Source organism: Alloalcanivorax sp. C16-1, assembly GCF_046507805.1.
Taxonomy (GTDB): domain Bacteria; phylum Pseudomonadota; class Gammaproteobacteria; order Pseudomonadales; family Alcanivoracaceae; genus Alloalcanivorax.
Window position 1 is genome coordinate 1 of the sequence record NZ_JBKFTK010000008.1, and the last position, 56,533, is coordinate 56,533.

Annotated in this window: 47 protein-coding genes and 3 CRISPR repeat arrays (1 of these 50 cut by a window edge); of the genes, 20 read left to right on the plus strand and 27 right to left on the minus strand. The window is 65.9% G+C overall.

Translation table 11 applies throughout. From position 1 onward, the window contains the following. Window positions 1–219 precede the first annotated feature (219 nt). Complete coding sequence (locus tag ACLD0W_RS17255) at window positions 220–1,476, plus strand: hypothetical protein (RefSeq protein ID WP_410308690.1); 1,257 nt, start codon at window positions 220–222, stop codon at window positions 1,474–1,476. 27 nt (window positions 1,477–1,503) lie between these two features. Here ACLD0W_RS17255 and ACLD0W_RS17260 read toward each other — a convergent pair whose 3' ends face one another. Then, window positions 1,504–3,633: a PQQ-dependent dehydrogenase, methanol/ethanol family gene (locus tag ACLD0W_RS17260; protein ID WP_410308691.1), complete on the minus strand. Its 2,130-nt coding sequence runs from the start codon at window positions 3,631–3,633 to the stop codon at window positions 1,504–1,506. A 240-nt stretch (window positions 3,634–3,873) separates the two neighbouring features. Here ACLD0W_RS17260 and ACLD0W_RS17265 point away from each other — a divergent pair, with 240 nt between their 5' ends. The 6 genes from ACLD0W_RS17265 to ACLD0W_RS17290 are packed head-to-tail and all read left to right on the plus strand — an operon-like array spanning window position 3,874 to window position 8,687. After that, window positions 3,874–5,019 carry an amine dehydrogenase large subunit gene (locus ACLD0W_RS17265; RefSeq protein ID WP_410308692.1) on the plus strand — a complete coding sequence of 382 codons (1,146 nt, stop codon included), beginning with the start codon at window positions 3,874–3,876 and terminating at the stop codon, window positions 5,017–5,019. A gap of 8 nt (window positions 5,020–5,027) precedes the next feature. After that, window positions 5,028–5,567, plus strand: a complete 540-nt coding sequence (locus ACLD0W_RS17270; RefSeq protein ID WP_410308693.1) for a MauE/DoxX family redox-associated membrane protein — start codon at window positions 5,028–5,030, stop codon at window positions 5,565–5,567. A 24-nt stretch (window positions 5,568–5,591) separates the two neighbouring features. Further along, the gene (mauD, locus tag ACLD0W_RS17275) at window positions 5,592–6,212 is read left to right on the plus strand and encodes a methylamine dehydrogenase accessory protein MauD (RefSeq protein ID WP_410308694.1); all 621 of its coding nucleotides are present in this window, start codon (window positions 5,592–5,594) and stop codon (window positions 6,210–6,212) included. Between the two features lie 2 nt (window positions 6,213–6,214). Beyond that, complete coding sequence (locus ACLD0W_RS17280) at window positions 6,215–6,742, plus strand: methylamine dehydrogenase light chain (RefSeq protein ID WP_228233999.1); 528 nt, start codon at window positions 6,215–6,217, stop codon at window positions 6,740–6,742. 5 nt (window positions 6,743–6,747) lie between these two features. Then, a complete protein-coding gene (locus ACLD0W_RS17285; RefSeq protein ID WP_410308695.1) occupies window positions 6,748–7,302 on the plus strand; it encodes a cytochrome C in 555 nt (184 codons plus the stop codon). A 56-nt stretch (window positions 7,303–7,358) separates the two neighbouring features. Further along, window positions 7,359–8,687: a hypothetical protein gene (locus ACLD0W_RS17290; RefSeq protein WP_410308696.1), complete on the plus strand. Its 1,329-nt coding sequence runs from the start codon at window positions 7,359–7,361 to the stop codon at window positions 8,685–8,687. 132 nt (window positions 8,688–8,819) lie between these two features. Here the strand turns inward: ACLD0W_RS17290 and ACLD0W_RS17295 are convergent, their stop codons facing one another. After that, on the minus strand, window positions 8,820–10,205 hold the full coding sequence (locus ACLD0W_RS17295) for an aldehyde dehydrogenase family protein (protein ID WP_410308697.1): 1,386 nt from the start codon (window positions 10,203–10,205) through the stop codon (window positions 8,820–8,822). A gap of 354 nt (window positions 10,206–10,559) precedes the next feature. Between ACLD0W_RS17295 and ACLD0W_RS17300 the strand changes: the two genes are divergently transcribed. Next, window positions 10,560–11,498, plus strand: coding sequence for a helix-turn-helix domain-containing protein (locus ACLD0W_RS17300; RefSeq protein WP_410308698.1), 939 nt, complete (start codon window positions 10,560–10,562; stop codon window positions 11,496–11,498). Here the strand turns inward: ACLD0W_RS17300 and ACLD0W_RS17305 are convergent. Further along, window positions 11,495–11,941 carry an acyl-CoA thioesterase gene (locus tag ACLD0W_RS17305; protein ID WP_410308699.1) on the minus strand — a complete coding sequence of 149 codons (447 nt, stop codon included), beginning with the start codon at window positions 11,939–11,941 and terminating at the stop codon, window positions 11,495–11,497. The genes ACLD0W_RS17300 and ACLD0W_RS17305 overlap by 4 nt on opposite strands. Before the next feature lie 127 nt (window positions 11,942–12,068). On the opposite strand from ACLD0W_RS17305, the gene ACLD0W_RS17310 reads away from it, so the two are divergent. Together ACLD0W_RS17310 and ACLD0W_RS17315 are read left to right on the plus strand one after the other, a co-directional pair. After that, window positions 12,069–13,139: a DUF748 domain-containing protein gene (locus tag ACLD0W_RS17310; RefSeq protein ID WP_410308700.1), complete on the plus strand. Its 1,071-nt coding sequence runs from the start codon at window positions 12,069–12,071 to the stop codon at window positions 13,137–13,139. Window positions 13,140–13,158: 19 nt separating this feature from the next. Next, the gene (locus tag ACLD0W_RS17315; protein WP_410308701.1) at window positions 13,159–13,665 is read left to right on the plus strand and encodes a hypothetical protein; all 507 of its coding nucleotides are present in this window, start codon (window positions 13,159–13,161) and stop codon (window positions 13,663–13,665) included. 33 nt (window positions 13,666–13,698) lie between these two features. On the opposite strand, the gene ACLD0W_RS17320 is transcribed toward ACLD0W_RS17315, so the two are convergent. Both ACLD0W_RS17320 and ACLD0W_RS17325 read right to left on the minus strand, forming a co-directional pair. Continuing rightward, complete coding sequence (locus ACLD0W_RS17320; protein WP_410308702.1) at window positions 13,699–15,258, minus strand: FAD-dependent oxidoreductase; 1,560 nt, start codon at window positions 15,256–15,258, stop codon at window positions 13,699–13,701. Further along, window positions 15,255–15,893, minus strand: a complete 639-nt coding sequence (locus ACLD0W_RS17325; protein WP_410308703.1) for a gluconate 2-dehydrogenase subunit 3 family protein — start codon at window positions 15,891–15,893, stop codon at window positions 15,255–15,257. The genes ACLD0W_RS17320 and ACLD0W_RS17325 overlap by 4 nt, the downstream gene beginning before the upstream one ends. Window positions 15,894–16,070: 177 nt before the next feature. Between ACLD0W_RS17325 and ACLD0W_RS17330 the strand changes: the two genes are divergently transcribed. The 4 genes from ACLD0W_RS17330 to ACLD0W_RS17345 all read left to right on the plus strand — a co-directional run bounded on the left by ACLD0W_RS17330 (window position 16,071) and on the right by ACLD0W_RS17345 (window position 22,689). After that, window positions 16,071–16,817: a hypothetical protein gene (locus ACLD0W_RS17330; protein WP_410308704.1), complete on the plus strand. Its 747-nt coding sequence runs from the start codon at window positions 16,071–16,073 to the stop codon at window positions 16,815–16,817. 25 nt (window positions 16,818–16,842) lie between these two features. Next, window positions 16,843–18,276 (plus strand): Y-family DNA polymerase, encoded by a 1,434-nt coding sequence (locus ACLD0W_RS17335; protein WP_410308705.1) that lies wholly within the window; start codon window positions 16,843–16,845, stop codon window positions 18,274–18,276. Next, window positions 18,276–21,407 carry an error-prone DNA polymerase gene (locus ACLD0W_RS17340; RefSeq protein ID WP_410308706.1) on the plus strand — a complete coding sequence of 1,044 codons (3,132 nt, stop codon included), beginning with the start codon at window positions 18,276–18,278 and terminating at the stop codon, window positions 21,405–21,407. Before ACLD0W_RS17335 ends, ACLD0W_RS17340 begins: the two co-directional genes overlap by 1 nt. Before the next feature lie 115 nt (window positions 21,408–21,522). Next, a complete protein-coding gene (locus ACLD0W_RS17345) occupies window positions 21,523–22,689 on the plus strand; it encodes a saccharopine dehydrogenase family protein (RefSeq protein ID WP_410308707.1) in 1,167 nt (388 codons plus the stop codon). 80 nt (window positions 22,690–22,769) lie between these two features. Here the strand turns inward: ACLD0W_RS17345 and ACLD0W_RS17350 are convergent, their stop codons facing one another. From ACLD0W_RS17350 to ACLD0W_RS17360, 3 genes are read right to left on the minus strand one after another with little or no spacing between them, the layout of a single operon-like run. Then, window positions 22,770–23,114, minus strand: a complete 345-nt coding sequence (locus ACLD0W_RS17350; RefSeq protein WP_410308708.1) for a hypothetical protein — start codon at window positions 23,112–23,114, stop codon at window positions 22,770–22,772. Beyond that, window positions 23,104–23,448: an antibiotic biosynthesis monooxygenase family protein gene (locus ACLD0W_RS17355; protein WP_228234013.1), complete on the minus strand. Its 345-nt coding sequence runs from the start codon at window positions 23,446–23,448 to the stop codon at window positions 23,104–23,106. Before ACLD0W_RS17355 ends, ACLD0W_RS17350 begins: the two co-directional genes overlap by 11 nt. Window positions 23,449–23,498: 50 nt before the next feature. Then, window positions 23,499–24,011, minus strand: a complete 513-nt coding sequence (locus tag ACLD0W_RS17360) for a DUF2244 domain-containing protein (protein ID WP_410308709.1) — start codon at window positions 24,009–24,011, stop codon at window positions 23,499–23,501. Between the two features lie 199 nt (window positions 24,012–24,210). On the opposite strand from ACLD0W_RS17360, the gene ACLD0W_RS17365 reads away from it, so the two are divergent. From ACLD0W_RS17365 to ACLD0W_RS17380, 4 genes are all read left to right on the plus strand, one after another. Beyond that, a complete protein-coding gene (locus ACLD0W_RS17365) occupies window positions 24,211–26,292 on the plus strand; it encodes an LTA synthase family protein (RefSeq protein ID WP_410308710.1) in 2,082 nt (693 codons plus the stop codon). Next, the gene (locus ACLD0W_RS17370; RefSeq protein ID WP_410308711.1) at window positions 26,292–27,392 is read left to right on the plus strand and encodes an NAD(P)/FAD-dependent oxidoreductase; all 1,101 of its coding nucleotides are present in this window, start codon (window positions 26,292–26,294) and stop codon (window positions 27,390–27,392) included. Before ACLD0W_RS17365 ends, ACLD0W_RS17370 begins: the two co-directional genes overlap by 1 nt. Before the next feature lie 372 nt (window positions 27,393–27,764). Next, window positions 27,765–28,160 (plus strand): helix-turn-helix domain-containing protein, encoded by a 396-nt coding sequence (locus ACLD0W_RS17375; protein ID WP_410308712.1) that lies wholly within the window; start codon window positions 27,765–27,767, stop codon window positions 28,158–28,160. Next, window positions 28,160–29,506 carry a type II toxin-antitoxin system HipA family toxin gene (locus tag ACLD0W_RS17380; RefSeq protein WP_410308713.1) on the plus strand — a complete coding sequence of 449 codons (1,347 nt, stop codon included), beginning with the start codon at window positions 28,160–28,162 and terminating at the stop codon, window positions 29,504–29,506. Before ACLD0W_RS17375 ends, ACLD0W_RS17380 begins: the two co-directional genes overlap by 1 nt. Window positions 29,507–29,811: 305 nt before the next feature. Continuing rightward, window positions 29,812–31,063: a CRISPR direct-repeat array (repeat unit 29 nt; unit sequence CGGTTCATCCCCGCGCCTGCGGGGAACAC). 96 nt (window positions 31,064–31,159) lie between these two features. Here ACLD0W_RS17380 and cas2e read toward each other — a convergent pair. The 17 genes from cas2e to ACLD0W_RS17465 all read right to left on the minus strand — a co-directional run bounded on the left by cas2e (window position 31,160) and on the right by ACLD0W_RS17465 (window position 51,601). Then, window positions 31,160–31,462: a type I-E CRISPR-associated endoribonuclease Cas2e gene (cas2e, locus tag ACLD0W_RS17385; RefSeq protein WP_228234019.1), complete on the minus strand. Its 303-nt coding sequence runs from the start codon at window positions 31,460–31,462 to the stop codon at window positions 31,160–31,162. Then, window positions 31,459–32,382, minus strand: a complete 924-nt coding sequence (gene cas1e / locus ACLD0W_RS17390) for a type I-E CRISPR-associated endonuclease Cas1e (RefSeq protein ID WP_410308714.1) — start codon at window positions 32,380–32,382, stop codon at window positions 31,459–31,461. Before cas1e ends, cas2e begins: the two co-directional genes overlap by 4 nt. Window positions 32,383–32,384: 2 nt before the next feature. Further along, a complete protein-coding gene (cas6e, locus tag ACLD0W_RS17395) occupies window positions 32,385–33,083 on the minus strand; it encodes a type I-E CRISPR-associated protein Cas6/Cse3/CasE (RefSeq protein ID WP_410308715.1) in 699 nt (232 codons plus the stop codon). Next, window positions 33,083–33,826: a type I-E CRISPR-associated protein Cas5/CasD gene (cas5e, locus tag ACLD0W_RS17400; protein ID WP_410308716.1), complete on the minus strand. Its 744-nt coding sequence runs from the start codon at window positions 33,824–33,826 to the stop codon at window positions 33,083–33,085. Before cas5e ends, cas6e begins: the two co-directional genes overlap by 1 nt. An 8-nt stretch (window positions 33,827–33,834) precedes the next feature. After that, the gene (gene cas7e, locus ACLD0W_RS17405) at window positions 33,835–34,902 is read right to left on the minus strand and encodes a type I-E CRISPR-associated protein Cas7/Cse4/CasC (protein WP_410308717.1); all 1,068 of its coding nucleotides are present in this window, start codon (window positions 34,900–34,902) and stop codon (window positions 33,835–33,837) included. 28 nt (window positions 34,903–34,930) lie between these two features. Then, window positions 34,931–35,572, minus strand: a complete 642-nt coding sequence (gene casB, locus ACLD0W_RS17410) for a type I-E CRISPR-associated protein Cse2/CasB (protein WP_410308718.1) — start codon at window positions 35,570–35,572, stop codon at window positions 34,931–34,933. Continuing rightward, window positions 35,569–37,254 (minus strand): type I-E CRISPR-associated protein Cse1/CasA, encoded by a 1,686-nt coding sequence (gene casA, locus ACLD0W_RS17415; protein WP_410308719.1) that lies wholly within the window; start codon window positions 37,252–37,254, stop codon window positions 35,569–35,571. Before casA ends, casB begins: the two co-directional genes overlap by 4 nt. Window positions 37,255–37,592: 338 nt before the next feature. Continuing rightward, window positions 37,593–40,283 carry a CRISPR-associated helicase Cas3' gene (gene cas3 / locus ACLD0W_RS17420; protein WP_410308720.1) on the minus strand — a complete coding sequence of 897 codons (2,691 nt, stop codon included), beginning with the start codon at window positions 40,281–40,283 and terminating at the stop codon, window positions 37,593–37,595. Window positions 40,284–40,661: 378 nt separating this feature from the next. Next, window positions 40,662–42,645: direct repeats of the CRISPR family, unit length 29 nt; unit sequence CGGTTTATCCCCACACCTGTGGGGAACAC. A 280-nt stretch (window positions 42,646–42,925) separates the two neighbouring features. Further along, window positions 42,926–43,318: a type II toxin-antitoxin system VapC family toxin gene (locus ACLD0W_RS17425; RefSeq protein WP_262731824.1), complete on the minus strand. Its 393-nt coding sequence runs from the start codon at window positions 43,316–43,318 to the stop codon at window positions 42,926–42,928. Window positions 43,319–43,322: 4 nt separating this feature from the next. After that, on the minus strand, window positions 43,323–43,586 hold the full coding sequence (locus ACLD0W_RS17430; RefSeq protein WP_410308721.1) for an antitoxin: 264 nt from the start codon (window positions 43,584–43,586) through the stop codon (window positions 43,323–43,325). Window positions 43,587–43,703: 117 nt separating this feature from the next. After that, window positions 43,704–43,958 carry an AbrB/MazE/SpoVT family DNA-binding domain-containing protein gene (locus tag ACLD0W_RS17435; protein ID WP_410308722.1) on the minus strand — a complete coding sequence of 85 codons (255 nt, stop codon included), beginning with the start codon at window positions 43,956–43,958 and terminating at the stop codon, window positions 43,704–43,706. 84 nt (window positions 43,959–44,042) lie between these two features. Continuing rightward, window positions 44,043–45,720: a CRISPR direct-repeat array (repeat unit 29 nt; unit sequence CGGTTCATCCCCACACCTGTGGGGAACAC). 134 nt (window positions 45,721–45,854) lie between these two features. Continuing rightward, window positions 45,855–46,574, minus strand: coding sequence for a peptidase (locus tag ACLD0W_RS17440; protein WP_410308723.1), 720 nt, complete (start codon window positions 46,572–46,574; stop codon window positions 45,855–45,857). A 25-nt stretch (window positions 46,575–46,599) separates the two neighbouring features. Next, complete coding sequence (locus ACLD0W_RS17445) at window positions 46,600–47,394, minus strand: transglutaminase N-terminal domain-containing protein (protein WP_410308724.1); 795 nt, start codon at window positions 47,392–47,394, stop codon at window positions 46,600–46,602. Then, complete coding sequence (locus tag ACLD0W_RS17450; RefSeq protein WP_410308725.1) at window positions 47,391–48,320, minus strand: alpha-E domain-containing protein; 930 nt, start codon at window positions 48,318–48,320, stop codon at window positions 47,391–47,393. Before ACLD0W_RS17450 ends, ACLD0W_RS17445 begins: the two co-directional genes overlap by 4 nt. Then, window positions 48,314–49,750 carry a circularly permuted type 2 ATP-grasp protein gene (locus tag ACLD0W_RS17455; RefSeq protein WP_410308726.1) on the minus strand — a complete coding sequence of 479 codons (1,437 nt, stop codon included), beginning with the start codon at window positions 49,748–49,750 and terminating at the stop codon, window positions 48,314–48,316. The genes ACLD0W_RS17450 and ACLD0W_RS17455 overlap by 7 nt, the downstream gene beginning before the upstream one ends. A 172-nt stretch (window positions 49,751–49,922) precedes the next feature. Continuing rightward, the gene (locus tag ACLD0W_RS17460) at window positions 49,923–50,852 is read right to left on the minus strand and encodes an electron transfer flavoprotein subunit alpha/FixB family protein (protein WP_410308727.1); all 930 of its coding nucleotides are present in this window, start codon (window positions 50,850–50,852) and stop codon (window positions 49,923–49,925) included. Continuing rightward, window positions 50,852–51,601, minus strand: coding sequence for an electron transfer flavoprotein subunit beta/FixA family protein (locus ACLD0W_RS17465; protein WP_410308728.1), 750 nt, complete (start codon window positions 51,599–51,601; stop codon window positions 50,852–50,854). Before ACLD0W_RS17465 ends, ACLD0W_RS17460 begins: the two co-directional genes overlap by 1 nt. A gap of 525 nt (window positions 51,602–52,126) precedes the next feature. Between ACLD0W_RS17465 and ACLD0W_RS17470 the strand changes: the two genes are divergently transcribed. Next, window positions 52,127–53,782 carry an electron transfer flavoprotein-ubiquinone oxidoreductase gene (locus ACLD0W_RS17470; RefSeq protein ID WP_410308729.1) on the plus strand — a complete coding sequence of 552 codons (1,656 nt, stop codon included), beginning with the start codon at window positions 52,127–52,129 and terminating at the stop codon, window positions 53,780–53,782. Window positions 53,783–53,829: 47 nt separating this feature from the next. Here ACLD0W_RS17470 and ACLD0W_RS17475 read toward each other — a convergent pair whose 3' ends face one another. Next, a complete protein-coding gene (locus tag ACLD0W_RS17475; RefSeq protein ID WP_410308730.1) occupies window positions 53,830–53,985 on the minus strand; it encodes a hypothetical protein in 156 nt (51 codons plus the stop codon). Between the two features lie 116 nt (window positions 53,986–54,101). Between ACLD0W_RS17475 and ACLD0W_RS17480 the strand changes: the two genes are divergently transcribed. Then, complete coding sequence (locus ACLD0W_RS17480) at window positions 54,102–54,989, plus strand: LysR family transcriptional regulator (protein ID WP_410308731.1); 888 nt, start codon at window positions 54,102–54,104, stop codon at window positions 54,987–54,989. Between the two features lie 22 nt (window positions 54,990–55,011). Here the strand turns inward: ACLD0W_RS17480 and ACLD0W_RS17485 are convergent, their stop codons facing one another. Then, window positions 55,012–56,533: the 3' portion of a GNAT family N-acetyltransferase gene (locus ACLD0W_RS17485; protein WP_410308732.1), read on the minus strand. It continues 23 nt past the right edge of the window; 1,522 of the gene's 1,545 nt are visible here — the last part of the coding sequence; the start codon falls outside the window, past its right edge — the gene reads right to left on this strand; it ends in the stop codon at window positions 55,012–55,014.

Genomic DNA, 56,533 nt, shown 5'->3' on the forward strand with positions numbered 1-56,533 from the left:
CTTCCGGGACCCTTGAGAACAGGACGTTCGAAAGGGAGCCCCCAGGGACGGGTTCACGGCGTTCCCGGAAGGGCGCCACCCAGGCCCGCGGCCCCGCTGGAGACCGATACCTCGCCAACGACTCTGCGGCCACCGGCCACCCGCTGGTCGGCCAGCGACTTTCCCCGACATTGCCCTCAGCCTGTCCGGTAACGGATCAACCGGTGCCAGGGAGGCCCTATGCTTACCCACTTTCGTGTGTTCACACTGCTTGCGTTGGCGCTGCTCGGCGCCCCGGCCACGGCGGCCATCGTCGAACTGAAGGGCCCGGCCATCGCCGGACTGGCCGGCCGCGACCCGGCCAGCGTGGATCTGGCCGTCTACCGGGACGGCGACTTCGTCAGCCTGACCCACCAGTGGCTGCCCTGGACCCAGGGCCGGGCGCCCTGGTTCGAGGAGGACGGCGACGCCGAGCGCTCCCAGCCCGCCGACCGCATCGCCGCCGAGGACCATCTGCTGGTGGACCTGCCGGACACCACCCGGTCCGCCCCGTCGCCACTGCCCGACGAAGTACTCGGGGTGCTCACCGTGGGCACCGGCGAACACGCCCGCAGCCTCTACGCCCTGGCCCGGCGGCCGCCGCCCCGCCCCGCCCCGGAGCGCCTGCGCCGGGAGCCGCTGGCCCTGCGCACCCCGGCCTTCCAGCTGGCGTTCGAGGACGACAACCTGTTCCGCTGGGGGGATTTCTTCTACACCGGCCGCACCGGCCCGGACGGCCAGCCGCTGAACCTGCTGGACAGCCTCAAGCTGCGCCTCAGCGCCGGGGTGTTCAGCGCCGGCGCCCGGCTCACCCTGACCAACGAAAACCTGGACCCGGAAATCCGCAAGGTGGTGGACGGCCCCCTGGCCACCCGCGCCTATGTGACCACCCGGGTGCGGGTGGCCGGCCTGCCGGTGCTCAAGCTGCACAACTATTTCCTGGTCCGCGACCGGGCGGTGGCGGTGCACAGCCGCCTGACCCTGCCCGGCTTCGCCGCCACCGTGCTGCGCGAACCCGGCGCCCGGGTTACCGTGGACGGCAACAACCTGACCGGCGCGCGCCTGCGCACCAGCTGGACCGGCGACCGGGAGGCCCGTGTGGACGGCCGTCTGGACGACACCGAACAGGCCATGGTCGACACCCCGGTGCCCACCGACAACTGGCTGTGGTTCGGCACCGGCGACGGTTTCGATCTGCTGGCGCGGCTGTATTTCGCCGAGGGCTTCGACACCGGCGCCCGCTTTATCTATCAGGACGACCCGGCCCTGGACGACGAACCGGAACGCTTCCCCGGGCAGCGGCCCAATGTGGGCTTCGCCCTGGACCGCATTCCGTTCGGCCAGGAGTTCTATTTCGTCGCCGAGCTGTACTTCTCCGACGGTGACGGCGCCGCCGACCCGGCGGCCTACGCGGCCCGCCGCCTGGCCCGCCCGGCGGCCCACTGGCAGCCGCGCTGACCGTGGGCCGCTCCCGGCGGGCCGCGCTCAGCGGGCGCTTTGCAGCTCGCGCCGCAGGTCGCCGGTGCGTTTGATCAGGTATTGGTGGATCGCCTCGATCTGCTCCAGGCTCAGGTCACCAGCGAAGGACGGCATGCCCTTGTCCGCGTACAGGCCGGCGACGATGGCGGGAAACGCCTGGTGACCCTGCTCATCCAGATAGCGCAGATCCGGAATCACCCCGCCGCCCAGAGCACTGAAGCCGTGGCAGATGCCGCAGTTGTCGTTGTACAGGTCGCGCCCCTGGTCCAGGGTGCCCGCATCGGCGGTCAGCGCCGGTAGCGTGTCCGGCAGGGACCGGGCCACGCGACGGGGCGCGGGCAGCGTCCCGGTGCCGTCCAGTTTGTAGGTGAGAATGCGCGCTTCCGGCGCCACCTTGGCGTTGGAGGCCAGCCCGCCGAACGCCAGCGGGAAGGCACCGCCCCAGCCGGCCATGAAGGTCACGTACTGCTCGCCGTCCACTTCGTAGGTCACCGGGCCGGCCACCACGCCGGTGTTGGCCGGCGCCTCCCACAGCGGTTCACCGTCGTCCGCCGCATAGGCCGCCACCTTGCCGTTCACGTTGCCCTGGAACACCAGGCCGCCGGCGGTGGCCAGGGCACCGCCGTTCCAGATGCTGGGGAACGGCTGACGCCACACTTCCTTTTGCGCCACCGGGTCCCAGGCCACCAGCCGGCCCTTGTAGGCGGCCACGGTCTTCGCCAGGGCGGCCGGGTCCTCCGGCAGTTCCACCGGCTGGCTGCCCACCTGGAAGCGACCCCGGCCCTTGAAGGTGGCCTCGTTATCGGGCACCAGCAGAGCCGGCGCTTCTTGCACCGGAATATAGGCCAGGCTGGTGTCCGGGCTGAACGCCATGGGCATCCAGTTGTGCGCGCCCAGGGGCCCGGGCACCAGTACCCGCGGCCCCTGGCTCCAGTCCGCCACCTCCTGATTGATGCGCGGCCGGCCGCTGTCCGGGTCGACGCCGTCCGCCCAGTTCACCGGGGCATAGGGTTCGGCGGAAAGCAATTCGCCGGTACGCCGGTCGAGCACGTAGAAGAAACCGTTCTTGGGCGCCTGCATCAGCACCTGGCGGGTTTCACCGTCGATCTCCAGGTCGGCCAGGGTGATGGTCTGGGTGGCGGTGAAGTCCCATTGATCACCGGGGGTGGTCTGGTAGTGCCAGACGTACTCCCCGGTGTCCGGACGCAGCGCCACGATGGAGCTCAGATACAGGTTGTCGCCCTTGCCCGCCGACCGGGCCTGGCGGTTCCACAGGCTGCCGTTGCCGGTGCCGATATAGAGCAGGTCCAGCTCCGGGTCGTAGGCCATGGAATCCCACACCGTGCCGCCGCCGCCCAGCTTCCAATACTGGTCGCCGAACCAGGTGTCGCGGGCCCGGGCCATGGCCTCGTTCTCCGGCGGCAGGGCCGGATTGCCGGGCACGGTGAAAAAGCGCCAGGCCTGCTCACCGTCGTCCGCGTCGTAGGCGGTGATGTAGCCGCGCACGCCGAACTCGGCGCCGCCATTGCCGATCAGCACCTTGCCCTTCACCACCCGGGGGGCGCCGGTGATGGTGTAGCTGCGGTTGGCGTCGATCAGCGTGTCCACGCTCCATACCGGCTTGCCGCTGGCCGCGTCCAGGGCGATCAGCCGGCCGTCGTAGGCACCGACGAACACCTTGCCTTTCCACACCGCCACGCCCCGATTCACCGGGCCGCAACAGCCGTCCCGGGCGCGGGTTTTGGCCACCCCGGGGTCGTACTTCCAGAGCAGTTCGCCGTTGCGCGCGTCCAGGGCGTAGACAATGCTGAAGGGGCCGGTGGTGTACATCACGCCATCCACCACGATGGGGGTGGCCTCCACCGCCCGGTCGATGTCCAGTTTGTAGGTCCAGGCCAGACCGAGCCGGTCCACGTTGCCCTGGTTGATCCGGTCGAGGCGGCTGAAACGCTGCTCCGCGTAGGTGCCGCCATGGGTCATCCAGTTACCGGGCTCGCCGGCGGCGGCATTGAGCCGGCTGGCGTCCAGGGCCGCGCCGGCGGGCGCCGTGGACGGGGCCTGTTCGGAGAAGGTGCAGGCGTGCAGCAGGCAGGCAACGGCCAGCGCCCGGGCGCCGGCGTGAAGGGTCGTGGTCATGTCGGTCCTCGCTATTGTTGTTGTGCTATCCGGCCCGTTGAGGGAGGGCTCAGGGCATTCTCGGCGATGCCGCCCGTTCCCGGCCCGGCAGCCAGTGCAAAGTTGTTGACCGTCAGTGCCAGCCGGTCCCGGCGGTCCATCCCTGGCAAGAAATAACAAGCGGTTGGCACTCAGAACCATGCAACCCGGGGCGGCGAGGCACACACTCGGCCCATAACCACACTTACAACCGGAGCAGCTATGCGACTTTCACGACCCCTGTGCACGGGCTTGCTGTTGGCGGCGGCGGCCGTGAGCGCCACCGCCCAAGCGCAACTGCCGGTGGAAAAGCTCGGGCAGAACACCACCCTGCCGTTCCCGCCGGACCCGCACCGCAGCTACATCGTCGACTTTGAATTCAACAACATGGTGGCCACCCGGGTGGTGGTGGTGGACCCGGACCAGCGCAAGGTGCTGGGCATGCTCAGCACCGGCGGCGCGGCGCCGGCGGTGCTCTCCCACGATCAGAAGACCGTGTACACCGCGGACATCTTCTTCGAACGCTACGTGCGCGGCGAACGCACCGATGTGATCACCGCCTGGGACACCTCCAGCCTGTCGCCGAGGTGGGAGGTGAAGATCCCCTCCAAGCGCGCCTCCACGCTGACCGAGCGCTACGGCCTCAGCACCAGCGCCGATGACCGCTTCGTGTACATCTACAACTTCACGCCGGCCACCTCGGTGACCGTGGTGGACACGAACAAACAGAAGGTGGTCAACGAGCTGGCCATTCCCGGCTGCATCCTCAACTACCCGGTGGGCAAGCGCCGCTTCGCGTCGCTGTGCGGCGACGGCAAGCTGCAGATGATCACCCTGGACGACAACGGCCAGGAAGTGGACCGCAACGCCACGCCCTTCTTCGACCCGGAAAAGGAAAAGCTGGTGGAGCGGGCCGCCGGTGACGGCGACACCTACTACTTCGTGACCACCGAAGGCCAGGTACGCGGCGTCGACCTGTCCGGCAAGAAGCCGAAAAAGCTGCCCGCGTGGTGGCTCACCACCGAGCAGGAACGCCAGGACGGCTGGGCGCCGGGCGGCTGGCAGCTGATGGCGGTGTCGCCGGCGCTGAACCGGCTGTACGTGCTGATGCATCCGGACCACGCCCCGCACAAATGGGAAGACCCGAGCCAGACCATCTGGGTGTTCGACCTCAAGACCCACAAGAAGGTGGGCACCATGGAGACCCCGAGCCTGGTGTGGAGCCTCAACGCCACCTCCGACGACAAGCCCCTGCTGCTGGGCACCAACGTGGAAGGTGGCCTGGACATCTTTGACCTGACCAAGGGCGAGTACGTGGACACCATGGACGGCGTCAGCAAGACCCCGACCCTGGTTATCAACCACTAGGAGGCGTTATGAGCCTGGACCCGATTCTGACCGCCGCCGGCGCCGTCTCCCTGGCGGTGATCCTGGCCAGCGCCGCCAGCCACAAGCTGCGCGCGCCGGCCTGGTTCCGCCGCCAGGTGGCGGAGTACCGGCTGCTGCCCAGCGCCCTGCACGGCCCGGCGGCGCGCGCCCTGCCGCTGCTGGAAGGCGCCCTGGCGCTGGCGCTGCTGTGGCCCGCCACGCGCGGCCCGGCGGCCCTGGCGGCGCTGGCCCTGGTGGGCCTGTACGCCGCCGCCATCGGCATCAACCTGAGCCGGGGCCGCCGTGATCTGGACTGCGGCTGCGCCGGCCCCGGCGCCCCCCAGCCGCTGCATCCACGGCTGCTGCTGCGCAACCTGCTGCTGGCCGGCCTGGCCCTGGCCGCCGCCGCCCCCGCCGCGCCACGCGCGCTGGGCGTGTTCGACGGCTTCGTGGTACTGGCCGCCACGGCGGTGACCGTTTTGCTGTACGCGGCGATCGAGGTGTGGCTGGCCAACCAGCCGCGTCTGCTCGGTCTGTCCGGACGATGAACAAATAGAACTGAGGTGAATCCCATGCAAGCCTTGATCGTTTCCAATGTACTTCTCTGGTGCCTGCTGATCGCCATGGCCCTGGTGGTGGTGGGCCTGATCCGCCAGATCGGCGTGCTGCACGCGCGCATCGCCCCGGCCGGGGCACTGATGGTGGACAAGGGCGTGGCGGTGAATCAGCCGGCGCCGAAACTGACCGCCGAGGACCGCCAGGGCCGCCCGGTGAACGTGGGCTACTCCGGCGAGCGGGCGCAGATGCTGTTCTTCCTGTCGCCCACCTGCCCGATCTGTAAATCCCTGCTGCCGGCGGTGCGCGCCATCGAGCGTTCCCGGGACGACCTGGAGGTGATCTACGTCAGCGACGGCGACATGGCCGAGCAGGACAAGATCATCGCCGACTTCAAACTGGACCGTTCCCACTATGTGCTGGACCCGCAGGTGGGCATGACCTACCAGATCGGCAAGCTGCCCTACGCGGTGCTGATCGACCGTGAGGGCACCCTCAAGGCCAAGGGCCTGGTGAACTCCCGGGAACATCTGGACAGCCTGTTCGAAACCGAATTCCTGGGCGCCGCCACCCTGCAGGACTATCTCCGTGGCCAGGCCCCGCACATTCACACGCCCACCGAAAAAGGGAGCGCCTGACCATGAAATTCCTCGATCAATTCTTCGAGCGCTCCACGCGCCACGTGGCCAGCACCACCTCCCGGCGGCGCTTTCTGGGCCGGCTCGGTTCCTTCCTGGTGGCCGGCGCCGCCATGCCGGTACTGTTGCCGGTGGACCGCACCGCCAAGGCATTGGCCGCCGAATCGCCGCAAGCCGGCGACCCCGGTGACCCGACCAGCTGCGACTACTGGCGCTACTGCTCGGTGGACGGCTTTCTTTGCAGCTGCTGCGGCGGCACCGTGAACAGCTGCCCGCCGGGCACCCAGGGCTCCGAGGTCACCTGGGTGGGCACCTGCCGTAATCCGGCGGACGGCATCGACTACATCATTTCCTACAACGATTGCTGCGGTAAGCACAGCTGCGCCCAGTGCGCCTGTACCCGCAACGACAGCGAGGAACCCATGTACCGGCCGTTCAACAACAACGACATCAACTGGTGTCTGGGCGCCGACGCCAACGTCTACAACTGCACCGTCGCCGTGATCCGCGGCGTGGCCAAGGCCGGTTGAGAAGCATGCGACGCGGCCTGCTGTTCACCGTTCTGCTGGCGGCCACCGTCACGGCCCCGGGCGTCCACGCCCGGGCCATGCCGGACCCGTCGCAAACACCGGCCCCGGGCAACGAGCAACCGCAGATTCCGTTGTCCCGGGCCGGTTACAGCCCGGCGGTGAACTACCAGCTGCAATGCGCCGGCTGCCACCTGCCCGAGGGCCAGGGGGCGCCGCGCAACGACGTGCCTCGTATGACCGGCTTCGTCGGCAATTTCCTGCGCGTGGAGGATGGCCGGGAATTTCTGGTGCGGGTGCCCGGCGTGGCCCAGGCGGCGCTCAACAACGATCAGCTCGCCGAGCTGCTCAACTGGATCCTGGCCCGTGACGGCATGGCCGGCGCCAGCACGCCGGAGGACGCGGCGCCCTACACCGGCGACGAAGTGGCGCGCATCCGCGCCACCCGGCTGCACAACCTGCCCGACACCCGCGCCCGGCTGATCCAGCGCATGCGCGACCAGGGCATCGCCATCCACGACGGCATGCCCCACGACAACCACAACAACGGAGACAGCCGATGAGCTGATCCCGCCGCCCGCGCCGCCGGCGCGGGCTTCACCCGAATGGAGACACAACCATGATCACTGCTTACTCAAAAGCCGTGAAACGGGCCCTGCTTGCCTGTTCACTGACCGCCCTGGGGGCCCACAGCCAGGCGCTGGAACTGGTGGCCAACGACCAGACCCGCCTGGACCTGACCATCGAAGGCGTCGGCGGCGTCTTCCACAGCCAGGAAAACTACGCCACCGCCGGCAGCAAAAGCGAGGGCTCCTCGAGCTGGCAGGAAGGCTACTTGAAGTACGGTTTCGCCCTGGAGCAGCAGCTCGGCGCCGGCCAGCTGTTCGGCGCCGTCAACGCGCTCAGCAGCGGCACCTGGGACGACGGCGACGCCGCCGGCTTCAGCGACGGCAGCGAGCGCGAAACCGACATCGAGGACGCTTATCTGGGCTGGCGCTCCGGCGACCTGTTCCCGGCCCTGGGCGAAAACGGCCTGGCGTTCTCCGCCGGCCGTCAGGCCATCAAGATCGGCGACGGCTTCCTGATCTCCGGCGACGCCCTCAACTTCGGCAACGGCATCGCCGGCGGCGACCTGAACCGGGGCGGCGCCTACTATCTGGCCGCCCGCCAGGCGTTCGACAAAACCGCCGTGCTGAGCCTGGGCGGCGACAGCGGCTGGCGCGGCGACGCCATGTGGATCGAGTCGGACAACCCGGCCCAGGCGGAAGCCGCCATGAAGGTGGGCAACCTGGAACACGTGGGCGACACCGGCACCTTCGGCCTCACCTACATCAAGGTGGACGACGTGGAACGGGACCTGGCCTTCCTTTATCCGCAACGGGACGGCGAGGAAACCTGGAGCCTGCGCTACCAGGGCGACGCCGGCGTGGACAACCTGTTCCTGTCCGGCGAATACGCCTGGCAGGACCAGGACCAGGGCGACGAGGACGCCTGGTACCTGGAAGCCGGCTGGACCTTCGCCGACGCCCCCTGGCAGCCCAGCGTCAATTATCGCTACAGCCGCTTCTCGGAGGGCTTTGATCCGCTGTTCTACGGCAACGGCCGCAGCCTGGGCACCTGGTTCCAGGGCGAAGTGGCGGCCAACTATTCCGGGCCGTTCAACACCAACACCAAGGTGCACAACATCGCCCTGCGCGCCACGCCCCGGGAGAACCTGTCCATCGGCCTGCTCGCCTACGACTTCGCCACCCTGGACCAGGACGCCGGCGGCAACCTGGATGCCCGCGAGTTCGACCTGTACGCGGAATGGGGCGTTACCGCCAACCTGGCGATCATCCCGCTGGTCGGCCTGTACCAGCCGGACGCCTCCGCCGCCGAAGGCGGCACCCAGCTCGGCGGCGACGACGACAATCTCTACACGCAGCTGATCGTTGCCTTCGGTTTTTAACGCTGCTCGCACCTTGTAGCGTTGTGCCACCCCGGCTCCGGCCGGGGTTTTTTATGGGGGCCAGCCCCGCCCCCGCCTATCGGCATAAAAAAACCCGGCCTGAGCCGGGCTTTTTAGCGGAGGAACGTCGGATCAACCGGTAACGACCGTGATCACCTTCTCCTCGGTGTAGGCGAGGACGCCGCTGAGGCCGCCCTCACGGCCGATGCCGCTGGACTTCATGCCGCCCCAGGGCAGGTGGGCGTCGATGGGCGCCCAGCCGTTGATGCCGATGGCGCCGGCGCGCACCGCCCGGGCCACCCGGTGGGCGCGGCCCACGTCGCCGGTCCACAGGGTGGCGGCCAGGCCGTAGCGGGTATCGTTGGCGATGCGGATGGCGTCCGCCTCGTCGTCGAAGCCGATCACCGTGGCCACCGGGCCGAAGATCTCGTCCCGGGCGATGCTCAGGTGGTTGCCGCCGACGAACACCGTGGGCCGCACGTAGCAGCCTTTGTCGGTGGGCATCTCACCGCCGCTGAGCAGTTTGGCGCCTTCCTGGACGCCGCGACGGATGTAGTCCTCCACCTTGGCCTTCTGATCGGCGCTGGCCAGCGCGCCCATCTGCACCTCGCCGGCGGAGGGGTCGCCCACCTGGATGCCCTCGGCCACCGCCGCCAGACGCTCGGCGAAATCCGCCAGGCGGCTGTTGTGCACCAGAATGCGGCTGCCGGCGGCGCACACCTGGCCGCTGTTGAAGAAGATGCCCATGGCGCAGCCCTGCACGGCGGCGTCCAGGTCGGCGTCCTCGAACACGATCTGCGGGCTCTTGCCGCCCAGCTCCAGGGCCACGCGCTTGAAGCGCGCGCCGGCGGTGGTCTGGATGCGCGCGCCCACTTCCGGGCTGCCGGTGAAGGAAATCTTGTCCACGTCCGGGTGCACGCACAGCGCCTCGCCCACCACCGCGCCTTCGCCGGTGACCACGTTCACCACGCCGTCCGGGAAGCCGGCCTCCTGGCACAGTTTGACCAGATGCAGGGCGGACAGGGGCGTTTCCTCGGAGGGCTTGATCACCACCGTGCAACCCGCCGCCAGCAGTGGGCCGAGCTTCCAGCTGGTGATCATCAGCGGTGTGTTCCAGGGAGTGATGGCGCCCACCACACCCACCGGCTCGCGCACCGTGTAGGACAGGGTCGGGGTACCCATGTAACCCGGCGTGGGGATGGTGCGGCCCTCGATCTTGTCGGCCCAACCGGCGCAGGTGCGCAGGGTGGCGATGGTGTTGGGCAGATCCAGCAGGCGCGGCTCCATGCCCGGGCGACCGATGCAGGAGGCGTCCAGGTCGGCCAGGATATCGGCGTCGCGCTCCACCAGGTCGGCCAGCCGGTTGATCAGCTGGCCGCGCTGGTCCCCGGAGAGGGCGCTCCAGTCGCCCCCGTCCAGTTGGGCGCGGGCGGCGGCCACCGCCGCGTCCACGTCGCCGGTGGTGCCGCGCGCCACCTCGGCCAGCAACGTTTCGTTGGCCGGGCTGACCACTTTCATGATGCCGCCGTCGGAAGCCGGAACGTCGCGTCCGGCAATAAAGTGTCCTCGCTGAGCTGTCACGGAATGCCTCCAGGATGTCGGTTTTTCTGATCCTGGCATTGTCCGCCGCCGCCCACCGCGCCCGCATGGCAGCGGGTGCAAAGTTGTTGACGCTGCGTGCCGGGTCGCCCGGCGCCTTTGTTGTCCGATGCCATCAATCTGTTATATTCGGGATCAGTCGAATAATAACGGGCCGGCCCGGGCCGCTTCGTGACAGGCACGTATCGTGCAAGCCACTCGAATGACCGACCCTGTGGTGACCATTCCGGTGCACCCCGAAGGGTGTGTCCATGGCCCTAAGTGGAGAGCGCCGTGCAGGCAATACGCAGTCTCAACCCGGTTCCATCGGCCAGCCATCAGGTGATCGAAGGCTTCCGACCCTGGCAGAACTTCGTCAACTGCAATTTCCCCTGGCTGGAAATGAGCGCCAGCAAGCAGCAGGACTTTCGCGCCGACGTGCAGCTGTGCAACTTCGACCACCGGGCGGTGGCGGTGATCCGCTCCGACTCCTGTCGGGTGCGCCGCACCGGCCTGGGCGCGCGCCGCGCCGAGGAAGGTCTGCTCAAGGTGATGTGGCAGCAGAACGGCCGCACCGCCGTGGAACAGGATGGCCGGGAAACCCTGCTCAATACCGGCGACGTCACCATCTGCGACACCGCCCGCCCCTATCAGCTGGCCATGCAGGACCACGCCCAACTGGCCGTGCTGATGCTGCCCTACGAGGCGATTCCCGGCTGGGAGCGACTCAGCCAGCGGGTCTGCGCGCACACGCTCAACGACCGCACCACCGCCCGCGCCGCCCTGGCCGCGGTGATGGCCCTGATGGACCAGCCGGACGGCCACGGCAGCGCCAGCCCGGTGTTCCAGGCGGTGCAGATGATGTTGTCCGCGCTGCTGCACGGCGCTTCCGCCCCGGAGCGCGCCGGCGGTGCCATCAGCCTGGATGTGGCGCACCGCCATGTGCTGGCGCACATCGACGATCCGGAGCTCAGCCCGGATGAACTGGCCGGCGCCCTGCACGTGTCCCGACGCGCCCTGTACCGGCTGTTCGAGGAGCACCAGCTCACCCCGGGCCGCTTTATCCGCCGGGTGCGGCTGGACGCCATCCGCGAGGCCCTGGCGGCGCCGGACAACGCCCAGCGCAGCATTCTGGACATCGCCCTGGACTACGGCTTCACCGACAGCGCCACCTTCAGCCGCGCCTTCAAGGCGGCCTTCGGCGTCAGCCCCAGCGAGTGGCGGCAGCGCTAGCCGTCGCTTTCCCGGGTCAGCGCCGCCAGCGCCTCTCGCAGGGGTTCCGGAATCGGCACCGGCCGGCCACTGGCGCGGTCCACGAACACATGCACCACGAACCCCAGCGCCTTGGCGGCGCCCTCCTCGCCGAATAACGCCAGCCCGTAGCGCACCGAGCTGTTGCCCAGCTTGTCCACCCGCATCCCCACGGCGAGCGCGTCCGGATAGGCGGCGGCCTCGAAATAATCGCAGCCGGAGCTGACCACGTAGGCGATCACCTCACCGTCGTGGATATCCAGGCCGCCGTGATCGATCAGATAACGGTTGATGGTGGAGTCGAAATAGCTGTAATACACCACATTGTTGATGTGGCCGTAGACGTCGTTGTCCGCCCAGCGGCTGTCCACCGGGCACAGATATCCGAATTCGTCGCGCAACGGGCGCGCTCGGGCTTCGCTCATGACGGATCCTTATGCGGGTCATCGGGCGGGCCCGCGATGATAACCCGAGAGCGCGGCGCGGTTCACGGACCGCCGGTACCGGTATCGGCACTCTGAAGACTCCATTGCGCAAGGACAGGCATTGCCCATGACACGACGTCGCCGTATCGCCCTCACCGTTCTGCTTACCCTGGTTACGCTGCTGCTGGTGCTGCACCTGGCGCTGCCCTGGCTGGTGCGCGATTACCTCAATAAGCAGATGGCCGAAATGGGCGATTACCGGGGCCATATCGAGGACGTGGACCTGGCCTGGTGGCGCGGCGCCTACCGGCTGGAGGGCTTTACCATCGCGCGGGTGGACGGCGCCGTGCCGCAACCGCTGCTGGACGCCCCGGCCATCGATCTGGCGGTGAGCTGGCGGGCCCTGTGGGAAGACCACGCCCTGGTGGCGCGGGTGCTGTTCGAGCGGCCCACCGTGACCTTCGTGGACGGCGGTGACAACGGTGCCGATCAGACCGGCGCCGGCACCGACTGGCGCGCGCGGCTGCAGCAACTGGTGCCGATCACCCTCAACGAAGTCCGGGTGCAAAACGGCCGCCTGGTGTTCCGCAACGACCATTCGGCCCCCCCGGTGAACCTCGAGGCCACCGACCTGAACGCCCGGGTCACCAATCTGACCAACACCCGCGACAGCCAGGGCACCCGGGTGGCCACCCTGGAAGGACGGGCCAGGGTACTGGGTGAGGCGCCCCTGGAAACCTCCGCCGCCTTCGACCCGTTCAGTGACCTGCGCGACTTCGACTTTCAATTGCGCGTCACCGATGTGGACCTGACCCGCCTGAACGACTTCAGCCGCGCCTACGCCAATCTGGATGTGCAGTCCGGCCACGGCGACCTGGTGATGGAACTGAGCGCCCGGGACGGGCAGCTGGACGGCTATGTGAAGCCGCTGCTCAAGAACCTGGACGTGTTCGACTGGCAACAGGACGTGGCCGGCCCCGACGGCTCGGTGCTGGGCGGCCTGTGGGAAGCCCTGGCCGGCGCCGTGCAGACCCTGTTCAAGAACCAGCGCCAGGACCAGTTCGCCACCCGGGTGCCGATCCGCGGCCAGGTGGAGCAAAGCGAAACCGGTACCTGGGCGGCGCTTTTCGGTATCCTGCGCAATGCCTTCGTGGAAGCCTTCTCGGCGCGCTTCGAGAACGGCGACAACGACGATTGACAGCCCACAGGAGATGCCCATGGGATCCCGCGCCCTGCTCGCCGGTGTTCTGCCCGCCGCCCTCGCCCTGGGCGGCTGCGTGACCGCCCCGGCCGGCGATTATCAGCCCAGCCCCAACCCGGCGCCCCGGGACCTGCGTGTCTATCAACTGCGCATCGATCCGCCGCTGCCACCGGAGCAGGTGCGGGTGGAGGTGGTCTACCGGGCCGGCAAACCGGAATGCCCGGTGACCCAGGCCGGCACCCGGGTGACGCCGGAGCGCCAGGGCCAGAGCCTGGTGTTCCAGGTGGCCCTGGACCTGTTCAACGACCCCCGCTGCGGCTGGCAGGCCAACCAGCTGTTCATCGCCCTGCGCGGCGGCGACAACTATCTGACCCGCTTCAGCGTGCCGCCCAGCGTGGACCAGCAGGTGCGCTGGTGCCGCCTCAACCCCCAACACGGCACCTGCCTGGCCCGGGAAAGCGATATTCTGCGCTACCGGGTGCCCGGGGAGGTGTATCGGGTCGTCATCACCCGGGGGCAGTAGAGCCAGGCCGATGAATCGCGACTTCAGTCGCGATCAACCGTTACCGACCATCCTTTCCGCGATCCGCGTGGCCAGCGCATACACCGTCACCTGCGGGTTGACGATGATCGAGGTCGGCAGCAAGCCGGCGTCGGCGATGTAGAGCCCCTCCACGTCGTGGCATTGGCCGTCGCCGTTGACCACGCTGGTGGCCGGGTCGGCGCCCATGCGGGTGCTGCCCTGGGGGTGGTAGCTGACCATGCGCAGGTGCTGTGGGGCGTTTTCCAGGCCGTCCACGGCGCGGTCGATGTCCGCTTCCGAGCGGATCACCCGGCGGTCGCTGGAGGGCACATAGACTTCCTCGGCGCCGGACGCCAGATGCAGCCGGGCGGCGGCCTTGAGGGCCCGTTTCATGGACGGGAAGTCGGCGTTGTCGAGCTGGTAGTCGATCACCTTGCGGCCGTCTTCCCAGCGGATGGTGCCCACGTTGTGGTCGTGGATCAGGGTCACCAGCCCGGCCAGGTACTTGCTGTCGCGCATGAACGTCATGAACGGTTCGCCGCTGCCCGGCTCGGCGGTCATGCTCAGTTCCACCGGGCCGGCGCCGCCGTCCTCCAGCACGAAGCCGCCCTTGTCCGGGTGCAGGAATTCGTCCACGTAGACCCCCAGCATGGCGCCCCGCCAGGGATGCACCGGTTCCGGGTAGCGGGCGGACACGTACAGGGACGGGTGGCAGGCGAAGTTGCGGCCCACCTGCCCGGAGCTGTTGGCCAGGCCGCTTTTCAGCAGCAGCAGCGGCGTCTGCACCGCGCCGGCGGCCAGGATCACGCGCTCCGCGTTGACCGTCAGATCCGCCACCTTGACGCCGTCGTGGCCGGTCACCTCGGCACGCACGCCGCGGGCCCGGCCGTTCTCCGCCAGCACCTCGGTGACCCGGGTGTCGGCGAAGATGCGCGCCCCGTGGGCGCTGGCCCAGGGCAGATAGCTGACCAGCATGGACTGCTTGCGCTCGGTCTTGCAGCCGGACAGGCAGTGGCCGGTGAGCGCGCAGTCGCGGATATTGCGTTTGAACGGCTTCACCGACCAGCCCAGCTTGTGCGCGCCGGCGCGGATCAGCCGACCATGGCGGGCGATTTCGTGTTCGCCGTTTTCATGGATCGCCAGGTTGCGCTCCACCCGTTCGAAGTACGGTGTCATTTCCTCGGTGGTGAGATCCGACAGCCCGAAGTCCCGCCGCCAGTCTTCAAGAATAAAATCCGGCGTGCGGAAGCACACACAGCCGTTGACCACCGTGGAGCCGCCCACGCAGGCGCCCTGCAGCACCAGCAGATCACCGCTTTTGTTGGTCTGGCCACCGTGGTCCTGGTAGAGGGTTTCCAGGCTGTGGGTGAAGCGTTCGGTAAAGTCCTTGGAAGGGATGTACGGGCCCGCTTCCAGGATCACCACCTTCTTGCCGCGCCGGGCCAGCTCGTAGCCGGTCACCGCGCCGCCGGCGCCGGAGCCGACGATCACCACGTCCGCGTCCAGGGTCAGCCGGGATTCGCGCACGTCCTCGGCCCGGGTCACCGCCAGACCGGAGGCCTGAACCGGCTGGCCGTTCTGCGTTGCCGTCATGCGTTTTCCTCCGTGCGCTCTTTGCCGGGCGCGTCATCAGGAAGGGGCGCGTTACCCAGATAGGCCAGCCCCCACTGCTCGGACACCGGCCCGTCGAACTCGATGGGCGGCCAGGTGGCCGGGTCGCTCCAATAGGCGCTGTACACCAGCTGCTTGATCACCGTGGCCAGGGTGCGCTGGATCGCGTTGCCCCGGCTCCAGGCATCGAAATAGTCCCGGGCGGTGGCCGGGTCCAGGTCCACGAAGCGGCGACCGTGGAACACCACCGCCGCGTTGTCGAACAGCCCCAGCCCGGTGGCCAGCTGGTCGCGCAACGGCGGCGCCATGTAGCCCAGCATGTTTTGCACATTGGCCACCACCGGCACCTGCCCGGTGTCCGGCAGATTCGTGCCCTCGGTGGGCAGCAGCGCCACCCGCGCCCGGTCGAACAGATGGTATTCCTGACGGCTCAGCCCCCCGGCCCAGGCGGGTTTGGCCTGCTCGTCCAGCGGCGAGCGGCGCAGCAAAGCGAAACCACCGGCGGCCACCGCCGCCACCCCGGCGGTGCCGGCCAGGGCCCAGGTGAGAAAGCGACGCCGGCTCAGGCCACGCTGCCAGACGGCGGTGACACGGCGGGCGCTGTGTTGTGGTGTCATGGGTCTCTCGGCGCTCGGAAACAGGCCTTCGAAGCTACTCAACCGCCCCGGGGAATACAATATGTTTACCCGCACAGGACGGATTGACCGTGGGGGACATGGCCACAAGCCTTCACCTTGCAGGCGGAAGCCATCTCGGATACTGTCCTTATGTACAGTATCCGAGTGTCTTTCCTGATGTCCTCCGCCTCTCTGCAACAACTGCTCGCCCGCCGGGACACCTGGTGGGGGCGCGACTCCGACGGCGCCGCCCACGGCGGCCGGCCCACCGGCTTTGCCGCCCTGGACCGGCTGCTGAGCCTGGGCGGCTGGCCCCGCCACGGCCTGGTGGAGCTGCTGTGCCCGCTGCCCTGCCCGCCCCTGCTGCATCTGGTGCTGCCGCTGCTGGCCGCCGACGAGCCCGGCGCGCGGCTGATCGCCAACCCCCCGGAGCGGCCCAGCGCCGACACCCTGGCCCGGGCCGGGGTGCCGCTGGCGCAACTTCTGGTGCTGCGCGGCGAGCGGGACGGGCTGCTGCGCGCCTGCTACGAAGCGGCCGCCAGCGACGCGCTCAGCCTGCTGCTGCTGTGGGCCCCGGGCGGCGCCCTGCCCACCGGCACCCTGCGGCGGCTGCACCTGGGCGCCCAGCAGGGACGCTGCCTGCTGGTGCTGGCCCGGCCACGGCGGGCGGCGCGCCAGCCCAGCCCGGCGCCGCTGCGGCTGGCCCTGGACTGCCCGGCCCCCGGCGAGCTGACGGTGACCGTGCACAAACAGCCCGGCGGGCGGCCGGGGGACCAGTGCCATCTGTCGGTGCTGCCCGAGCACCTGCGCCGGGCGCCGCCGGCCACCGTCAGCCTGCCGGCCCTGACCCGGCGCCCGCGTCCCACCCTGGCGCCCCCCTCGCTACGCTTGCCGGCGCCGCCACCGCCCGAATTGCGTCCATGAAAGCCGTACCCATGAGAGAGACCTCATGACCCCGCTGTGGCTGGCCCTGCATTTCCCCCTGCTGGCCCTGGAGGCCGGAGACGGCCCGGTGGAGCGGCCCCGGGTGCTGGTGCACCAGCACCGGATACAGCTGGCCAACGGGGCGGCCCGCGCCGCCGGCGTGGAGGACGGCCTGCGGCTGGCCACCGCCCGTGCCCTGTGCGAGGACCTGGAGGTGCTGGAGGCGGACGACGGCGCCCGGGAAGCGGCCCTGTGGCGTCAGGGCCAGCAGCTTCTCGCGCTCACCCCCCAGGTGTGCGCGGCGCCGCCGGCCAGCCTGCTGCTGGAGGTGGGCAGCTGCCTGAAACTCCACGGCGGGTTTCAGGGGCTGATGGCGCGGGTGGACCGCTACCGCCTGCACTGCCCGCTGACCACCCGCCTGGGCCTGGGGCCGACGCCGCTGGCCGCCTGGCACCTCAACGACCCGCCGCCCCTGGAAACGGTGCCGGAGGCGGCCCGGTTCCAGGCCTGGCTGGCGCAGTTGGATCTGGACGGCCTGGACCTGGAGCCGCGCCTGCGTGAGCGGTTGCGGGCGCCCGGGTTCCGCACCCTGGGCGATCTTTATCCGCTGCCCCGGGCGGCCCTGGGCAAACGCTTCGGCGCCGGTTTCCTGGACTGGCTGCAGCGGCTGCTGGGGGAAAAACCGGACCCGCGCCGGCCGTTGCCGCCGCCCCGGCCGTTCCGCGAACGGCTGGACTTCGACGACCCGCTGGACCGCCTCGACCACCTGCACGCCCCCATGAGCGAACTGCTGGCACGGCTGAGCGCCGACCTGGAACGCCACCAGGAGAGCCTCACCGCGATTCGCTGGCATCTGCACCTGAACAACGGCCACCGGGACACCCTGGTGGTGCGGCGCGCCCAGGCCGGCCACGACGCCGCCACCTGGCTGGACCTGACCCGCCGGCGCCTGGAACACCAGGTGCTGGACGCCCCGGTGCTGGGCCTGGGCCTGGACGGCGGCCGGCCGCGCCCGCGCAACCCGGGCCTGGCGGATCTGTTCCCGGACCCGGGGGCGCGGGCGCCGCTGTCCGGGCTGCTGGAAAAGCTGGCCACCGAACCGGCCCTGCGCCTGTACCGGCCGGACCGGGCACCGGGTCACCTGCCCGAGGAAACCGAACGGGGCCGGCCACCCTTCGAGAAAGCCGCGCGCCCCGCGCCGCCGCCGGACACGCCGGCCCCGCCGGAGGACCGTCCCCTGTGGCTGCTGGACCCGCCGCGCCCCCTTGCGGTGCGCGACAGCGTGCCCCATTGGCGGGACCGGCCCCTGAGCCTGTTTCCCCAGGAGGAACATTTCAGCCAGCCCTGGCACGACCAGGCCGCCCGCCGCTACCACGTGGCCCATCACCCGGACGGATTGTGTTGTTGGGTGTTTCAGGACGAGCGGGATGAGGGGTGGTGGTTGCAGGGGTTCTTCTGATGTCGTTCGCCGAACTCCATTGCACCTCCGCCTTCACCTTTCTGACCGGGGCCAGCCATCCGGAGGAGCTGGTGGCCCGGGCCCATGCGCTGGGCTACCGGGCACTGGCGATCACCGACGACGGCTCCCTGGCCGGGGTGGCGCGCGCCTGGCAGGCCTGGAAAGACCTCGAAACCGCTTGCAAAAATGACGGTAAGACACTGAATTTCAAGATGATCGTCGGCAGTCATTTTCGCCTCGACCAGGAACGGGGCCCGCTGCGTCTGGTGCTACTGGCCCGGGACCGGCAGGCCTACGGGGAGATCGCCACCCTGATCACCCAGGGCCGGCGGCGCGCCCCCAAGGGCCACTACCAGCTGCATTGGCGGGATCTGGCGCGCATCGAGCGCCACGCCCTGTGCCTGTGGCTGCCCGCCGGCGACGAGCGCGACGAGGTCCATGCGCCGCTGCTGCGCGAGCACTTCGGCGAGCGGCTGTGGCTGGCCTGCGAGCTGCTCCAGGAAGGCAACGACGCCCTGCGCTACCGCGCGCTGCACGATCTGGCCCGGCGCCACGGGCTGGCCATGACCGCCAGCAACGACGTGCATTACCACGTGCCGGAACGGCAGCGTCTGCAGGAGGTGTTCACCGCCCTGCGGCTCAATACCACCGTGCAGCGGCTCGGCGACCGCCGCTTTCGCAATGACCAGCGCCATCTGCGCGCGCCGGCGCGGCTGGCGGAGATTTACCCGGCGGCGCTGCTGGAGGAAGCCGCCTGGATCGCCGATCAGTGCCAATTCGGCATGGACGAAATCCGCTACCAGTACCCGGAGGAGGTGGTGCCGCCGGGCCAGGACGCGGACCAGTACCTGGCCGCCCTCGCCCACCAGGGCGCCGAGGCCCGCTATCCGGAGGGCGTGCCGGAGCCGGTGCGCGCCCTGATCGACAAGGAACTGGGGCTGATCCGCGCGCTCCGCTACGCCCATTATTTTCTTACCGTGCACGACATCGTCGCCTTCGCGCGCAGCCAGGGCATTCTCTGCCAGGGTCGCGGCTCCGCCGCCAACTCCGCGGTGTGCTATTGCCTGGGGGTCACCGAGGTGGACCCGGGCCGCAGCCAGTTGCTGTTCGAACGTTTTATCTCCCAGGAGCGGGACGAGCCGCCGGACATCGACGTGGACTTCGAGCACGAGCGCCGCGAGGAGGTGATGCAGTACCTGTACCGCAAGTACGGCCGCGACCGGGCCGCCCTGGCCGCCACCGTGATCCGCTACCGGACCCGCTCGGCGGTGCGCGACGTGGGCCGGGCCCTGGGCGTGGACCAGGATGTGGTCGAGCGGCTCAGCGGCAACATGGCCTGGTGGGACCGGCCGGATTCCCTGGTGGAGCGCTTCCAGGAACTGGGCCTGGGTGGCTCCACCCTGGGCCGCCACTACCGGGAACTGGTCCAGGAGATGGTCGGTTTCCCCCGCCATCTGTCCCAGCACGTGGGCGGCTTCGTGATCACCCGCGACCCGGTGCACACCCTGGTGCCGGTGGAAAACGCCGCCATGCCCGACCGCACCCTGATCCAGTGGGACAAGGACGACCTGGAATCCCTGGGGCTGATGAAGGTGGACGTGCTGGCCCTCGGCATGCTCACGGCGATCCGCAAGACCCTGGACCTGGTGGGCCGCTATCGGGGGCGCCCGCTGACCATGCAGGACATCCCCGCCGGCGACGAGGCCACCTATGAGATGCTCTGCCAGGGCGACAGCGTGGGCGTGTTCCAGGTGGAATCCCGGGCGCAGATGAACATGCTGCCGCGCCTGCGCCCCCGACGCTTCTACGATCTGGTGGTGGAGGTGGCGATCGTGCGCCCGGGCCCGATCCAGGGCGACATGGTGCACCCCTATCTGCGCCGCCGGGACGGCCTGGAGGAAGAGGACTACCCGGACGAAAAGGTCAAAGGCGTGCTGGAGCGCACCTACGGGGTGCCGATCTTCCAGGAACAGGTGATCCAGCTGGTGATGGTGGCCGCCGGCTTTTCCGGCGGCGAGGCGGACCGGCTGCGCCGCGCCATGGCGCGCTGGGGCAAGAGCGGCGAGCTGATGCAGTTCGAGCACAAAGTGATCGAGGGCATGCGCGCCAACGGCTACAGCGGCGACTACGCGCGCCGCCTGTTCGAGCAGATGAAGGGCTTCGGCGGCTACGGCTTTCCGGAGTCCCACGCCGCCAGCTTCGCCCTGCTGGTGTACGTGTCCGCCTGGCTCAAGCGCCACCACACCAGCGCCTTCTTCTGCGGGCTGCTCAACAGCCTGCCCATGGGGTTCTACTCGCCCTCCCAGCTGCTGCAGGACGCCCGCCGCCACGGCCTGGAAACGCGACCGCCGGACGTGCGTCACAGCCACTGGGACCATACCCTGGAGGACACCCACCGGCAGAAGCTGGGGGTGCAACCGGCTCTGCGGCTGGGGCTGCGCCAGATCAAGGGCTTCAATGAAGAAGCCGCCGGGCGGCTGGTGACGGCCCGCGACCAGGCGCCGTTCCGTGGCGTGCGCGACCTGTGCGAGCGCGCCGCCCTGGGCAGCCGCGAGCGCGAGGCTCTGGTGGCCGGCAACGCCCTGCGCGGCCTCAGCGGCCACCGCCACCAGGCCCACTGGGACGTGCAGGGCCTGGAGGCCCGGCGGCCGCTGCTCGGCGGCCAGGGCGTGCGCGACGATCATGACGGCGTCTACCTGGACGCGCCCTCGGAACACACCTCACTGATCGAGGACTACCGCCACCTGGGCGTGACCCTGGGCCGCCACCCCATGGCCCTGGTGCGCCACCTGCCCCGCTTCAAGCGCTGCTACCGGGCCCGGGACCTGAAGCGCGCCCGGCCCGGCCAGCTGGTGCGGGTGGCGGGCCTGGTCACCAACCGCCAGCGCCCCGGTTCCGCCAAGGGCACCCTGTTCATGACCCTGGAGGACGAAACCGGCAACACCAATGTGGTGGTCTGGACCTCGATTCAGGAGCGCTATCGGCAGACCCTGCTGAAAAGCCCGCTGGTGATCGTCACCGGCACCGTGGAGATCAGCCCGGAGCGCATCGTGCACCTGATGGCCGGGCAGCTGGCCGATGCCCGGGACGCCCTGGACGAGCTGGTGGTGCGCTCACGGGATTTCAAATAGATGTCAGGGGATGGCGGCCACCTTCACCATCAAAAGGCCGTTCGCGACCCTGCACGGAGGGCCGCTCCGGGGTCTATAGTGAGCCCATCATTGGCAACGGAACGGACAACCGATCATGAGCAACGGAAGAGAGTTCGATCTGATCGTGTACGGCGCCAGCGGCTTCACCGGCCGGCTGGTGGCGGAATACCTGGATCAAACCTACGGCGGCGACCTGAACTGGGCGCTGGCCGGCCGCAACGCCGAAAAACTGGAGGCGGTGCGCGCGGAAATGGGCATCCGTGACAGCGTGCCGGTGGTCACCGCCGACGCGGACCGGCCGGAGACCCTCAAGGCCCTGGCCGAGCGCACCCGGCTGGTGCTGACCACCGTGGGCCCCTACCAGCTGTACGGCGAGCCGCTGGTGAAAGCCTGCGCGGAAGCGGGCACCGACTACGTGGACCTGTGCGGCGAGCCGGCCTGGATGCGGCAGATGATCGACCGCTACGGCGACACCGCCAAACAGAGCGGCGCGCGCATCGTGTTCTCCTGCGGGTTCGATTCCATTCCCTTCGATCTGGGCGTGTTGTTCCTGCAGCAACAGGCGAAGGAGAAAGGCCTGGCGCCGATGACCCGGGTCAAGGGCCGGGTGCGCAAGATGAAGGGCACCTTCTCCGGCGGCACCGCCGCCAGCCTGAAGGCCACCCTGGCGGCGGCCAAGGACCCGGCGATCCGCGATCTGCTGGTGGACCCGTTCGCGCTGACCCCGGGCTTCAGCGGGCCGGCCCAGCCGCCGGCGGCCAAACCGGAATACGACGACGCCCTGGGCACCTGGGCGGCGCCGTTCATCATGGCCGCCATCAACACCCGCAACGTGCACCGCTCCAACTTCCTGCTCGGCCACGCCTACGGCGAGGACTTCACCTATGACGAGATGATCCTCACCGGCGACGGCGACAAGGGCAAGGCCACCGCCGAGGCAGTGGCCCAGGACCGCTCCCTGGCCGGCGAGGACGCCCCCAAACCCGGCGAGGGTCCGAGCAAGGAAGAACGGGAAAACGGCTTCTACGATGTGCTGTTCCTGGGCGGCAACGACCAGGGCGAACACCTGGCGGTGAGCGTGTCCGGCGACAAGGACCCGGGCTACGGCTCCACCTCGCGGATGATCAGCGAGAGCGCCCTGTGCCTGCTGCGCGACGCCACCGACACCGGCGGCGGCATCTGGACCACCGCGCCGGCGATGGGCGACAAGCTGATCCGGCGGCTCACCGAGCACGCCGGTCTGCGGTTCGAGGTGGAATAACCCCAGCGACGGTGGATCGCGGCTAAAGCCGCTCCTACGGTGGCCCCCTATGTAGGAGCGACTTCAGTCGCGATCCACGATCAAAGCGGCCCGAGGCTGCGAATCTCCAGCCAGCGTCCCCGGCCCGCCTCGTAATGGAAGGTGCCCACCACCTGGACCCGCTCTCCCAGGTGGTTCCGGGCCGTGTCCAATGGCATCAGCGCCACCCGGTTAAGCGCCTCGTCCTCGATCCAGTAATGCTCCGGCTCGTCGAAGCCCCGCACCACCCCGATGGTGGCCACCAGGCTGCCCTGGTAGGTCTCCGGCTCGGCGGCCAGGGCCCGCAGCGGCGCCCCCTGGGGCGCGTCGCTGTAATCACAGCCGGCCAGCGACAGCGTTACCGTCAACGCCAACGCCGCCGCGCGGCGGCCCGCGTCAAAGATCATTACCGCTCTCGTCATTGCCACTGCCCGGTTGCGGCGGCACCCGCCACTCCGGCTCCTCGAACTCGCCCAGCGGCGTGATCTCGCAGGTGCGCGCGTGCTTTTCCAGAATCGCCTTGACCCGGGCGCTGCGGCTGTCGTCCTTGGCGTCCCGGTGCGCCTTGGAATCCCAATGGGCGATGGCCAGCAGGGTGTCCGGCTCGCCGATCTTGCGGTGCAGGTCGGTGCCCCGGGCGCCGGGGGTCTGCTGGATCACGCGGCTGGCCTCGATCCAGGCCTCGGCGTACTCCTCCACGGTGTAACCGTCCTTCATGCGGACTTCGAAGATGTATTTCATGGCGGTTCCCAGCATCGTGGTTATCGGGTCAGGGTGGTTATCAAGCGGGTTCAGGGGCCGGCGGTCTGCCACCAGCGGTCCGAGGTTTCCATCAGGCCGGCGTCGCGCAGCGCCCGGCGGGCTTGCTCCCGGGCGTCCGCGTGCAGGAAGGCCCCCACCTCCAGACCGTTCCGGTCGTCGCGCAGGGTCAGGCGCATCAGGTCCACGGAACGGGCCGGCAGGATCACGTGCAGATGGGCGTCCGGCCGGCTCAGCTCCCAGCGACGGCGCGGCGGGCCGCGCACGCCCTGCTCGATCAGCACCCGGCCCGGCTCGATGGTGATGCGCTGGTACAGATAGCTGAGCCGGAAGCACACCCGATGCATCAGATAACACAGCAGCCCTACCTCGAAGCCGGCGAACGGCAACGCCAGCCAGATGCCGGCCGCGCTCCAGGCGGCGGCCACCACGAACACCACCGCCGCGATCAGCGCCATGAAGCGCTTCACCTGGCGCCAATCGGCGGACAGGTGGGGCCGCAGGGTGATCACCGTGGTATCCGCCCGGGTTTCGCTCAGCACCATGATGGACTCGGCATGGGTTCGGAACGCTGATGATCGCACTCCCGGCGCCACCAAGGGAAATTCCGGGAACCCCCGCCGCCCCGGCCCGGTCGGTAACCGTTAGCCGCCGTGCCGGGCACGGCGCGATGACGGCGGTCGGCCCGGCCGGTAGGATGGGCGGCTTGTCGACACCGAACCACGTTTTTCTGGAGGCACGCGCATGATGGGGTGGTGGCATTCCCGCCGGCTTCGTTTTCTGACCGCCTGCGCGGCGGCGCTGTTGATTCTGATGGTGCTGCTGCGCGCCGCGTTCTATCTGTTTTTCTCCGAAGTGGGCGACACCGTCACCGCCTCCCCCGGCCAGGTCTGGCAGGCCCTGGGCGTGGGGCTGCGCTTCGATCTGCGGCTCACTCTGTTGATGGTGCTGCCACTGGCGGTGCTGGCCTGGCTGCCACGCTTCAACCTGGTCCGTTCCCGGGCGGTGCGCGGCCTGGCGCTGGTGTACCTGGGCCTGGCCACCCTGCTGCTGCTGCTCACCTACATTCTGGATTTCGGCCACTACGTGTACCTGGGCGACCGGCTCAACATCACCGCCCTGCGGTTTTTGCAGGACACCCGCATGTCCACGCAGATGGTCTGGGAGAGCTACCCGGTGGTGTGGATCACCCTGGGCTGGCTGGCCCTGAGCGCGCTGATGGTCTGGCTGTTCGCGCGCCTGTCGTCGCGCTTCCTGCTGCGCGATAAGCCGCCCATCCGCACCCGTTCCCTGTGGGCCGGTGGCGTGGTGGTGGTGCTGGTGCTGGCCTTCGGCCTGCTGGGCCGGGCCACCGACATCAACTGGGAGAACCCGGTGCCGCTGCGCTGGAGCGACGCCTTCGTGTCCGGCGACAAAGCGGTGGCGGCGCTGGGGCTGAACCCGGTGCTGTTCTTCTACGACACCAGCCAGCTGGAGACCGAGCCCTACGACCTGGAGGCGGTGCGCCGCTATTACCCGATGATGGCGGACTTCCTGGCGCTGCCCGCCGACCGCCGCGGCGACCTGAACTACCGCCGCCACGTCACCGTGCAACCCCACCGCCTGGACACCGACCGGCCACCCAATATCGTGGTGGTGATGCTGGAATCCCTGGGCGCCAGCCGGGTGGGTGCCTACGGCACCCCCTTCGACCCGACCCCGAACCTGGACCGCATCGCCGAGGGCGGCTGGTTCTTCGAGCACTTCTACGTGCCGGTCACCGGCACCGCGAAAAGCATCTGGGCATTTCTCACCGGCATCCCCGACGTGGCCCCGGAAGAAACCGCCAGCCGCAATCCGCTGATCGGCCACCAGCGCATGATCGTCGATCAGCTGGACGGCTACCGGAAGCTCTACATGGTCGGCGGCAACGCCGGCTGGGCCAACCTGGAGGGTCTGCTCACCCGCAGCATCGACGGCCTGGAACTGTACGAGGAAGGCGACTGGCAAAGCCCCAACGTGGACGTATGGGGCATTTCCGACCTGGCCCTGTTCAAGGAATCCCACGCCATCCTCGACGCCATTCCCGACGACCAGCCGTTCTTCGCCTTTATCCAGACCGCCGGCAACCACCGGCCCTTCACCATTCCGCCGAACAACGACGACTTCCAGGTGCGCGACGACCTCAGCGAGGAGCAACTGAACGGCAATGGCTTCAAGAACGCCGCCCAGTACAACGCGGTGCGCCTGCTCGACTACAACGTGGGCCGCTTCATGGACATGGCCCGGCAGAGCGACTACTTCGACAACACCCTGTTCGTGTTCTTCGGCGACCACAACAACCGCATCACCACCCTGCCGCACATGCCGCGCTTCCAGGAAGCTCTGCGCCTGGAAAGCCACCATGTGCCGCACATGATCTACGCCCCCAAGCTGCTGGAACCGCGCCGTATCCGCGAAGCGGTGAGCCTGATCGACGTGATGCCCACGGTGGCCGGCCTGATCGGCCTGGAGTACGACAACACCACCCTGGGCCGGGACATCCAGCAGCCGGCGCCGGAGGGCGACCGCACCGCCTTCGTGGTGCTGCGCGAAGGCCCGCGGCCACAAATCGGCGCGGTCACCGCCAACCATATGGCGCGCCTCAACCACGACGGTGAAGCCGCCAGCCTGCACAAGCTCTACAGCGACGACCCGGAACGGGATCGCTCCGACGCGGACCCGGACACCTTCCAGCACCTGTTCGATCTGGCGCGCGGCTTCTACGAAACCTCCCGCTACCTGTTCTACGACAACGCCATCCGCGACCGCCAGAGCCGGGCGACGAAGGGCGACGCGGCGCCCTGATGGAGCGCGTCGGCACCGTGGTGGTGGGCGCCGGCGTGGTGGGCCTGGCGGTGGCCCGCGCCCTGGCCCAGGCCGGCGACCCGGTGGTCGTGCTGGAGAACGAAGCCCACTTCGGCGAACACCTGTCGTCGCGCAACAGCGAGGTGATCCACGCCGGGCTCTACTACCCGCCCGGCTCGCTCAAAGCGGAAAGCTGCCTGCGCGGCAACGCCCTGCTCTACGACTACTGCGCCGCCCGCGGCATCGACCACCGCCGCTGCGGCAAACTGATCGTGGCCGGCGCGAATCAGTCCGATGCCCTGCAACGGCTACACGACAACGCCCGCGCCGCCGGCGCCGCCGGCCTGACCCCGATCAGCGGCCGCCAACTGGCCCGCGAGGAACCCTGGCTGCGCGGCACCGCCGCCCTGCACTCCGCCCACAGCGGCATCGTCGACAGCCACGGCCTGATGGCCGCCCTGGCCCGCGACGCGGAAGACCACGGCGCCCTGCTCTGCCCGCGCCATCGCGTCACCCACATCGACTGCGCCCCCGGCCGCTTCGATCTGCGGGTGGAGGCCGGCGACGAACGTTTCGCCCTGCGCACCGACCGCCTGATCAACGCCGCCGGCCTGGGCGCCGTGCCCCTGATCGAACGGATGCACGGCTTCCCCGACGCCCAACGCCCCACCCAGCGCTTCGCCAAGGGCAACTACTTCCGCCTCGCCGGCCCCAGCCCCACGGACCGGCTCATCTACCCGCTCCCCGAAGCCCACGGCCTGGGCGTGCACCTCACCGTGGACCTGGCCGGCCAGGCCCGCTTCGGCCCGGACGTGGAATGGGTGGAGCACCCGGACTACCGGGTCGACGACACCCGCCGCGCCGCCTTCGAAATCGCGGTACGCCGCTACTGGCCGGCGCTCCCCGCCGGCGCCCTGCACCCGGACTACGCCGGCGTGCGCCCCAAACTGATGCTCCACGGCCAACCCCACCCGGACTTTCTGATCCAGGACCACCGGAGTCATGGCCTGGACGGCCTGACCAACCTGCTCGGCATCGAATCCCCCGGCCTCACCGCCGCCCTGGCGTTGGCGGAGCGGGTGGCACGCCTATCGGGCTAAAGCCGCACAGGGCCCGGCCCGAAAATCATAATGATTGCGAAAGCAGTCATAAAAGAAGAAAATTCTGGTATTGTTGGCATTTACAATCAAAAATGAACGGAAGCACTGTGTTGGATCGCCTTCTTTTTGCGACCGTTAAAAGACGCATTAAACCTATTAAATTAATATAATGATCGCTTTCACATTCATTAGATTGCAATATCCGACATGCCCAATACACTGAATGGGACGGAATGGAGGCGGAGTACGGCAACCTAGACCTCTCTTCCGCACACGGCATGCATATCGAGTCTCACGCACGATTGCCGCCCAAGGAGCCTGGTTCAAGCGCTTTGCCGGACACTTCAAGCCTGCACCCGCCAAGGAGACCCCATGCCCAAACTGACCGACCTCGCAGGCGAAGCCCTTCATGAAGAGCTGGGGACTCGCTTAAAACACCGACGCGTGCAGGAAAAGCTGACCCAGTCAGACCTGGCGGACAAGGCGAAGGTGTCTCGAACCACCCTCACCAAGATTGAAAACGGGCGCAATGTCGGACTGGCGGAGTTCCTCCGAGTAGCTGACGCGCTAGGGCTGCTGGGCGACCTGGACAGCGTGATCAGCATGCCAGAGGCCACGCCCCTGGATCTTCTGCGCGGGAAAAAGCGGCAGACCGCCAGGGTCCGGGTTAGACCAACCGGTGGGAACGGCCCGGGGAAAACTGTCCGCTCAAGGGCCAATAATCCAACTCCCCCCGAAGGCACCTTCGTTTGGCCGGAGGACCGATGATGGCCGAGGTGGATGTCGCCGGCGTCAGTCTCTGGGGAATGGAGATCGGCGCGTTGGCGTGGAACCCCGAGAAGAAGGTGGGCGAGTTCCAGTATACGCCTGAGTTTCTGGACACCCCCTTCGAGCTGGCTCCGCTGAAGATGCCAAAAAGTCCGCGAGTCTACGGTTTTCCCGGCCTGAACGAAGAGACCTTCAAGGGGCTTCCCGGGATGCTGGCGGATTCTCTTCCGGATCGATTCGGAAACCAGCTCATCAACGCCTGGTTGGCTCGCCAGGGACGCAAGCCCAACAGCTTCAATCCCGTGGAGCGCCTATGCTACGTGGGCCGACGTGGGATGGGGGCGCTGGAATACACGCCCGCCAGCGGGCCCCGGGCCGCCACCGACGCGCCTATCGCCGTGGAGGAACTCGTCAGGCTCTCAAACAAGGTCCTCTCCGACAGAGGGGCGTCGTCGGCAAGGCTCGACGAGGAGATCGACGAGGCGGCCATGCAGCAAATCCTTCAGGTTGGCACCTCCGTGGGCGGTGCCCGCGCCAAGGCCATCATCGCGTGGAATGAAAAAACCGGCGAGGTCAGGTCCGGGCAGCTGGACCTCGGCGAAGGATTTGGCCACTGGATCCTGAAGTTGGACGGCATCACGGAGAACCAGGATAAGGAAGGATTCGATCCTCAGGGGTACTGCGCCCGCGAATACGTGTATTACTTGATGGCCCGGGAAGCAGGCATGGAGATGGCCGAATGCCGGCTAATGGAGGAAAACGGACGCCGGCACTTCCTGACCCGGCGATTTGACCGGGCTCACTCGCCCACCGGGCCGGGAGAGAGGGTCGGAGACAAGATATTCATGCAATCCCTTTGCGCCCTGGGACATTACGACTACAACACGCCCGGCAGCGTCAGTTACGACGAACTGTTCCTTGATATGGAAATGCTGGGGCTGGGACGGGCGGCCGCGCAGGAGCAGTTCAGGCGACTTGTTTTTAACGTCCTCGCGATGAATCGCGACGATCACACCAAGAATACCTCTTTTCTCATGGATAAGGCTGGCCAGTGGCGCCTGTCTCCAGCCTACGACGTAACCTTTGCTTTCAATCCCGCCGGCGACTTCACAAGCGAGCACCAAATGACCATCAATGGGAAAGCCGACGGCATAACCCGCGCGGACCTGGAGGCTATCGCCAAAAGAGCGGGGGTCTCAAGACAGGCCCGTGACCGAATCATCGACCAGGTCATCGAAGCAGTGACGCTCTGGCCGGCGCTCAGCGAGGAATACGGGGTTCCCGAGGCGCTGATCAAAGAGGCGGATCAGGGCCTCGCTCTGGCTCGACGCTCATTCCTGGGTTAGACGCCAGGCCACGACTTGCATGTCGGTGCCAGAAAAAACCCATCGGGTCGGACCCGGGGAAACTACTGATACGACCGTGTTTTTTGCTTCGCAGGCTGCCGTAGAGAGCGTTAGATTGGCTTTTCCCGGGCCGCAACGGCTGAGTAAGAGAGCAGTTGGAGCGCTTAGCGGCGTAATTCGGGCGGGCAAGTTGTATTCTAAGGCGCCCAGGGACATTCTGTTTCACGCTAAAGCCTCGCGGGACAGGGGGCTGCCCGGGTCCGACCCGATGGCGCAGATATAATGACGCAGTGCTCAGTGAAAGACGGTTCATCCCCGCGCCTGCGGGGAACACTTGTAAAGCTCGGCTAGCAGGTCGAGGCTGTCGCGGTTCATCCCCGCGCCTGCGGGGAACACATTGCCGGCGACTTCAACGAAAACCAGATGACCGGTTCATCCCCGCGCCTGCGGGGAACACAGGGCGCGCAGCTTCGCCAGCGTCCGATGCTGCGGTTCATCCCCGCGCCTGCGGGGAACACAATCCGTTTACCGGCGACAACCGGGCCGAGAACGGTTCATCCCCGCGCCTGCGGGGAACACCACTGAACCTGGGCCCTGCCGATTGGTTGCCGCGGTTCATCCCCGCGCCTGCGGGGAACACTCGCCGAACTCGCGGTACCGCTGGTACCGAGCCGGTTCATCCCCGCGCCTGCGGGGAACACCCGGGACTACCGGATCAATGACCGGTGGAACGCGGTTCATCCCCGCGCCTGCGGGGAACACGGCCTGGCGAACTACGACGCCAGTAAAGTGGGCGGTTCATCCCCGCGCCTGCGGGGAACACATGATGGGACTGCGCGCCGTGATGCCATCCGCCGGTTCATCCCCGCGCCTGCGGGGAACACCAGCATCATCGACTCAGCCTCGGCCCGGATCTCGGTTCATCCCCGCGCCTGCGGGGAACACGATGGAGTTCTGGTAGGCGGCCTTTACGAATCCGGTTCATCCCCGCGCCTGCGGGGAACACACAGGTACTCCGGGGTGCCGGCGCCCATCCGGCGGTTCATCCCCGCGCCTGCGGGGAACACGCTCAATGAAATGGGTTACTTTTGTGTTGGTAGCGGTTCATCCCCGCGCCTGCGGGGAACACCCCAGCATGAACGCCCCGGCCTGCGCCGCGACCGGTTCATCCCCGCGCCTGCGGGGAACACTTGGTGATCAGCTCGATGGCGCGGTCGGTCAGCGGTTCATCCCCGCGCCTGCGGGGAACACGGCAAGTCAGCGAGCGAGATGAGCTGAGAAAGCGGTTCATCCCCGCGCCTGCGGGGAACACCAAGGGCGCCGCCGGCCTCGACGTGACAGGCACCGGTTCATCCCCGCGCCTGCGGGGAACACGCTGCGGCCGATTTTTCCGAGCCGCCACCGGACGGTTCATCCCCGCGCCTGCGGGGAACACATCTCGGGCGCGCTGTCGACCATGTCGGCGGTCGGTTCATCCCCGCGCCTGCGGGGAACACACGTGATCCTGGGTGTGGATAACGACGGCCAGCGGTTCATCCCCGCGCCTGCGGGGAACACTCTAAACGTATCTTACTGATCTCTATGGAAAAAATCAGGCGGACAAAATCCACCGGTCAAATCGATCAAAATTTGCTCGCTATAAGGAGGGAGAAATCAGGGGGTGGATGAGTCGTCCACGGGCAGAAAAGAGACCAGCCGCAGGCCGTCATGGTCCACGGGGATACGCCGGTTCTGGCCACAGGTCTGAAAATCGAAGCCGGATTCGGTGTTGGTGGCCCAGCAGAAGGCCACGTTGCCCTCCTCCACCAGTTCCTTGGCCTGTTCCCAGATCATTTCACGGATGCGTTTGCTGACGTCGCCGACGTAGACGCCGGCGCGGATTTCCAGCAGCCAGACGGCAAGGCGGCCTCGCAATCGCGGCGGAACATTCTCGGTGACCACCACCAACATGCTCATCCCTGGCTCCGGTGGCCGCTGTCGGCGAGGGATTGGGGTTCGGGTATGGCGGGTGGCTGGCTGTCCTCCGGGGGCGGGGGTGGTTCTATACCACCAGCGGCCAGAACGTCTTCGATGGCCGGTATAATGCGCTTGAGCAACTTGCTTTGCCGGAAGACGTCGCGGCAGGCGACGCGCACGGCACGGTCTGGTGCCACGGGTTTGCTGGCAGCGATGCGAAAGGCCACGGGAACAACGGTGTCAAACTTAAACAGGTCCGCTATGTCGTACACGAACGACAGCGGCTTCCCTGAGTGTACAAAGCCGACCGCCGGCGCGTACCCGGCGGCCAGCACCGCCGCTTCAGTGACGCCATACAGACAAGCAGTGGCGGCGCTGAGACACTGGTTGACCACATCGGATTTGTCCCATTCCTTGGGGTCATAGCGGCGCCCCTTCCAGGTAACGCCGTATTGCTTGGCCATCAGCTCGTAGATTTTGCGTACACGCGCGCCCTCGATACCCCGCAGTTGGTCCACGCTGCGTCGCTCCGGCGCCGGCTCCCCGAACCGCTGCTCGAACATACGGCGCACGACCTTGAGCCGCAGGTCCGGGTCCAGGGCCAGCTTGGCCTGATAAAGCAGCTTGTCGGAGCGAGCCCCACCGGGCTGGCCGCTGGCGTACAAGCGCACGCCGGCCTCGCCAACCCAGATCAATAAAGTACCGGTCACCGCCGCCAGCTTTACCGCTGCGTGAGAGACCCGAGTGCCGGGCTCCAGCATGATGCACGCCACCGATCCCACGGGAATGTGCATGCGCTCGCCATTGACCTCATCGACCACCACGAAGGCGCCGTCTTTTACGTCAATGCGACCGTAGGCAACGAACATCATGGAGACACGGTCCTTGATCGGGATCGGTTTGAGCGGCACGAAGGCCATGGTCAGGCACGCCGTATCATCATCATGCCGAAGCCGAACGCTTTGGAACGGCCCAGGCCCTGGGCCAACGACGCCATGAAGGCCTGTGCATCGATCACCTCCAACGTGCCGGTGTAATCCACGCCGGAGAACTGAATTGGCTTACCCTGCCTTTTGCGCCCAAGGCTGTGTTGCCGATAACCGCTGACCTCCGGCTGCTCTTCGAGGACGAAGCCATTCTTCTCGCCCTGCCCGGCCAGCCACTGCCGCGCGGCGGCGTCCATGGCGTCCTTGCATTCCTGGCTGGCGCGCTGGTCCGGTGCGAACGCCGCTTTGGCATGCATCAGAACATCGCTGCGAACGGAGTGCTTCTGGCCGTCGACCCGGCGCGCCACGGTGGGGTTGGCGCGCAGTCGGAACGCCAACGTCTCACCGGCGTCCAGGCGCGGCGCGAACGGTTTGCTTTCCACATCCAAAAAGCCGGGTATCGCCACCGGTGTTTGTTCGGAGAGCAGATAAAACAGCGGCAAGCCTTTGCAGCGGCCTTCGCCGTCGGCGCCGTCCTCGATTTCCTGGCGGAACAGAAAAGGCCGCAGACCGGTGTAATCGGGAAACAGCCGCCAGAGCAGTTGATGGGTACCGTAAGGCTCACCGCCCATCACCGCGAACAGTTCATTGCGGCTAAGGCCATTGAGATCAACACGAACGCGTGAGAGATGCATCAAGCCACCTCCTGGGCGTATTGGTATCGGCGAAATGCCTTGCGCGGGCCGAACTGCCAGCGGTCGCGGTTGAGCGGGTCATCCCACACGTCGTTGCTCTCGACGTGCCGGTCGTCACCGTCCAGGTCGGTGACCGCTCCCTCCCACACATAGAGGCAGGCAGAGTCCGGCCGTAGCCAGCTTTGCTGGCCGGGCATCAATGGCTCGAACTCGTGATCAAGGGCCACCTTCAAGGTCTCGCACTCCATCACCTCCGGCGCCAATGGCGCCGCCAGCGGGCAGGCCCGGCGGCCGAGGTACAGGGGAAAAACAGGCTTCAACAGGGCCTCTCGGAGGGCGGCCAGGTCCTGCCGCGCAGCCGGAGTCGTCTGTACCGCCACCGTCCACAGCCCGTCGCAGCGATACTGGCGGCTGGAGAGAATGGTATGGATCACCTTTTGAGGCGCATTGAGTTCGTCACGGCGGGTGCGATAGAGGACCTTTGATTGCGAGGCGGGCACTTGGGCGGTGTGATAATCGCTCAGCAAGGTACCGGCGCGGTATTGCTTCACCGCCACGCGAAAGCCGCCGAACAGCGCCGCCTGCCCTTCCGCATCGTCACGGCGCAGCCCGAGGGCGGCGCCCAGCAGGCCCAGCAAGGCGCCTCGGCCCGGGCAGGTCCCCGAGGGGCGCGTCTCGCCCACCGCCGCTTCGCCCCAGCTGGCCAGCGGCGCGTACAGGCGGAACACAAGATACTCGCTCATGGCGCCCCCTAGCGATCCGCTTTCAGAAACTCGATCAGCGAACCCAGATCGCCGGACGTCGTGCCCTCCGGCGCGCCCGGGTAATCCGGCTCGGCGGACAGTACGAAGCGGCGGTCGGCGCCGGCACCATAGGCACCGTCGAAAGCACTCACTTGGCGTTCGAGGCGCTGGATGGCGTCCAGCGCCTGATTGTCACCGCTCACCGGCTTCAGGAAGGACACCGACAGGGAGCGGGGCTGCTGATCGCCGGCTTCCACCAGCACATAGCTGGCGTGGGCCCGGGAGCCAAAGCTGTTCTGCTTGCCCTTGGGCGAGGTGCGCACGGCGGCTTCCAGCAGCGCGGCAATGGCGCGGTCCGCCAGCTCTCGATCGCCATCCAGATTTTTCTCGAGCATCTGGCGGTCAATGCAGATATAGGAGTAAAACAAACCCGCCCCAAAGCCGGCATCACCCACATGGGCGGCGCCACGGTGCTCCTCACCGGTGTTCAGGTCGTCCACGGCGGTGAAATAATCGTCCTCGACCTCGGCGGCATGCACGGTGATGGCGTGTGCCACCTGGCAGGAGGCGTCCACGCTGGAGTCCTGATGCTCCGCCAGCATGCGGCCAAACAGGGCCACGTCCACGGCGCTGGTACGGTGTCGCAGCGATTGCAGTTCGGCTTTTTCCGGGGCGCGGTTCTCTTCGGCCAGGATAGCGACCAGATGGTCCACCGCGGCCTGCTCTTCGGGGCCAATGTGCACAAGCTGTCCGGTTTCCAGCTTGCCCTTCTCCACAGCAGCAAAGGTCTCAGCGATTTGGACGGCCCACTCCTTGGCTTTCTTTTCATCGACGCCCTTGGCGATCAGGTCCGCCGCCGCATTGACGCCGATTTTCTTGGTGCGCTTACCGCAATGCTCCCCCAACGCCTCCTCAAACAATTCCGACGTGCGCCAAGTGCGCTTGAGGCTCTGAGACGAAACCCGCAGCCGCTTTCTGCCCCCCATCATCGCCGTCTTCGGGCGCCCCAGGTCGTCCCGGTTGAGGTTGGCCGGCGGGTAGGACGTCAGCAGATGCACTTGAATAAAATGAGTCATGACACATCCCTATTTATAATCAGTGAATTCAGTCGTTGTTCGTGCGGTAGCCCGCCACCTGGCGGAAATAGTCGTTGGCCCAGCGGAACGCCACCCCCTGCGTGGGCCGCTCGGGGCGCCAGGGGCTCTCGTTTTCTTTCCACCATTGAAGAATATCCTCGGCCAGGGACACCGCGCTGACGCCCTTTTTGTCCACCAGCGCCAGCGCCCGCCGGAGCCGCGTCAGCAATTCCTCGAACGAATGGCATTCCATCAGTTGCTGAAAGCGCAGTTCGCTCATGCGCGGCTTGTTGACCTCGCCTTTTTGTTTGCCCGCTTCGGACGCCAAGGTAACGCCGGGTTGCTCGTCGCGCAGTTCCGCCAAGACCATGGCGACCCCGGCCCAGACATAGAGTTGATCCTTTGGGGTGTCATTACTGCCCACCTCCCCCCAGAGATGCCGAAAGCCTTCGGTGAGCAGAGCGGCTTCCGGGCGGTCGCAACGGCGTAATTCGGCGCGCACACCTTTTGACCAACCTGGACGGGAACCGATCTTCTTGAGCATCTCGGGGGGCAGGGTCAGCCGCTGCCACCAGTCACGCACCGCCCATGCTTCTTGATGAGACAGAACGCTACAGCGCTCAATCCGCGAGTCCTTCTTCTGTGCGTTTTCAAGCTCCGTATCGCTCATGCGGTTTCCTCCCGCTTGGTGGTGTCGCTTTTGCTCCGCGTCAAAGCAACATCGTAGTAATCTGCAAACTGCTTAATCGGTTTGGCACCTTTTCCCTGACCACTCAGCACCGTCAGCAGCCACGCCCTGGCGGACACAGCGCGCTTCCAGTTAAGGGCCTCCTGGGCTGCGTTCAGCACTTTGTCTTCGAACAGCGCCAGCGACTCAGAGCGCAAGGCGCGGAACCAAAGATTGGCGGGGTCGGCCAGGTCGGCTTCATGGACCTGTTCGACCAGGGTCACCTTGATGTTTTCCAGCGCCTGGAAAAAGGCTCCTTCGGTGTCCTCGTAAAATTGCGCCTCGATATACGAGGTATCGCCCTTCGCATCGCCAGGACGCTCGAACCACGCGCTCAGGATCTGCCTCCGCGTGTGCCAGGCGACTTGGCGGCTCAACTCCGTAAATTGCTGCACCGCCGAGCGAAAGGCGTCCTGCTGAGCTTCCGGCAGTACCACCAGCGGCATTTCCGTGCCGTACCAGCAGCGGGCCTTCATGTTGTCCATGTCATAGCCGAACACCCACAGCCGGGGCCGCGTTAGAAGCGCCTCCACTTCCTGTCCCCAGGCCCTTTCATGCGTACTGGTTTGATACTTGGCGCCGAGAAAATCACGGACTACCTTCGCCGGCAACGCACCGGTATTGGACGGATCGGGCAGCACCAGATAAGACCAGTTGCGGTAGCCGATCCCCCCGGGCTGGCCCTTGCTGGACAACGGCGGCTCCTGGGGTTTCTTCGGGTCCGTGCGATAGGGGGTGAGCGGGTGCAGCCAGGGCCCGGCATAGTTGGCGCCGTAATTCTTGGCCCTCACCTCGCGCACGCTTCGCTGCGCCTCACGGCCACACAGATCGCAGCGGCAGGGCTGGTCTTCCACCATCAGGCGAAAGCGCCTCGGCATCGCCCAGTACGGATGCAACGGATGCATCTGCTCCGGAAAGACCTCGGTGTTCTTGGCTTTGCTTTCCCGCGTGGGCGCCACCCAGGGGAATAGAGTGCCATCCTCCGCCGAGGGCGCCGCACAGGCCTGCCCGTCACGGTCGAACACCGATGTCGGCATCACGTTCAGCCACAGCCGCTGCCAAAGACTGGCGTCGCCCGCCTCGGGAAGAATCAGCGTGGTCAGGGGGCCGCCGCCCCGCAGACCGACCCGGTAGCCAGCGCCACCGGACGGCGCATTGATCTGCATGGTGAACAAGGCCATGGCCGCGCAATCCGGGCACATCACCTCGGTGCCGCCGCGCTTCACGAAGAAGTCGGTATTGTTCTTGATGCCGTTGGCACCCGGCGCGTCGATCAGCAACCCGGCCACCGGCGAAGGCTTGGCGTCGTCCAGCGGGTCCAGGTCCTGCATAAAACGCGGACCGTCACCATCCAACTCAAAGGCCGGCAGAAAAGGGGCAAAGGCCTCTTCCAGAGCTTTCTGATCCGGCTGATGCGTCAGGTGTTCCAGCCAGTCAACGTGGTGTTTGGGGGGCAAGGCGGTTTGCAGCAGGCCAATCAGCCATTGGTAGGCGGCACCCTGGAAGTCGGCACGCGGCAGGGCCAGGTCAACGATGTCCTTGTCCGCAATTGCAGAAGGTGGGCGATAGATGACTCGCCCATCACCGGTCTTGAATGCTATCCAGTCACTGGCAAGGAGGTTCATTCACACCTCTATTTTTTTCGTTTGTGTAGTGCTTTTAAGAGCCGAACGATTTGAAGGGCAAGATTGAGAAACCCTCTCACGATCTCGATCCATTCCCAGTCATCCACCCGACCACCTGACCGCTTTGCCTTGCGCATTAGGAACCACCTCCAGACCAATTTCTGGTGAAAATATCACCAAGAAAAGGAATAGTAAAGTCGATAATATCTTTTCCCAATGCACCAAAAGCTTCTCTATACTATCATCAAGTCGCTCCTCGGCTCGCCGGGGATGACCCGTCGATGATGCCGTTTCCGGCCAATTCGGCGATCCGTTCCCCGCCCATGCGGGGATTATGCTCACCCCAACAAACACCCGAGGGCCGGATCGTAGCGTACCGCTGCGTCCGCCTCGGGCAGCCAAGGTTGGGTGTATTTCAGTGCTTTGTACCGGCCCTGCAATTCTTCCCAGGCGGCCAGATCGGGCCCGGCCAGTTCGGGCAGCTTGCGTGCCTGGCTTTCGCGCAGGCGAAGCTGGCTGAGCATGGCGGCGTGTTGCTCGCCTTGAGCCCACAACACGATCCCGCCTTTGGCCTCCCTTTTCAGTAGCACCACATTCACGGTTGGCTCGTCGCTGAGTCGGGTGCCGATTTCCTGGTGGTCGTCCAGCCAGGGTTGGTCATCGCCCACGTAACCGGCGGCCAGGTCCAGCAGGTTGTAGCGCGCCATGGCGATCCTGCCCTGATCTTCGCCCTCCTGCTGAAGGCGTGTGTCCCGTAACCCCTCGGGCAGCGTCTCTTCGGATACGCCGTAGACGCCCTCCAGCAGTGCCCGGGCGTCTTTGGGCAGATGGATGCCGCCGCGCTCGCGCAGCACTTTCTGAGTCAGCCAACTTATCGCCACATCGGGGTACACGAAGGAGGTGCCAGGCAAGGCGTCCCGCAGCCAGCTGACGCCGGGCCGCTCATCCCATGGCGGCGCCAGCACCCAGAGGCGTGGCGGCGGGCGCTCACCACGGGCATGGCGCTGCAGGCGGCCAGCCCGCTGTATCAGCAGATCCACCGGCGCCAGGTCGCTGATCATCACATCCACGTCGCAATCCAGGCTCTCCTGGAAGACCTGGGTGGCGATCAGCACCTGACCTCGGCGCGCCGCCGGTTCCGATTCCTTGCCAAGCGCTGACAGCACCCTGGACTCAATCTCCTGGCGGTCCGCCATGGCGAAACGGCTGTGGAACAGGACGCAGCGATCCGGCTCGGGGTGCCGTTCCCGCACCGTTTGATAAGCCCGGATGGCGTCATCCACCGTGTTCCGTACCCAGGCCACAGACCGCCCCTCGGACACGGCGTTGATCACTGCCTCCACCGCCTGATCTTCATGCTCAAGCCAATCCACCGCCACGGATCGGCGGCTTGCCGGTCTCGCCTCCACCGGCTGTTCCAGAACGGACGGATCGCCGCCGGTGCGGGTCAGCAAAGGAAACTTCGTCTCTTGCAACGATATCGGGGCGGCGTTCAATGCCTGGCGCCAACCGTTCACCAGCGCCTGCCGCTGGCCCAGCGGCAAGGTCGCGGTCAGCAAAATCGCACTGCCACCCTGCCGGGCGTGGTGGGCCAACAGAGCAACCAGCAGAGAGCGGGTATAAACATCGTAGGCGTGAACTTCATCAACGATCAGCACCTTGCGTGCCAATCCATACAGTCGCAGCGATTGGTGCCGGAACGGCAGCACGCCCATCAGCGCCTGATCGATGGTGCCCACCGCCACATCGGCCAGCAGTGCTTTCTTACGAGAATCCGTCAGCCAGTGGTTGCATTGTGCGGACGCACTGGCTTCGCCGGCCTGATAATTCCAGTCGCCGGGCTGATCACCGACCAGCGAACGGGCGAAGTCCTCATTCAAGTCGCGGGCCCCATGGGCCAGCACGAAGGATGGCTCGCCCTCTTCCGCGTAAAAGCGACGATGCATGGCGCCCAGGCGGGAGTACATGGCGTTGGAAGTGGCCATGGTGGGCAAGGCGAAATACAGTCCTTCCGCCTCCCCGGCATACAGCAGCCGCTGGGCCAGAATACAGGCGGCCTCGGTCTTGCCGGCCCCGGTCACGTCTTCAAGAATAAAAAGCTGTGGCCCGGCCCGAAGCTCAAGCGCTTCCACGGCGCTTTGAAGGGGCGTGGGCGTTACCGCCTTACCGTTGAACCAGGCGCTCAGGCCGGTATACGGCCTGGGCTCAAGGGCGTGACCGAACCCGGTGGCGGACAGGGCCTGTTCCGCCTTTTCAAGCGCCACCGGCCAGTACGCTTTCAAGGGCTCGGGTTCGGCAACGTATTCGAAATAAGTCTGGTTGGAACCGAGCCAATCGCTAAGAACCGCCCAGCCGGCGAGCGTCCAACTCAACCCACGCAGTGATGCGGTCCACTGAGGCGAGGTTAATTGCTCCACCGGCCAGGGCACCGCCATCAGAGCCGCCCATTCCGCCACAAAGGCACTCGCGGCCCGGTGGTCGTCGGCATGCTGATCCGCACCGAAGAAAGACTGCATTCGCAAGCCATTCCGCGCCACCGGCTTTCCATGGTGCCCGAACACCACGCTGGTCAATACACCCAGCACGGCGCTCAGGGTGTTGCGTTGATCACCGTTGAAGGATTGTTTCGGAAAGCCCAGGGTGCCATCCCTCAACCAGGGAATGCCCGCCTCGGACCACAGCAAGGCGCCCAGACGATCGTGGCGTTCAGTGTACCGGCAGGACGCTAACGGCGGGACCAACGCCCCCATGGAAACCTGCCCCTGGAAAGCACGGGCGAACTTGCCCAAGTCGTGCAGTCCCAGGAAGAACACCAGCAGAGAGCGCAATACCGTTGGAGGAAGATCAAGGCGCCGGGCCAGCAGCAGGGCCAAGGGACGCTCCGGCGCCAACAGATGCCAGCCCACTGCCGCCACGTCCAGACTATGGAACGGTAGCAGGTGGTAGGCCGCGCCCTCAGCGGAAGCCGGCCGCGCTTTACCCCAATACAGAAAGCAGGACGGCCAATCAGTAGCGTGTATCCCGATCACAAATCCCTTTTGCCTCTTTTAGCCGCTTTTTCCGACGGCGAGGTTTTATTATCGCTGGGCTCTTCGACCCATCACGCGGAACCATTGACGACATCGCCCCAAGCCACGTCGCCGAGCTCATAATCTAGCGCTCTGTGACGCAGATCACAACAGAGCACCGTTGACCCTGGCGCCACGCCTATATGGACGGCAGGGACGAATCGGCCGATAGAAGCGCTGCTGGTTGAGTTATAAGGGCTACGCTGCTCGTATCGAATACCCCCGCCAGTGCGTGCCGTTGTAACAACACAACGGCCAGAATCACTACATTATGTTCTTTCGTGGCCACCCACGACCGTGGGGAACATTTGATCAGATCAGCTGGTTCACCGGATTGAACGGTTTATCCTCATACTTGTGAGGAACACACGCGCTTCGCCGGCTGCGCCCTTCTCTGCCAGCGGTTTATCCCCACACCTGTGGGGAACACGGTGATCGTGTCCCAGAGACTCATGCCGTTCCCGGTTTATCCCCACACCTGTGGGGAACACGGCGGCTTGTTGTCGTTGCTGGCGTCCGCCTGCGGTTTATCCCCACACCTGTGGGGAACACGGAGCGGCCTTTGGCCTGGCGAGCGTCGAACCCGGTTTATCCCCACACCTGTGGGGAACACGCTGCGGCGCAGCTGGACGCGGCGTGGGATGGCGGTTTATCCCCACACCTGTGGGGAACACGACACCGCCAACGGGCCGTCCAGCGTGCTGAACGGTTTATCCCCACACCTGTGGGGAACACACCCAGGCCGTGCTGGCCTTGCCGCTGGCGTTCGGTTTATCCCCACACCTGTGGGGAACACTGGCCCACTGTCTTGGTCTGGTGCCCCAGGAACGGTTTATCCCCACACCTGTGGGGAACACTCGGCGCCGTATTTCCGGAACACCGGCGTGGCCGGTTTATCCCCACACCTGTGGGGAACACTCATTCGTGAGAATGGACCGGAAGGTGATGTGCGGTTTATCCCCACACCTGTGGGGAACACTAGACATCGATGCCGGCCAGCGTCTTCAGCTGCGGTTTATCCCCACACCTGTGGGGAACACTCGCGCTCCTGGGCGAGGTCCAGCATGAAGTCCGGTTTATCCCCACACCTGTGGGGAACACCTGGGCAATATCGTGGACCAGCTCCTGTGGAACGGTTTATCCCCACACCTGTGGGGAACACGGTGAGGTAAGGCGCTTTCGCAATACTCATAACGGTTTATCCCCACACCTGTGGGGAACACACACCCAGAACCAACTCGGCAACCTCATGCAGCGGTTTATCCCCACACCTGTGGGGAACACGAATCCGGCCTCACCGGCGGCAATGTGGATCTGCGGTTTATCCCCACACCTGTGGGGAACACTCCAGCAGCACGCGGGAAGATGCGAGAGCGTCCGGTTTATCCCCACACCTGTGGGGAACACGTCGGACCTAACGCCGTCAAATTGACGTTCAGCGGTTTATCCCCACACCTGTGGGGAACACACGACCCCCGCCTGGGCCTGGAACTCAGACAACGGTTTATCCCCACACCTGTGGGGAACACTGTAGAAACCCAGCGTCCCACGAAAATAGAAACGGTTTATCCCCACACCTGTGGGGAACACGTCCAGGTTTCCACGTTGAAAATGTACCCCTCCGGTTTATCCCCACACCTGTGGGGAACACCCGTCCCAGGGGCCGCCGATAAGAAGAGCTTCTGGTTTATCCCCACACCTGTGGGGAACACCTGATTGAGTTCGGGCGGCCCAGCTGGGATACCGGTTTATCCCCACACCTGTGGGGAACACTGTCCTGCGACGAAAGACCTCTACATGGTCACCGGTTTATCCCCACACCTGTGGGGAACACACGGGCACCTGCAGCGGCTCAGGCATGAGCGGCGGTTTATCCCCACACCTGTGGGGAACACGCCCGTGACGGTGTAGGGGCGCACGCCGTTGGCGGTTTATCCCCACACCTGTGGGGAACACGCCCGTCGGGATGTCCGGGGGATCAAAGAACACGGTTTATCCCCACACCTGTGGGGAACACTCGCGAATACCTGGACGAGGTGTACCGCCCGCCGGTTTATCCCCACACCTGTGGGGAACACGGGGGTCGAACACCAGTCGGTCGCGGTCCAGCTCGGTTTATCCCCACACCTGTGGGGAACACGTCGCCGAACTCGCGGTAACGCTGGTAGCGGGCGGTTTATCCCCACACCTGTGGGGAACACCCCCGGCCGCTGAGTAACCCAACTTGGCGGGGCGGTTTATCCCCACACCTGTGGGGAACACCGCTGCCGGACCAGTGGGAGGACGTGGAAACCCGGTTTATCCCCACACCTGTGGGGAACACTCTAAATGTATCCTATTGATTCAAAAGAGGAAAATCAGGGTCTGTTTTTCCACCAAGCAAAAAGATCAAAAAACAACCAATAAAACAGGGCACTTTACCACTTCAGATACGATGCCTAAGCGACCAGCCAGATGAACAGTCCGCAGCGCTGGCTGTCCGCTTCAGCATGAGGGGGCGTGGTGTACTCGATTGGAGAATCACCGGCGGGTTATTGAAAACTTGATGTTGAGGGGGATGCGGCAGCGAGTTGAAAGCCGCGACTCAGACAGGATGCCACCGATCAGGGACTGGCAGCCCAATTCTCCACGCTCAGACCCTGCACATGGGTGAAGGCATTGTCTGATGTGACCAATACCAAGCCTAGTGAATAGGCGTGCCCGGCGATCATCATGTCCAGGGCGGAAAGGGATACACCACGTGCCTGATTCTCGGCTCTTAAGGTACCGTATCGCTGCGCCACATCGGAATTCCATGGCTCAACCGAGACCCGGGCCAAAAATTCACGGACCAGATTCGCAAGGTGCGTCGCTTCAGGCCGACGCGCAAGTCCGAATCGCAGCTCACCTTCAGTGACAGCGGATATGCAGATCTCGCCTATTGCGGTGGCCGTGACCGCCGTGACAACAGCCGGGTGACCGCGAAGCAGATGACTCACGATGTTGGTATCGAGCATGAATCTAGCCACGATCAATCCCTTCGAGAGGGTCCCGATGCGCATCGGGTGCTTCGCGCTCATCCGGGCCCAGAAAATCACCGGGCACATCCGTCAGCGCCTGGACTTCCAGAAAGCCGGCCCAGCTTTCCGGGCGTGTACTCAGCACGATGTCCCCGGTGACGGGGTCCCGACGGATGAAAACCTCCTTCTCGGTGAAGCGGTACTCAGCCGGCAGGCGCACCGCCTGGCTCCGCCCGCTCATGAATACTTTTGCTGTATCGGTCATGGGCAGCTCCCACGCAGATGGTATATATCATGTAATATCTCAATTTCCCGGAGGTAATGCAAGCCATTCGGGGAGCGGCAAAGATCGACCGCCAGGTGCTTGGGGTATACGCCACGACTACAGCACCTCGTTTCCCGCCCGGGCGGCATCAAGCCAGTCGCGGTCCTCGGCGGTGAGAGCCGCATCTCCAGGGCTGACGGTTTTGAGCATTTCACTCAACGTCATTGTCGCCACCGGGCGAATCACCAACTCCCGACCGCGCACCTCGATCTCCACGTCACCAAGCGTCATGCCCACCCGATTCAGAATCGCTTTGGGGATTCTTACAGCGCGACTGTTGCCCAACCGCACGAGTTTCGTTCGCGTTACCATGAACATTCCTCCAACCAGCAAAGAGCAATCTAAATAAGCCGAAATTTATCCTTAAATTATTCCATGGATGTTTTACAGCATCCGGAGTTTGTCCCCACGCCTGTGGGGAACACCCTGCTGCGTCAGCCCAAGCCGTATCAGAGCCCGGTTCATCCCGACACCTGTGGGGAACACGAACCCCAGCTGCCCCACCTGCTGCCCTGCCCCGGTTCATCCCCACACCTGTGGGGAACACGCCTGGCGCGACCAGATCCGCGAAACCGCCAGCGGTTCATCCCCACACCTGTGGGGAACACGACAGGTCATCGTTCACGATGTCGCTGATAACCGGTTCATCCCCACACCTGTAGGGAACACAGGCGGGGCGGACCCCGCAAACCGAATCAGCGCGGTTCATCCCCACACCTGTGGGGAACACATGAGGCGGAGCACCTCGATTTGCTGAATGGTCGGTTCATCCCCACACCTGTGGGGAACACGCTGCCGCGCCCCATGCCCCAGTCCAACTACAACGGTTCATCCCCACACCTGTGGGGAACACGCCCCGATCTCGCCCACCAGGTGGAAACAGCCCGGTTCATCCCCACACCTGTGGGGAACACAGCACCACTCGGGGATGCCCGGGCGGCGGCGACGGTTCATCCCCACACCTGTGGGGAACACCCCATGGCGTCAGCAATGCCGTCCAGATGAGCCGGTTCATCCCCACACCTGTGGGGAACACGTAGGGATCAGCCAGCCGGCGGTGAGCAAGCACCGGTTCATCCCCACACCTGTGGGGAACACTTGGCCGAGATCGCCGACGGTGGGGTGGAGGCCGGTTCATCCCCACACCTGTGGGGAACACGAGCGATGGGTCTCGATCCATGAGTCCCCCTGCGGTTCATCCCCACACCTGTGGGGAACACTCGCGGTACGTCGCCACCACGGTGCCCGCCGGCGGTTCATCCCCACACCTGTGGGGAACACCCTGATACCCATCAGGGGTGCCGTCGTCCATGCGGTTCATCCCCACACCTGTGGGGAACACATTCACCGCCAGCCTCAGGGCGTCGCCGTCGTCGGTTCATCCCCACACCTGTGGGGAACACGGCCGGCTCCAGGTGCAGGTGGAAGATTCCAGCGGTTCATCCCCACACCTGTGGGGAACACTCTGGCCATGCGGGCCGGCGGTTTTAACCACCCGGTTCATCCCCACACCTGTGGGGAACACCGCACGGGCCCGACGCGAAGGGCCAGCCTCTGCGGTTCATCCCCACACCTGTGGGGAACACCGAACCCCGGCCCTCGTGGTGACTGCGCTTAACGGTTCATCCCCACACCTGTGGGGAACACCCCTTGCTCAGCAGGAACACATATTCATGGGCCGGTTCATCCCCACACCTGTGGGGAACACTCCCACGCCCGGCACCTGACTACGATGCGGTGCGGTTCATCCCCACACCTGTGGGGAACACTCGACCGGGGCCGCCGCCAGATACGCCTTGGCCGGTTCATCCCCACACCTGTGGGGAACACCTGGTGGCGCGGGGGCGGCAGGATCGGGCATACGGTTCATCCCCACACCTGTGGGGAACACGGCGAACTGGGCCAGGAACGACACATCGCCCCCGGTTCATCCCCACACCTGTGGGGAACACGGGTTGGCCAGGATGTAGCGCCCCAGGGAGTCCGGTTCATCCCCACACCTGTGGGGAACACATCGCCGACGGCGAAGCCATCGAGCGGAAGCACGGTTCATCCCCACACCTGTGGGGAACACTCTAAATGTATCCCATTGATTCAAAACAATAAAATTGGACTCTGAATTTCCACCAGATAATTTGATCAAAAAATAAACGGACAGAATAGCCGGTTTCGGTACGCCGGCGAGCCGGTTTTACGCGGCGTCGCCTTTCACCACTTCAAATTCGGAATGCGGTGGAACACATCGCGCAGGCCCACGGACCAGGCTTCGCCGAGCTGGCGGAAGCCTTCGTGGTGTTCGTCCACGTTGAAGTGTTCGGTGGCGATAAAGCTGGCGCGGCGGTAGCGGAGCACGTCCAGGGGCAGGCCCACGGAGAGGTTGGAGCGGATGGTGGAGTCAATGCTGATGAGGGCGCATTTGATGCCGTCGTCGAGGGAGGTGTCGTAGTCGATCACCCGGTCGAGGATGGGTTTGCCGTATTTGGTTTCGCCGATCTGAAAGTACGGGGTGTCGGCGGTGGCTTCGATGAAGTTGCCTTCCGGGTAGACCAGGAACAGGCGCGGCGGCTCGCCCTGGATCTGGCCGCCGACGATAAAGCTGCTGCCGAAGTCCACGTGGCCCTGCCCCTGGCCGCTGTCGCGAGCGACCACTTCGCGGCCGGTGGCGCCGATGATGGTGGCCACGTCGTACATGGAGGCGGCGCCGAACAGGTTGGGCCGGTCGCTGTTGAGGCGCATGCGCATCAGGCTGAGCACGCTCTGGGTGGTGGCCAGGTTGCCGGCGGTCATCAGGACGATGACGCGTTCGCCTTCGATGACGAATTTGTGCAGTTTGCGGTAGGTGGCGATTTGATCGACACCGGCGTTGGTGCGCGAGTCCGCCGCGAACACCAGCCCGTCCTTGAGCGCCAGGGCCACGCAATAGGTCATTGCCGAACTCCGCTTACCGCCTGCCTTATTGGTCCGCCGCGCTGGTGAGGCGCACGTGGGCCACCGCGTTGAGCGATTCCACGCCGCCGCCGTAGCGCACGCCGCGTACCGGGCAGGCATCGAGATAGTCGAGACCCACCGCCAGTTTCAGGTGGTGCCGGGGCCGGCGGGTCTGGTTGGTGACGTCGAAGGTGTGCCAGCGGTCGTCCTGCCAGACCTCGGCCCAGGCATGGCTGGCCACGTGTTCGCTTTCGTCGCTGTAAAGATAGCCGCTCACGTAGCGCGCGGGTATCCCCAATACGCGGCAGCAGGCCAGAAAGACGTGGGTGTGGTCCTGGCAGACGCCCTGCCCGCCCCGGTAAGCGGCCACGGCGTCACTGGCCACGTCGGTGACACCGGCGGTGAATGGCATGTCCGCCAGGATCCGTTCGCTGAGTTTTTCCAATGCCGCCAGGGTGTGATCGCCACGGTAGCCCTCGGCCAGGTCGACCAGGACGGCGTCGGTACCGGTGAGCGCGGAGGTACGCGCGAACACCAGCGGCGACAGCCGGGCGTCGTCGTCTTCCTGGTCCTCGTCGACGATTTCCACCTGGCCCCGGGCGGTGAGCTCGATGCTTTGGTGGGGGTGATCCAGGGTCAGCACGTGCAGGATGTTGTCGAAGCCGTCGGAGGCGCGGGTGGCCTGCTCCGGCAGATCCAGATGCCAGTCGAGAATGCGCTGGCGACGGGAGGGGCGCGGGGTCAGGCGCAGATACTGGGTGCTGTGGCGAACCCGTTCGGAGTAACGGTACTCGGTGCGGTGCCGGATCGAGAGTTTCATACCACCTCCAGGTATTCTTCGCGGATGGTGTCCGCCAGTTCGTTGACCCGCCGCAGAAAGTCGGTGAGGTATTCGTGCAGGCCGGTGGCCACGATATGGTCCAGGTCGCCGTATTGCAGGCGGGCGAACTGCACCGCCGCCAGGCGTTTGGATTGCTGGCCGGCGTGGCCTTCGATGGCGGGCAGCAGTTCGCACAGCATCTGCATGCACGAGCGCAGCGAGCGCGGCACCTCCGGGCGCAGGATCAGCAGCTCGGAGACCCGTTCGGCGTTGATCGGTTCGCTGTAGATTTCCCGGTAGGCCTCGTAGGCGCCCACCGAGCGCAGCAGGGCGTGCCAGCGGTAGAAGTCCACCGCGCCGTCGCCGGCGGCGCTGTCGATCTGATGTTTGACATCGAGAATGCGGGCGGTGCTGTCGGCGCGCTCGATAAAGGTGCCCAGTCGCAAAAACCGGAAAGCGTCGTTGCGGATGCTGGTGCCGTAGGTGGCGCCGCGGAACAGATGCGAGCGGTTCTTCACCCAGTCAAAGAACTCGCTGGCGCCGTAACCTTCCAGGCCCAGTTCGCGGATCTCGCGCAGTTCCAGCCAGGTGCTGTTGACGCTTTCCCACATTTCCGCGGTGATTTTTCCGCGCACCGCGTGGGCGCTTTCCCGGGCGGTGCGCAGGCAGTGAAAGATGCTGCCCGGGTTGCCATCGTCCAGGGTGAAAAAATGCATCACCTCGTCCACGCGGACGTCGTCGTGGGTGGCCAGGTAACTGTCCAGGCTGCCGGTGATCACCAGCGGCGCGGTGATCTCTTCGCGGGCGTCCACGGCGAACGGAATCAGCGACAGGTTCCAGGCCACGTCCAGCATGCGCGCGGTGTTCTCGGCGCGTTCGAAATAACGGGACAGCCAGTACAGGTCGGCGGCGGTACGACTCAGCATGATCCGTCCTCCAGCACCCAGGTGTCCTTGGTGCCGCCGCCCTGGGACGAGTTCACCACCAGGGAGCCGGCGCTCATCGCCACCCGGGTCAGGCCCCCGGGCACCAACCGGGTTTCCTTGCCGCTCAGTACGAAGGGCCGCAGGTCGATGTGCCGGGGGGCGATGCCCTGGTCCACGAAGATCGGGCAGGTGGACAGGGACAGGGTCGGCTGGGCGATGTAGTTGGCCGGCCGCGCCTTCAGGCGCTCGCGGAACGACTCGATCTCGGCGTGGCTGGCCGCCGGCCCCACCAGCATGCCGTAGCCGCCGGCGCCGTGGACCTCCTTGACCACCAGTTCCGGCAGGTGGGCCAGCACATGGTCCAGCGCCTTGGGGTCACGGCATTGCCAGGTGGGCACGTTGGCCAGGATCGGCTCCTCGTCCAGGTAGAAGCGGATCATGGCCGGCACATAGGGGTAGATGGATTTGTCGTCGCCGACGCCGGTGCCCATGGCGTTGGCCAGAATCACGTTGCCTTCCCGGTACACCGACAGCAGGCCGGGCACGCCGAGCATGGAGTCCGGGCGGAGCGCCAGCGGGTCCAGGTAATCATCGTCGATGCGGCGGTAGATCACGTCCACCCGCTGCGGGCCGGCGGTGGTGCGCATGAACACGAAGCCGTCCTTGACGAACAGGTCGGCGCCCTCCACCAGCTCGATGCCCATCTGCTGGGCCAAAAAGGCGTGTTCGAAATAGGCGCTGTTGAAGCGGCCCGGGGTCAGCAGCGCCACCGTGGGATTGGGCACGGAGCCGCTTTCCTGGAGCGTCTCCAGCAGCAGCGAGGGGTAGTGCTCCACCGGCGCCACCGACTGGTGGGCGAACAGCTCCGGAAACAGACGCATCATCATGCGCCGGTTCTCGATCATGTAGCTGACCCCGGACGGTGTACGCAGGTTGTCCTCCAGCACGTACCAGGTGCCCTCGCCGTCGCGGATCACATCCACGCCGCTGATGTGCGAGTAGACCCGGTTGGGCAGGTCCAGGTCCTGCATGCACGGCTGGTACTGGGGATTGCCGAAGATCTGCTCGGCGGGCACCAGGCCGGCGCGGACGATGGCCTGGTCGTGGTAGATGTCGTGCAGAAACAGGTTCAGGGCGCGTACCCGCTGGATGGCGCCCTGCTCCAGACGCCGCCAGTCCGCGGCGGGGATCACCCGGGGCAGCGCGTCGAAGGGAATCAGCCGTTCGGTGCCGCTCTCCTCGCCGTAGACATTGAAGGTGATGCCGACCCTGTGGAACTGGAGCTCGGCCTCCTTACGCTTGCGCAGCAGCCCGTCGTGGGCCTGCCCGAGCAACCATCGGTGATAGCCTTTGTAGGCGTCCCGGACCTTGCCGCCCGGCAAAATCATCTCGTCGTAGCCGGACACGTCCGGCAGGGATAGTGTCCCCATGGCGCTCTCACTGGCACGGCCCGGCTCCTTGCCAGACCCTGTCTCAGTATGAGCAAAGGGCGTGCCAGAAATTGTAAAGCTTTGCGAAGGGAACGTGCGCCGGTTTGGTGCGCCGGCAACGAAAAAGCCCGGCGCGAGGCCGGGCTTTTCGGGAACGGAAGTCGAACCGGGTTCAGAGCTTGCTGTCGAGCTCCGGTACCGCTTCGAACAGATCCGCCACCAGACCGTAGTCGGCCACCTGGAAGATCGGCGCTTCTTCGTCCTTGTTGATCGCGACGATCACCTTGGAGTCCTTCATGCCGGCCAGATGCTGGATGGCACCGGAGATACCCACCGCCACGTACAGGTTCGGGGCGACGATCTTACCGGTCTGACCCACCTGCATGTCGTTGGGCACGAAGCCGGCGTCCACGGCGGCGCGGGAAGCACCCACGGCGGCGCCCAGCTTGTCGGCCACTTTGTAGAGGATCTCGAAGTTGTCGCCGTTGCCCATGCCACGGCCACCGGAGATCACGATCTCGGCGCTGGCCAGCTCGGGGCGGTCGGACTTGGCCAGTTCCTCACCCACAAAGGAGGAGATGCCGGCGTCCTTGACCACGTCACAGCTTTCCACGGAGGCGGAACCGCCCTCCTCGGCCACCGCGTCGAAGGAGGTCGGACGCACGGTGATCACTTTCTTGTCGTCACCGCATTTCACGGTGGCGATGGCGTTGCCGGCGTAGATCGGGCGCTTGAAGGTGTCGCCGTCGACCACTTCGGAGATCTCGGAGATCTGGGCCACGTCCATCAGCGCGGCGGCGCGCGGCGCGAAGTTCTTGCCGGTGGTGGTGGCGGCGGCCAGGATGTGGCTGTAATCGGCGCCCACTTCGGCCACCAGCTCGGCGATGTTCTCGGCCAGCTGATGCTCATAGGCGTCGTTGTCCGCGCACAGTACCTTGCTTACGCCCTCGGCCTTGGCGGCCTGCTCGGCCACGGCGTTGCAGCCCTTGCCGGCGACCAGAACGGTGATGTCACCGCCAATTTCCTTGGCGGCGGCGATGACGCTGAGCGTCGCTTTGTTCAGCGCGGCATTGTCGTGTTCGGCGTAGACTAAAACACTCATCAGATCACCTTCGCTTCGTTCTTCAGTTTGTCGACCAGCTCATCCACGGAGCCCACCATGACACCGGCCTTGCGCTCGGCCGGGGTTTCCACCTTCTCGATGGTGACGCGCGGGGTCATGTCGACACCCAGGTCCGCCGGGGACTTCACGTCCATCGGCTTCTTCTTGGCCTTCATGATGTTGGGCAGGGAGGCGTAGCGCGGCTCGTTGAGGCGCAGGTCGGTGGTCACCACCGCCGGCAGCTTCAGCTCAACGGTCTGCAGGCCGCCGTCGATTTCACGGGTGACCTTGACCTTGCCTTCTTCCATGTTCACTTCGGAGGCGAAGGTGCCCTGGGGCATGCCGGTCAACGCGGCCAGCATCTGGCCGGTCTGGTTGTTGTCGTCGTCGATCGCCTGCTTACCGAGGATAACCAGCTCCGGCTTCTCTTCGTCGACGATGGCCTTGAGCGCCTTGGCGATGCCCAGGGGCTGCACGTCTTCGTCGGTTTCCACCAGGATGGAACGGTCGGCGCCCAGCGCCATGGCGGTACGCAGTTGTTCCTGGGCGGCCTTCGGACCGATGCTCACGGCCACGATTTCGGACACCACGCCTTTTTCCTTCAGGCGCACGGCTTCTTCCACGGCGATTTCGCAGAAGGGGTTCATGGCCATTTTGACATTGGCGAGATCGACACCGGAGTGGTCCGCTTTGACACGAACCTTAACGTTGTAGTCGATGACTCGCTTGATGGGTACAAGAACCTTCATAGGATCCTCGGAATCTTCCACTTGGTGACTTGAATCGTTCCCTGCCGCGGCTGCCACAAACCAGGGTTTGGAAGCCCGCCTTGCCTTGTGGCAACCCGGTCCCCGGGAGGGACGAAAACGATGAAAAAGGCGAGACGACGCCGAACACGGGGCCCCGCGCGAGGTCCGGTATCTTGAACGCCAACCCCGGCAAGGTCAATAGGCCGAAAATGTGTAAGCGGATGATTTTTCTGCCAATTGTGTTCATTATTCATGACTCGCCGGTCGCTCATTTTGTTGAAAATCAATCACCTGGCGACGGATAATCCAAACACTCGTTTGAGCGTTTGTGAAAGACCGTTTCACATCCGCCCAATTGGTGGTGCCGTCCAACGGATGCTTATATACTCGCGCCACCCCAAGAACCTCCGCCCGCACCGGCCAGGCCACACAGCCTCAGGCTCACGGCGTCACGGCGAGGTCCCGGCCGGCCCCTAACAAGGCACTATAAGGGCCGTAACGCAACCGAAAGCTAGGAGACAGGCTGTGGAACGCGAATCAATGGAAGTCGACGTAGTGATCGTCGGCGCCGGCCCCTCCGGTCTGGCAACCGCCTGCCGGCTCGGCCAAATCGCCCAGGAAAGCGGCCAGGAACTCAGCGTGGTGGTCGTCGAGAAGGGCTCCGAAGTCGGCGCCCATATTCTCTCCGGCGCGGTGTTCGAGCCGCGCGCGCTGAACGAACTGTTCCCCGACTGGAAAGAGAAAGGCGCGCCGCTGAACGCCCCGGTCACCACCGACGAAATCTACTATTTCACCGGTGCCGACAAGGCCAGCAAGGTGCCCGGCCCGTTCGCGCCGAAGACCATGCACAACGAAGGCAACTATGTCATTTCGTTGGGCAACCTGTGCCGCTGGCTGGCGGAACAGGCGGAAGGCATGGGCATCGAGATCTTCCCGGGCTTCGCCGCCAGCGAGATCCTCTATAACGAAGACGGTTCCGTGAAAGGCATCGCCACCGGTCAGATGGGCGTCGCCGCCGACGGCGAGCATAAGCCCAGCTACGACCCGGGCATGGAACTGCACGCCAAGTACACCGTGTTCTCCGAGGGCTGCCGTGGCCACCTGGGCAAGCAGCTGATGGAGAAGTACAACCTGCGCGACGGCGTGGACCCGCAGCACTACGGCATCGGCATCAAGGAGCTGTGGGAAATCGACCCGTCCAAGCACAAGAAGGGCCTGGTGATGCACAGCGCCGGCTGGCCGCTGAGCGAGTCCGGTTCCCCGGGCGGCGCCTTCCTGTACCACCTGGAAGACAACCAGGTGACCCTGGGTCTGATCACCGACCTGGCCTATTCCAACCCGCACGTCTCGCCGTTCGACGAGATGCAGCGCTGGAAGACCCACCCGGAAGTGAAGAAATACCTGGAAGGCGGCAAGCGCGTCAGCTACGGCGCCCGTGCCATTTCCAAGGGCGGCCTGCAGTCGCTGCCGAAGATGACCTTCCCCGGCGGTATTCTGGTGGGCTGTGACGCCGGTACCCTGAACTTCGCCAAGATCAAGGGCAACCACACCGCCATGAAGTCCGGCATGATGGCCGCCGAGACCATCGCCAAGGCGATCGCCGACGGCCGTTCCGCCGACGAGCTGAGCGAATACAAAGCCACCTTCGAGAACAGCTGGGTCTACGAAGAGCTGCACCAGCAGCGCAACTTCGGCCCCGCCCAGCACAAGTTCGGCAACCTGCTGGGCTCCGCCTTCGCGTTCGTCGATCTGAACATCTTCAACGGCAAACTGCCGTTCACCATGCGCGATACCACCCCGGACCACGACACCCTGAAGCCGGCGGATCAGTGCAAGAAGATCGATTATCCGAAACCGGACGGCAAACTGACCTTCAACAAACTGGATTCGGTGTTTCTGTCCAACACCAACCACGAAGAAGATCAGCCCTGCCACCTGCAGTTGAAGGACCCGAGCATCCCCATTGAGTACAACCTGCCCAAGTACAACGAGCCGGCGCAGCGTTATTGCCCGGCCGGCGTGTACGAAGTGGTCGAGGACGAAACCAGCGGGGAAAAGCGGTTCCAGATCAACGCGCAGAACTGCGTGCACTGCAAGACCTGCGACATCAAGGATCCGACCCAGAACATCAACTGGGTGCCCCCGGAAGGCACCGGCGGGCCCAACTACCCGAACATGTAAGCGGGTCCCTCGCCGGAAACGAAAAAGCGCCCCTCGGGGCGCTTTTTTTATGTCCGCCGGCGCTGGCGCCAGCGCCGGACCCAGGCTTTCACGCGGGTCTCCAGGGCGTGAATCAGGCCCAGGGGCGGCATCGCCGGCATGTAAAGCTCCGGTTCCCGCGGGCGGCGCGGGCGCTGTTCCTGGTTGGATTCGGGGGTCGTCATGGTGGGCTCCTGTTCTGGATATCCGGTTCCAAGGATCCCCAGCATCGCCGCCGGTCTTTGTTCAATCCAACGAAAAGATCTACACTGCCCTTTCAGTTTTATTGAAAGGTCTCTCCATGACGGTTTCCGCCACTGCCCCGCCCCCACTGCTCGACACCGATGTGCTGCGCAGCTTCGTGGCCATCGCCGAGAGCGGCAGCTTCACCCGCGCCGCCCGGCAGGTGCACCGCACGCCCTCGGCGCTGAGCATGCAGATCAAGCGGCTGGAAGAGACCCTCGGCCATCCGCTGTTCGTGCGGGAGGCGCGTCAGGTGCGGCTGACGCCGGAAGGCGAGATGCTGCTCGGTTACGGGCGGCGTCTGCTAAAGCTGAATCAGGAGGCGGTGGCGCGGTTTCTGTCGCCGGCCCTGGACGGCGTGGTGCGTCTGGGCACGCCGGACGACATCGGCACCCGCATCCTGCCCCGGGTGCTGAGCCGCTTCGCCAGCGGCCATCCGGCGGTGCAGGTGGAGGTGGTGGCCGGCCGCAGCGGCGATCTGGTCAGCCGCATGGTCGATGACAAACTGGATCTGGTACTGGTCACCGAAGGCAACGACGACCTGACACCTGGCCTGGGGGAAGTGGTGCACACCGAACCCCTGGTGTGGGCCGGCCGGGAAGGTGGCGTGGCGGCGCAACGGTCGCCGTTGCCGCTGTCGCTGGCCAGCCACGGCTGCGCCTGGCGGGCCATGGCTCTGGCGGCGCTGGACCAGGCCGGCATCGACTACCGTGTGGCCTACAGCAGCGAACACTGCGCCGGTCAGGAAGCGGCCATGCTCGCGGATCTGGCGGTCTCACCGTTCCCACGCAGCCTGGTGCGGCCGCCCCTGCGCCGGCTGGGCGCCGAGCACGGCCTGCCGCCCCTGGGCGATTACCGCATTGCGCTGCTGCGCGGCGAGGGCCTCTCCCCCGCCGCCGAGGCCCTGGCCACCCAGGTCCTGGAGGCGTTCCGGGAATGGCGCTGAGCGTCACTCCCGGGGCGCGGCGTTATTCCGCGTCCAGCGCCTTGCGGCCACGCCACACCAGACTGTAGAGGTCCTTGCGGCGGTCGCGCAGGTTGGTCACCGAGCCTTCGCTGTGCAGCAGCTTGAGCTTTTCCAGATCCACGTCGGCGAACAGCAGCATCTCGGTGTTGGGCACCGATTCGCTGATGGTGCCGTCGTGGGGAAAGTAAAAGTCGCTGGGCGAGAACACCGCCGACTGGGCGTACTGGATGTCCACGTTGTCCACCCGGGGCAGATTGCCGACGCTGCCGGAAATGGCCACGTAGCATTCGTTCTCGATGGCCCGCGCCTGGGCGCAGTGGCGCACCCGCAGGTAGCCGTTCTTGGTATCGGTCCAGAACGGCACGAACAGGATTTCCATGCCCTGCTCCGCCAGCAGCCGGCCCAGTTCCGGGAACTCCACGTCGTAGCAGATCAGGATGCCGATGCGGCCCGCGTCGGTGTCGAAGATGCGCAAATCGTTGCCACCCTGGATCGCCCAGTCCTTGCGCTCGTGGGGCGTGATGTGGATCTTCTTCTGCTCTTCCACGGAGCCGTCGCGGCGCATCAGGTAGGCCACGTTGTAGATGCGGCCCTCCTCTTCCAGCGGCATGGAGCCGCCGATGATGTTGATGTTGTAGCTCACCGCCATGTCGGCCATGGCGTCGCGGATTTCCTCGGTGAAGCTGGCCAGGTAGCGCACCGCCTCCACCGAGTTGAGGTCCGGCTTCAGGCCCATCAGCGGGGCGCTGAAGAACTCCGGCAGCACCGCGAAGTCGGCGCGGTAATCGGACAGCGAATCGACGAAGAATTCCACCTGGCTGAGCAGGTCCTCCACCGAACGGGCGGCGCGCATGCGGCGCTGCACCACGCCCAGGCGCACCACCGAACGGCGCGGCCAGTCGCCGTCGTCGTCGGGCTGGTAGAGGATATTGTCCCATTCCAGCAGGGTGGCATAACCGCGCGAACTTTCGTCCTCGGGCAGGTATTTCTTGAGCAGCCGTTTGACGTCGAAGCCGTTGGAAAGTTGGAAAGTCAGAATCGGGTCGTAGATCGCCCGGCTTTCCACCTCGGCGATGTACTCGGTCACCGACATGGTGTCGGCGTAGTCCTTGTAACCGGGCAGCCGCCCGCCGGCCAGAATGGCGCGCAGATTTTCCTCGCGGCACAGTTCCTTGCGCGCTTCGTACAAACGGCGGCCCAGGCGGTAGCCCCGGTATTCCGGGTCCACGAACACGTCCAGACCATACAGCGCGTCGCCCTTGCGGCTGTGGGAGCGCACCTTGTCGTCGGTGATCAGGTCTTCATAGCGGTGCGGGTTGGAAAACCGGTCGTAGCTCACCTTGATGGTCAGCGCGGTGGCCACCAGCGTGCCGTTGTCCTCGATCACCATCTGCCCTTCCGGGAACAGCCGGATCAGAGTGGTCACGGTCTCTTCCGGCCAGGCGCCGCCGATGTCGTGGTAGACCATGTCCATAAGACGGGCCAGGGCCGGGTAATCGTCCCCGGTCAGTTGGCGCAGACGC

What these genes read in the sequence shown, in the direction of transcription:
- ACLD0W_RS17255 (WP_410308690.1), top strand. Translation starts at nt 220, where the DNA reads ATGCTTACCCACTTTCGTGTGTTCACACTGCTTGCGTTGGCGCTGCTC.
- ACLD0W_RS17260 (WP_410308691.1), bottom strand. Translation starts at nt 3,633, where the DNA reads ATGACCACGACCCTTCACGCCGGCGCCCGGGCGCTGGCCGTTGCCTGC.
- ACLD0W_RS17265 (WP_410308692.1), top strand. Translation starts at nt 3,874, where the DNA reads ATGCGACTTTCACGACCCCTGTGCACGGGCTTGCTGTTGGCGGCGGCG.
- ACLD0W_RS17270 (WP_410308693.1), top strand. Translation starts at nt 5,028, where the DNA reads ATGAGCCTGGACCCGATTCTGACCGCCGCCGGCGCCGTCTCCCTGGCG.
- mauD (WP_410308694.1), top strand. Translation starts at nt 5,592, where the DNA reads ATGCAAGCCTTGATCGTTTCCAATGTACTTCTCTGGTGCCTGCTGATC.
- ACLD0W_RS17280 (WP_228233999.1), top strand. Translation starts at nt 6,215, where the DNA reads ATGAAATTCCTCGATCAATTCTTCGAGCGCTCCACGCGCCACGTGGCC.
- ACLD0W_RS17285 (WP_410308695.1), top strand. Translation starts at nt 6,748, where the DNA reads ATGCGACGCGGCCTGCTGTTCACCGTTCTGCTGGCGGCCACCGTCACG.
- ACLD0W_RS17290 (WP_410308696.1), top strand. Translation starts at nt 7,359, where the DNA reads ATGATCACTGCTTACTCAAAAGCCGTGAAACGGGCCCTGCTTGCCTGT.
- ACLD0W_RS17295 (WP_410308697.1), bottom strand. Translation starts at nt 10,205, where the DNA reads ATGAAAGTGGTCAGCCCGGCCAACGAAACGTTGCTGGCCGAGGTGGCG.
- ACLD0W_RS17305 (WP_410308699.1), bottom strand. Translation starts at nt 11,941, where the DNA reads ATGAGCGAAGCCCGAGCGCGCCCGTTGCGCGACGAATTCGGATATCTG.
- ACLD0W_RS17310 (WP_410308700.1), top strand. Translation starts at nt 12,069, where the DNA reads ATGACACGACGTCGCCGTATCGCCCTCACCGTTCTGCTTACCCTGGTT.
- ACLD0W_RS17315 (WP_410308701.1), top strand. Translation starts at nt 13,159, where the DNA reads ATGGGATCCCGCGCCCTGCTCGCCGGTGTTCTGCCCGCCGCCCTCGCC.
- ACLD0W_RS17320 (WP_410308702.1), bottom strand. Translation starts at nt 15,258, where the DNA reads ATGACGGCAACGCAGAACGGCCAGCCGGTTCAGGCCTCCGGTCTGGCG.
- ACLD0W_RS17325 (WP_410308703.1), bottom strand. Translation starts at nt 15,893, where the DNA reads ATGACACCACAACACAGCGCCCGCCGTGTCACCGCCGTCTGGCAGCGT.
- ACLD0W_RS17330 (WP_410308704.1), top strand. Translation starts at nt 16,071, where the DNA reads ATGTCCTCCGCCTCTCTGCAACAACTGCTCGCCCGCCGGGACACCTGG.
- ACLD0W_RS17335 (WP_410308705.1), top strand. Translation starts at nt 16,843, where the DNA reads ATGACCCCGCTGTGGCTGGCCCTGCATTTCCCCCTGCTGGCCCTGGAG.
- ACLD0W_RS17340 (WP_410308706.1), top strand. Translation starts at nt 18,276, where the DNA reads ATGTCGTTCGCCGAACTCCATTGCACCTCCGCCTTCACCTTTCTGACC.
- ACLD0W_RS17345 (WP_410308707.1), top strand. Translation starts at nt 21,523, where the DNA reads ATGAGCAACGGAAGAGAGTTCGATCTGATCGTGTACGGCGCCAGCGGC.
- ACLD0W_RS17350 (WP_410308708.1), bottom strand. Translation starts at nt 23,114, where the DNA reads ATGATCTTTGACGCGGGCCGCCGCGCGGCGGCGTTGGCGTTGACGGTA.
- ACLD0W_RS17355 (WP_228234013.1), bottom strand. Translation starts at nt 23,448, where the DNA reads ATGAAATACATCTTCGAAGTCCGCATGAAGGACGGTTACACCGTGGAG.
- ACLD0W_RS17360 (WP_410308709.1), bottom strand. Translation starts at nt 24,011, where the DNA reads ATGGTGCTGAGCGAAACCCGGGCGGATACCACGGTGATCACCCTGCGG.
- ACLD0W_RS17365 (WP_410308710.1), top strand. Translation starts at nt 24,211, where the DNA reads ATGATGGGGTGGTGGCATTCCCGCCGGCTTCGTTTTCTGACCGCCTGC.
- ACLD0W_RS17370 (WP_410308711.1), top strand. Translation starts at nt 26,292, where the DNA reads ATGGAGCGCGTCGGCACCGTGGTGGTGGGCGCCGGCGTGGTGGGCCTG.
- ACLD0W_RS17375 (WP_410308712.1), top strand. Translation starts at nt 27,765, where the DNA reads ATGCCCAAACTGACCGACCTCGCAGGCGAAGCCCTTCATGAAGAGCTG.
- ACLD0W_RS17380 (WP_410308713.1), top strand. Translation starts at nt 28,160, where the DNA reads ATGGCCGAGGTGGATGTCGCCGGCGTCAGTCTCTGGGGAATGGAGATC.
- cas2e (WP_228234019.1), bottom strand. Translation starts at nt 31,462, where the DNA reads ATGAGCATGTTGGTGGTGGTCACCGAGAATGTTCCGCCGCGATTGCGA.
- cas1e (WP_410308714.1), bottom strand. Translation starts at nt 32,382, where the DNA reads ATGGCCTTCGTGCCGCTCAAACCGATCCCGATCAAGGACCGTGTCTCC.
- cas6e (WP_410308715.1), bottom strand. Translation starts at nt 33,083, where the DNA reads ATGCATCTCTCACGCGTTCGTGTTGATCTCAATGGCCTTAGCCGCAAT.
- cas5e (WP_410308716.1), bottom strand. Translation starts at nt 33,826, where the DNA reads ATGAGCGAGTATCTTGTGTTCCGCCTGTACGCGCCGCTGGCCAGCTGG.
- cas7e (WP_410308717.1), bottom strand. Translation starts at nt 34,902, where the DNA reads ATGACTCATTTTATTCAAGTGCATCTGCTGACGTCCTACCCGCCGGCC.
- casB (WP_410308718.1), bottom strand. Translation starts at nt 35,572, where the DNA reads ATGAGCGATACGGAGCTTGAAAACGCACAGAAGAAGGACTCGCGGATT.
- casA (WP_410308719.1), bottom strand. Translation starts at nt 37,254, where the DNA reads ATGAACCTCCTTGCCAGTGACTGGATAGCATTCAAGACCGGTGATGGG.
- ACLD0W_RS17425 (WP_262731824.1), bottom strand. Translation starts at nt 43,318, where the DNA reads ATGCTCGATACCAACATCGTGAGTCATCTGCTTCGCGGTCACCCGGCT.
- ACLD0W_RS17430 (WP_410308721.1), bottom strand. Translation starts at nt 43,586, where the DNA reads ATGACCGATACAGCAAAAGTATTCATGAGCGGGCGGAGCCAGGCGGTG.
- ACLD0W_RS17435 (WP_410308722.1), bottom strand. Translation starts at nt 43,958, where the DNA reads ATGGTAACGCGAACGAAACTCGTGCGGTTGGGCAACAGTCGCGCTGTA.
- ACLD0W_RS17440 (WP_410308723.1), bottom strand. Translation starts at nt 46,574, where the DNA reads ATGACCTATTGCGTGGCCCTGGCGCTCAAGGACGGGCTGGTGTTCGCG.
- ACLD0W_RS17445 (WP_410308724.1), bottom strand. Translation starts at nt 47,394, where the DNA reads ATGAAACTCTCGATCCGGCACCGCACCGAGTACCGTTACTCCGAACGG.
- ACLD0W_RS17450 (WP_410308725.1), bottom strand. Translation starts at nt 48,320, where the DNA reads ATGCTGAGTCGTACCGCCGCCGACCTGTACTGGCTGTCCCGTTATTTC.
- ACLD0W_RS17455 (WP_410308726.1), bottom strand. Translation starts at nt 49,750, where the DNA reads ATGGGGACACTATCCCTGCCGGACGTGTCCGGCTACGACGAGATGATT.
- ACLD0W_RS17460 (WP_410308727.1), bottom strand. Translation starts at nt 50,852, where the DNA reads ATGAGTGTTTTAGTCTACGCCGAACACGACAATGCCGCGCTGAACAAA.
- ACLD0W_RS17465 (WP_410308728.1), bottom strand. Translation starts at nt 51,601, where the DNA reads ATGAAGGTTCTTGTACCCATCAAGCGAGTCATCGACTACAACGTTAAG.
- ACLD0W_RS17475 (WP_410308730.1), bottom strand. Translation starts at nt 53,985, where the DNA reads ATGACGACCCCCGAATCCAACCAGGAACAGCGCCCGCGCCGCCCGCGG.
- ACLD0W_RS17480 (WP_410308731.1), top strand. Translation starts at nt 54,102, where the DNA reads ATGACGGTTTCCGCCACTGCCCCGCCCCCACTGCTCGACACCGATGTG.